This window comes from Acinetobacter lwoffii (genome assembly GCF_024129735.1).
In the GTDB taxonomy this organism is placed as follows: domain Bacteria; phylum Pseudomonadota; class Gammaproteobacteria; order Pseudomonadales; family Moraxellaceae; genus Acinetobacter; species Acinetobacter lwoffii_H.
On record NZ_JAMXXK010000013.1, the window covers coordinates 1 to 57,671 of the forward strand.

54 protein-coding genes, 1 other RNA gene and 1 pseudogene (1 of these 56 running past the window's edge) are annotated in these 57,671 nt (G+C 44.0%); 35 read left to right on the plus strand and 21 right to left on the minus strand.

Going from position 1 to position 57,671, the window contains the following annotated elements; translation table 11 throughout:
- Positions 1 to 192 precede the first annotated feature (192 nt).
- The 4 genes from NI469_RS05430 to groL all read left to right on the plus strand — a co-directional run bounded on the left by NI469_RS05430 (position 193) and on the right by groL (position 4,052).
- Positions 193 to 1,131: a diacylglycerol/lipid kinase family protein gene (locus NI469_RS05430; RefSeq protein WP_253174571.1), complete on the plus strand. Its 939-nt coding sequence runs from the start codon at positions 193 to 195 to the stop codon at positions 1,129 to 1,131.
- Positions 1,112 to 1,888 (plus strand): metallophosphoesterase family protein, encoded by a 777-nt coding sequence (locus NI469_RS05435; RefSeq protein WP_253174572.1) that lies wholly within the window; start codon positions 1,112 to 1,114, stop codon positions 1,886 to 1,888. Before NI469_RS05430 ends, NI469_RS05435 begins: the two co-directional genes overlap by 20 nt.
- A 168-nt stretch (positions 1,889 to 2,056) precedes the next feature.
- A complete protein-coding gene (locus tag NI469_RS05440) occupies positions 2,057 to 2,347 on the plus strand; it encodes a co-chaperone GroES (protein ID WP_004646315.1) in 291 nt (96 codons plus the stop codon).
- A gap of 70 nt (positions 2,348 to 2,417) precedes the next feature.
- Entirely contained in the window at positions 2,418 to 4,052 is a 1,635-nt protein-coding gene (gene groL / locus NI469_RS05445) for a chaperonin GroEL (RefSeq protein WP_004279474.1), read from the plus strand.
- A 67-nt stretch (positions 4,053 to 4,119) separates the two neighbouring features.
- On the opposite strand, the gene NI469_RS05450 is transcribed toward groL, so the two are convergent.
- Positions 4,120 to 4,614 carry a copper resistance protein NlpE gene (locus NI469_RS05450; protein WP_005262338.1) on the minus strand — a complete coding sequence of 165 codons (495 nt, stop codon included), beginning with the start codon at positions 4,612 to 4,614 and terminating at the stop codon, positions 4,120 to 4,122.
- A 227-nt stretch (positions 4,615 to 4,841) separates the two neighbouring features.
- Here NI469_RS05450 and NI469_RS05455 point away from each other — a divergent pair, with 227 nt between their 5' ends.
- Positions 4,842 to 5,996 (plus strand): LuxR C-terminal-related transcriptional regulator, encoded by a 1,155-nt coding sequence (locus tag NI469_RS05455; protein WP_253174573.1) that lies wholly within the window; start codon positions 4,842 to 4,844, stop codon positions 5,994 to 5,996.
- Positions 5,997 to 6,034: 38 nt separating this feature from the next.
- On the opposite strand, the gene NI469_RS05460 is transcribed toward NI469_RS05455, so the two are convergent.
- Positions 6,035 to 7,201: a hypothetical protein gene (locus NI469_RS05460; protein WP_005262329.1), complete on the minus strand. Its 1,167-nt coding sequence runs from the start codon at positions 7,199 to 7,201 to the stop codon at positions 6,035 to 6,037.
- A 362-nt stretch (positions 7,202 to 7,563) separates the two neighbouring features.
- Here NI469_RS05460 and NI469_RS05465 point away from each other — a divergent pair, with 362 nt between their 5' ends.
- Positions 7,564 to 8,112 carry a 1-acyl-sn-glycerol-3-phosphate acyltransferase gene (locus NI469_RS05465; RefSeq protein WP_171066337.1) on the plus strand — a complete coding sequence of 183 codons (549 nt, stop codon included), beginning with the start codon at positions 7,564 to 7,566 and terminating at the stop codon, positions 8,110 to 8,112.
- A 71-nt stretch (positions 8,113 to 8,183) separates the two neighbouring features.
- Here NI469_RS05465 and NI469_RS05470 read toward each other — a convergent pair whose 3' ends face one another.
- The 3 genes from NI469_RS05470 to NI469_RS05480 all read right to left on the minus strand — a co-directional run bounded on the left by NI469_RS05470 (position 8,184) and on the right by NI469_RS05480 (position 10,239).
- Positions 8,184 to 8,510, minus strand: a complete 327-nt coding sequence (locus tag NI469_RS05470; protein ID WP_005262326.1) for a hypothetical protein — start codon at positions 8,508 to 8,510, stop codon at positions 8,184 to 8,186.
- Positions 8,511 to 8,644: 134 nt separating this feature from the next.
- Entirely contained in the window at positions 8,645 to 9,406 is a 762-nt protein-coding gene (locus NI469_RS05475; RefSeq protein WP_005107495.1) for a 3-oxoacyl-ACP reductase, read from the minus strand.
- A gap of 98 nt (positions 9,407 to 9,504) precedes the next feature.
- On the minus strand, positions 9,505 to 10,239 hold the full coding sequence (locus NI469_RS05480; protein WP_005262324.1) for a sulfite exporter TauE/SafE family protein: 735 nt from the start codon (positions 10,237 to 10,239) through the stop codon (positions 9,505 to 9,507).
- 246 nt (positions 10,240 to 10,485) lie between these two features.
- Between NI469_RS05480 and NI469_RS05485 the strand changes: the two genes are divergently transcribed.
- Positions 10,486 to 10,698, plus strand: coding sequence for a hypothetical protein (locus NI469_RS05485; protein WP_005104632.1), 213 nt, complete (start codon positions 10,486 to 10,488; stop codon positions 10,696 to 10,698).
- A gap of 87 nt (positions 10,699 to 10,785) precedes the next feature.
- Here the strand turns inward: NI469_RS05485 and rsmD are convergent, their stop codons facing one another.
- On the minus strand, positions 10,786 to 11,343 hold the full coding sequence (rsmD, locus tag NI469_RS05490) for a 16S rRNA (guanine(966)-N(2))-methyltransferase RsmD (RefSeq protein ID WP_005104630.1): 558 nt from the start codon (positions 11,341 to 11,343) through the stop codon (positions 10,786 to 10,788).
- 2 nt (positions 11,344 to 11,345) lie between these two features.
- Positions 11,346 to 13,397, minus strand: coding sequence for a penicillin-binding protein 2 (mrdA, locus tag NI469_RS05495; RefSeq protein ID WP_253174574.1), 2,052 nt, complete (start codon positions 13,395 to 13,397; stop codon positions 11,346 to 11,348).
- Between the two features lie 238 nt (positions 13,398 to 13,635).
- Between mrdA and NI469_RS05500 the strand changes: the two genes are divergently transcribed.
- From NI469_RS05500 to NI469_RS05515, 4 genes are all read left to right on the plus strand, one after another.
- Positions 13,636 to 14,154, plus strand: coding sequence for a hypothetical protein (locus NI469_RS05500; protein ID WP_253174575.1), 519 nt, complete (start codon positions 13,636 to 13,638; stop codon positions 14,152 to 14,154).
- Positions 14,155 to 14,219: 65 nt separating this feature from the next.
- Entirely contained in the window at positions 14,220 to 15,536 is a 1,317-nt protein-coding gene (locus NI469_RS05505; protein ID WP_004279487.1) for a DUF445 domain-containing protein, read from the plus strand.
- 75 nt (positions 15,537 to 15,611) lie between these two features.
- Complete coding sequence (gene adk / locus NI469_RS05510) at positions 15,612 to 16,271, plus strand: adenylate kinase (protein WP_086044003.1); 660 nt, start codon at positions 15,612 to 15,614, stop codon at positions 16,269 to 16,271.
- A gap of 88 nt (positions 16,272 to 16,359) precedes the next feature.
- Entirely contained in the window at positions 16,360 to 16,572 is a 213-nt protein-coding gene (locus NI469_RS05515; protein WP_086044002.1) for a hypothetical protein, read from the plus strand.
- A gap of 116 nt (positions 16,573 to 16,688) precedes the next feature.
- Here NI469_RS05515 and nth read toward each other — a convergent pair whose 3' ends face one another.
- Positions 16,689 to 17,402, minus strand: a complete 714-nt coding sequence (nth, locus tag NI469_RS05520; RefSeq protein ID WP_005246932.1) for an endonuclease III — start codon at positions 17,400 to 17,402, stop codon at positions 16,689 to 16,691.
- A 3-nt stretch (positions 17,403 to 17,405) separates the two neighbouring features.
- Positions 17,406 to 18,197, minus strand: a complete 792-nt coding sequence (locus NI469_RS05525; RefSeq protein WP_086044001.1) for an RnfABCDGE type electron transport complex subunit B — start codon at positions 18,195 to 18,197, stop codon at positions 17,406 to 17,408.
- A 349-nt stretch (positions 18,198 to 18,546) separates the two neighbouring features.
- On the opposite strand from NI469_RS05525, the gene gdhA reads away from it, so the two are divergent.
- On the plus strand, positions 18,547 to 19,890 hold the full coding sequence (gene gdhA, locus NI469_RS05530; RefSeq protein ID WP_005246929.1) for an NADP-specific glutamate dehydrogenase: 1,344 nt from the start codon (positions 18,547 to 18,549) through the stop codon (positions 19,888 to 19,890).
- 70 nt (positions 19,891 to 19,960) lie between these two features.
- Here the strand turns inward: gdhA and NI469_RS05535 are convergent, their stop codons facing one another.
- From NI469_RS05535 to rlmH, 3 genes are all read right to left on the minus strand, one after another.
- Entirely contained in the window at positions 19,961 to 20,734 is a 774-nt protein-coding gene (locus NI469_RS05535; protein WP_034439259.1) for an META and DUF4377 domain-containing protein, read from the minus strand.
- A 127-nt stretch (positions 20,735 to 20,861) separates the two neighbouring features.
- A complete protein-coding gene (locus tag NI469_RS05540; RefSeq protein WP_005262303.1) occupies positions 20,862 to 21,638 on the minus strand; it encodes a DODA-type extradiol aromatic ring-opening family dioxygenase in 777 nt (258 codons plus the stop codon).
- A gap of 110 nt (positions 21,639 to 21,748) precedes the next feature.
- Positions 21,749 to 22,231, minus strand: a complete 483-nt coding sequence (gene rlmH, locus NI469_RS05545; RefSeq protein WP_004646335.1) for a 23S rRNA (pseudouridine(1915)-N(3))-methyltransferase RlmH — start codon at positions 22,229 to 22,231, stop codon at positions 21,749 to 21,751.
- A 167-nt stretch (positions 22,232 to 22,398) separates the two neighbouring features.
- On the opposite strand from rlmH, the gene NI469_RS05550 reads away from it, so the two are divergent.
- Positions 22,399 to 23,331 carry a M28 family peptidase gene (locus NI469_RS05550; RefSeq protein WP_253174576.1) on the plus strand — a complete coding sequence of 311 codons (933 nt, stop codon included), beginning with the start codon at positions 22,399 to 22,401 and terminating at the stop codon, positions 23,329 to 23,331.
- Positions 23,332 to 23,403: 72 nt separating this feature from the next.
- Here the strand turns inward: NI469_RS05550 and lon are convergent, their stop codons facing one another.
- Both lon and NI469_RS05560 read right to left on the minus strand, forming a co-directional pair.
- Positions 23,404 to 25,830, minus strand: a complete 2,427-nt coding sequence (lon, locus tag NI469_RS05555; RefSeq protein WP_005246925.1) for an endopeptidase La — start codon at positions 25,828 to 25,830, stop codon at positions 23,404 to 23,406.
- 147 nt (positions 25,831 to 25,977) lie between these two features.
- On the minus strand, positions 25,978 to 26,559 hold the full coding sequence (locus NI469_RS05560) for a 5-formyltetrahydrofolate cyclo-ligase (protein ID WP_253174577.1): 582 nt from the start codon (positions 26,557 to 26,559) through the stop codon (positions 25,978 to 25,980).
- A gap of 443 nt (positions 26,560 to 27,002) precedes the next feature.
- Here NI469_RS05560 and NI469_RS05565 point away from each other — a divergent pair.
- The 8 genes and pseudogenes from NI469_RS05565 (at position 27,003) to NI469_RS15915 (ending at position 35,276) form a co-directional block, all read left to right on the plus strand.
- Positions 27,003 to 27,485, plus strand: a pseudogene (locus tag NI469_RS05565) (VOC family protein).
- A 201-nt stretch (positions 27,486 to 27,686) separates the two neighbouring features.
- Positions 27,687 to 28,034, plus strand: a complete 348-nt coding sequence (locus NI469_RS05570) for a hypothetical protein (protein ID WP_228284840.1) — start codon at positions 27,687 to 27,689, stop codon at positions 28,032 to 28,034.
- Between the two features lie 17 nt (positions 28,035 to 28,051).
- Positions 28,052 to 28,276, plus strand: coding sequence for a hypothetical protein (locus NI469_RS05575; protein WP_253174578.1), 225 nt, complete (start codon positions 28,052 to 28,054; stop codon positions 28,274 to 28,276).
- Between the two features lie 380 nt (positions 28,277 to 28,656).
- Positions 28,657 to 28,920 carry a hypothetical protein gene (locus tag NI469_RS05580; RefSeq protein ID WP_253174579.1) on the plus strand — a complete coding sequence of 88 codons (264 nt, stop codon included), beginning with the start codon at positions 28,657 to 28,659 and terminating at the stop codon, positions 28,918 to 28,920.
- A gap of 67 nt (positions 28,921 to 28,987) precedes the next feature.
- The gene (uca, locus tag NI469_RS05585) at positions 28,988 to 32,587 is read left to right on the plus strand and encodes an urea carboxylase (RefSeq protein ID WP_253174580.1); all 3,600 of its coding nucleotides are present in this window, start codon (positions 28,988 to 28,990) and stop codon (positions 32,585 to 32,587) included.
- A gap of 11 nt (positions 32,588 to 32,598) precedes the next feature.
- A complete protein-coding gene (locus NI469_RS05590; protein WP_253174581.1) occupies positions 32,599 to 33,306 on the plus strand; it encodes a GntR family transcriptional regulator in 708 nt (235 codons plus the stop codon).
- Between the two features lie 215 nt (positions 33,307 to 33,521).
- Positions 33,522 to 34,808, plus strand: coding sequence for a PQQ-dependent sugar dehydrogenase (locus NI469_RS05595; RefSeq protein ID WP_253174596.1), 1,287 nt, complete (start codon positions 33,522 to 33,524; stop codon positions 34,806 to 34,808).
- Between the two features lie 306 nt (positions 34,809 to 35,114).
- Complete coding sequence (locus NI469_RS15915) at positions 35,115 to 35,276, plus strand: YqaE/Pmp3 family membrane protein (RefSeq protein ID WP_005267030.1); 162 nt, start codon at positions 35,115 to 35,117, stop codon at positions 35,274 to 35,276.
- A 205-nt stretch (positions 35,277 to 35,481) separates the two neighbouring features.
- Here NI469_RS15915 and ssrS read toward each other — a convergent pair.
- The 3 genes from ssrS to NI469_RS05610 all read right to left on the minus strand — a co-directional run bounded on the left by ssrS (position 35,482) and on the right by NI469_RS05610 (position 36,604).
- Positions 35,482 to 35,665, minus strand: a non-coding RNA gene (gene ssrS, locus NI469_RS05600) — 6S RNA.
- Positions 35,666 to 35,762: 97 nt separating this feature from the next.
- Positions 35,763 to 36,050 carry a cell division protein ZapA gene (locus NI469_RS05605; RefSeq protein ID WP_004279505.1) on the minus strand — a complete coding sequence of 96 codons (288 nt, stop codon included), beginning with the start codon at positions 36,048 to 36,050 and terminating at the stop codon, positions 35,763 to 35,765.
- On the minus strand, positions 36,047 to 36,604 hold the full coding sequence (locus NI469_RS05610) for a hypothetical protein (protein WP_153567187.1): 558 nt from the start codon (positions 36,602 to 36,604) through the stop codon (positions 36,047 to 36,049). The genes NI469_RS05605 and NI469_RS05610 overlap by 4 nt, the downstream gene beginning before the upstream one ends.
- A gap of 64 nt (positions 36,605 to 36,668) precedes the next feature.
- Between NI469_RS05610 and NI469_RS05615 the strand changes: the two genes are divergently transcribed.
- The 7 genes from NI469_RS05615 to NI469_RS05645 all read left to right on the plus strand — a co-directional run bounded on the left by NI469_RS05615 (position 36,669) and on the right by NI469_RS05645 (position 43,385).
- Entirely contained in the window at positions 36,669 to 37,301 is a 633-nt protein-coding gene (locus tag NI469_RS05615) for a UPF0149 family protein (RefSeq protein ID WP_253174582.1), read from the plus strand.
- A 129-nt stretch (positions 37,302 to 37,430) separates the two neighbouring features.
- The gene (gene pepP / locus NI469_RS05620) at positions 37,431 to 38,765 is read left to right on the plus strand and encodes a Xaa-Pro aminopeptidase (RefSeq protein WP_005246895.1); all 1,335 of its coding nucleotides are present in this window, start codon (positions 37,431 to 37,433) and stop codon (positions 38,763 to 38,765) included.
- Between the two features lie 292 nt (positions 38,766 to 39,057).
- A complete protein-coding gene (locus NI469_RS05625; RefSeq protein ID WP_247143342.1) occupies positions 39,058 to 39,297 on the plus strand; it encodes a DUF378 domain-containing protein in 240 nt (79 codons plus the stop codon).
- 531 nt (positions 39,298 to 39,828) lie between these two features.
- Positions 39,829 to 40,398 carry a GNAT family N-acetyltransferase gene (locus NI469_RS05630; protein ID WP_253174583.1) on the plus strand — a complete coding sequence of 190 codons (570 nt, stop codon included), beginning with the start codon at positions 39,829 to 39,831 and terminating at the stop codon, positions 40,396 to 40,398.
- A 105-nt stretch (positions 40,399 to 40,503) separates the two neighbouring features.
- The gene (gene ubiH, locus NI469_RS05635; protein WP_253174584.1) at positions 40,504 to 41,712 is read left to right on the plus strand and encodes a 2-octaprenyl-6-methoxyphenyl hydroxylase; all 1,209 of its coding nucleotides are present in this window, start codon (positions 40,504 to 40,506) and stop codon (positions 41,710 to 41,712) included.
- Complete coding sequence (locus tag NI469_RS05640; RefSeq protein WP_253174585.1) at positions 41,709 to 42,956, plus strand: FAD-dependent monooxygenase; 1,248 nt, start codon at positions 41,709 to 41,711, stop codon at positions 42,954 to 42,956. Before ubiH ends, NI469_RS05640 begins: the two co-directional genes overlap by 4 nt.
- Positions 42,957 to 43,130: 174 nt before the next feature.
- A complete protein-coding gene (locus NI469_RS05645; protein ID WP_004646359.1) occupies positions 43,131 to 43,385 on the plus strand; it encodes a hypothetical protein in 255 nt (84 codons plus the stop codon).
- A gap of 90 nt (positions 43,386 to 43,475) precedes the next feature.
- On the opposite strand, the gene rsmI is transcribed toward NI469_RS05645, so the two are convergent.
- Positions 43,476 to 44,318, minus strand: coding sequence for a 16S rRNA (cytidine(1402)-2'-O)-methyltransferase (rsmI, locus tag NI469_RS05650; RefSeq protein ID WP_253099003.1), 843 nt, complete (start codon positions 44,316 to 44,318; stop codon positions 43,476 to 43,478).
- Positions 44,319 to 44,328: 10 nt separating this feature from the next.
- Here rsmI and NI469_RS05655 point away from each other — a divergent pair, with 10 nt between their 5' ends.
- From NI469_RS05655 to NI469_RS05670, 4 genes are all read left to right on the plus strand, one after another.
- Complete coding sequence (locus NI469_RS05655) at positions 44,329 to 45,288, plus strand: penicillin-binding protein activator (RefSeq protein WP_253174586.1); 960 nt, start codon at positions 44,329 to 44,331, stop codon at positions 45,286 to 45,288.
- A gap of 11 nt (positions 45,289 to 45,299) precedes the next feature.
- The gene (locus NI469_RS05660) at positions 45,300 to 45,716 is read left to right on the plus strand and encodes a YraN family protein (RefSeq protein WP_005107460.1); all 417 of its coding nucleotides are present in this window, start codon (positions 45,300 to 45,302) and stop codon (positions 45,714 to 45,716) included.
- A gap of 133 nt (positions 45,717 to 45,849) precedes the next feature.
- Positions 45,850 to 46,536, plus strand: coding sequence for a BON domain-containing protein (locus tag NI469_RS05665; protein WP_004279522.1), 687 nt, complete (start codon positions 45,850 to 45,852; stop codon positions 46,534 to 46,536).
- On the plus strand, positions 46,526 to 47,407 hold the full coding sequence (locus NI469_RS05670; protein ID WP_243475345.1) for an alpha/beta hydrolase: 882 nt from the start codon (positions 46,526 to 46,528) through the stop codon (positions 47,405 to 47,407). Before NI469_RS05665 ends, NI469_RS05670 begins: the two co-directional genes overlap by 11 nt.
- Before the next feature lie 106 nt (positions 47,408 to 47,513).
- Here NI469_RS05670 and nudC read toward each other — a convergent pair whose 3' ends face one another.
- The 3 genes from nudC to dnaQ form a co-directional block, all read right to left on the minus strand.
- Positions 47,514 to 48,290, minus strand: coding sequence for an NAD(+) diphosphatase (nudC, locus tag NI469_RS05675; protein ID WP_253174587.1), 777 nt, complete (start codon positions 48,288 to 48,290; stop codon positions 47,514 to 47,516).
- Positions 48,290 to 49,933, minus strand: coding sequence for a chemotaxis protein (locus tag NI469_RS05680; RefSeq protein ID WP_253174588.1), 1,644 nt, complete (start codon positions 49,931 to 49,933; stop codon positions 48,290 to 48,292). The genes nudC and NI469_RS05680 overlap by 1 nt, the downstream gene beginning before the upstream one ends.
- Before the next feature lie 125 nt (positions 49,934 to 50,058).
- Positions 50,059 to 51,444 carry a DNA polymerase III subunit epsilon gene (gene dnaQ, locus NI469_RS05685; protein ID WP_253174589.1) on the minus strand — a complete coding sequence of 462 codons (1,386 nt, stop codon included), beginning with the start codon at positions 51,442 to 51,444 and terminating at the stop codon, positions 50,059 to 50,061.
- Between the two features lie 207 nt (positions 51,445 to 51,651).
- Between dnaQ and NI469_RS05690 the strand changes: the two genes are divergently transcribed.
- The 3 genes in view from NI469_RS05690 to yejB are tightly spaced (at most 24 nt apart) and all read left to right on the plus strand, a layout consistent with a single transcriptional unit that may run on beyond the window.
- Positions 51,652 to 54,945 carry a LysM peptidoglycan-binding domain-containing protein gene (locus tag NI469_RS05690; protein ID WP_253174590.1) on the plus strand — a complete coding sequence of 1,098 codons (3,294 nt, stop codon included), beginning with the start codon at positions 51,652 to 51,654 and terminating at the stop codon, positions 54,943 to 54,945.
- A gap of 10 nt (positions 54,946 to 54,955) precedes the next feature.
- Entirely contained in the window at positions 54,956 to 56,797 is a 1,842-nt protein-coding gene (locus NI469_RS05695) for an extracellular solute-binding protein (protein ID WP_253174591.1), read from the plus strand.
- Positions 56,798 to 56,821: 24 nt separating this feature from the next.
- Positions 56,822 to 57,671: the 5' portion of a microcin C ABC transporter permease YejB gene (gene yejB / locus NI469_RS05700; protein ID WP_253174592.1), read on the plus strand. It continues 197 nt past the right edge of the window; 850 of the gene's 1,047 nt are visible here — the first part of the coding sequence; its start codon is at positions 56,822 to 56,824; its stop codon lies beyond the right edge, outside the window.

The window sequence follows — 57,671 nt, forward strand, 5'->3', positions numbered from 1 at the left end:
TCCAAGGATTATCTCTTGAATTAAATAATTTTGCTGATTAATTTAAGATCAAATAAATTGTACGTTTTTTGATTTATGACGGAAGTCTATTGATTAAATAAATGGTTGCCATTTGAATTTTACATAAAGCCACTGTTAATTGTCTATGAATTGGACAAAATGCCAATAGGCTTCAATGAAATTGCGCGAAAAATGTCTAATCAATCTAAACCCTTATCGCTAATTTTTAATCATAAAGCTGGTTTTCGCATACAGGGGCCAGAAGGCATTTATGAGCAGCTGATCGATATATTTTCAGCCCAGGGTTATCAAACTAAAGCTTATGAAATCAATGATTCACAGCAATTTGATAAAATTATGGCTGAGGTGCTTGAACAGCATTTGGCATCTAGCGAGTCAGGAATTATCGTTGCGGCAGGCGGAGATGGAACTTTAAATACAGTCGCCAAACATGTGTTGAATACGCAAATTCCTGTCGGTATTTTGCCTTTAGGGACTTTTAACTATGTAGCCAGATTATTGGGGATTCCGCTAGATTTACTTGAAGCGGCAAAAGTGATTGCGACAGGACAGCCACAACGTATGAATGTTGCTCGGATCAATCAGGAAATTTATCTGAATAATGCCAGTTTGGGTCTATATCCTTTATTTATTAAAAAACGTGAAGACTATAATCGTATTTTTGGTCGCTTACCGCTACATGCCTATACTTCTGCACTGGATGTTTTAATTCGCGACCGTAAAGAATTAAAACTAAAAATCTGGGTGGATCAAAAGAAATATCCGGTAAAAACACCACTGATCTTTTTTGGCAATAATCCCTTGCAACTGGCGGATATGAAAATGCGCATTGCAGAAGCGGCTGAAAAAGGCAAAGTGGCGGGAGTGATGGTTTCTAAAAGTGATAAGCTTACTTTATTTAAGCTAGTGTATCAGCTGATTCGAGGCAAGATTGACCAAGCATCAGATGTCTATAGTTTTGCAGCCGATCAAGTCAGAATCGAATCCAGAGCCAAGAAATTGATGGTGGCGATTGACGGGGAAATTGTGGAAATGGCCCCGCCACTCAATATTTCTGTATTAAAAGATAGCCTAAGCGTAATGGTGCCACATGATCCTGCATCTGTCTGATCTGCATTTTGGAACAGAGAAGCCGGAGTGTTTAGACGCGATTCGACATTTCTGTCAGACCCATCCACTTGAAGCTGTCGTCATCAGTGGTGATCTGACTCAGCGCGCACGATTGGGCCAGTTTTTTGCCTGTAAAAAATTTTTAGATCAGCTCAATACGCCTTATATGGTGATCCCGGGGAATCATGATATTCCGCTCTATCATTTGTGGAATCGGCTTTTCAATCCATTTACCCGTTACCAGATTTTTTATGGTGAATTGGAGCCAATATTTGAAACTGAAAATTTTTATCTGATTGGGGTGAATTCGATCCGACGTCGATATCATACCAAAGGGCATTTATCCCTTGAGCAGATTCAGCGTATTGACCTGACGCTGGCGCAGGCGCCTGCGTCCAAATTAAAAATCATTGTCAGCCATCAGCCTTTTTATGTACCCTTTCAAAATAAGCGCGGTTTCAAGGACAGTCCACTGATGGCCAAAATTGCTTTAGAGGCCTGGGCAGAGCATGGTCTGTTTGCGCTGTTACATGGGCATCTGCATCAACCCGCGATTTATGATTTGAATCAGATGTTCGGACTAGGGGTGGATCATCCTGTATATGATGTGCATGCGGGGACTTCTGCGTCAAATCGTCTACATAAAGATGAACCTAACAGTTTTAATCTGATTGATGCCACAGGAAAAATTTCTCAATATTTGTTCGACGAAGCGGCGCAAGCCTTTTTGTTGAAAGCCGATCTGCTGAATAAATAGACGAAAACCTATGATTCGTTAAAAAAAACCAATTTTTTTTCATTTTTGCCCTTGAAGCGTTTTATTCCATCTCCATAAAAGTGACATCAAAAATTTTTGATGATGACCCATGGAATAATTAAGTCGTCATCAGTGACCTAAAAAAGACTTAGTCTGATGGAGTTATTTATGAGCAACATTCGTCCATTACATGACCGCGTTGTTATTCGTCGTGTTGAAGAAGAAACTAAAACAGCTGGAGGCATTTTACTTCCAGGTTCGGCTGCTGAGAAACCTGCTCAAGGTGAAATCATTGCAGTTGGTAATGGTCAAATCACTGATAATGGCGTACGCGCGTTAGACGTAAAAGTTGGCGACAAAGTATTGTTCGGTACTTATGCAGGCACTACTGTAAAAGTAAACGGCGAAGAGCTTTTAATCATGAAAGAATCTGACATTTTAGCGGTATTAGAAGCTTAATCTGCGCTAAAAAAGTTTTATTCATTCCAAATCAGATTTTGTAAAGATACAACAATATTCGGAGTCAAATATGTCAGCTAAAGACGTAAAATTTGGTGATTCAGCTCGTTCAAAAATGATTGCTGGTGTAAACACCCTTGCAGATGCAGTAAAGGTTACTTTGGGTCCTAAGGGCCGTAACGTTGTTATCGACCGTTCTTTTGGTGCACCGCACATCACTAAAGATGGTGTCACTGTTGCCAAAGAAATTACGCTGAAAGACAAGTTCGAGAACATGGGTGCTCAACTGGTTCGTGAAGTTTCTTCAAAAACCAATGACATCGCAGGTGATGGTACAACGACTGCAACTGTATTGGCACAAGCAATTTTGAATGAAGGCATCAAGTCAGTAACAGCGGGTATGAACCCAATGGACTTGAAACGCGGTATCGATATTGCGGTACGTTCTGTAGTTGAAAACATCAAGGCCACTGCAAAACCAGCATCAGACTCTAAAGCGATTGAACAAGTAGGTTCGATCTCTGCTAACTCTGATACGACTGTAGGTCAGCTGATTGCGCAAGCAATGGAAAAAGTGGGCAAAGAAGGTGTGATCACGGTTGAAGAAGGTTCAGGCTTCGAAGATTCGCTTGACGTAGTTGAAGGCATGCAGTTCGACCGCGGTTATATTTCTCCGTACTTCGCGAACAAGCAAGATACTTTAACAGCTGAACTTGAAAATCCATTCATTCTTCTTGTTGATAAGAAAATCAGCAATATTCGTGAATTGATTACAGTACTTGAAGCTGTTGCTAAAACTGGCAAACCGCTTTTAATCATTTCTGAAGATGTTGAAGGCGAAGCGCTTGCGACGCTTGTTGTCAACAACATGCGCGGTATTATCAAAGTATGTGCGGTGAAAGCACCTGGTTTTGGTGATCGTCGTAAAGCTATGCTTCAAGACATCGCGATCTTGACTGGCGGTACTGTGATTTCTGAAGAAATCGGCATGCAGCTGGATCAAACGACGCTTGATCACTTGGGTACAGCACATAAAGTAACTGTATCTAAAGAAAATACTGTAATTGTAGATGGTGCTGGTAATGCTGGCCAAATCGCTGACCGTGTACAGCAAATCCGTGCACAGATCGAAGAATCTACTTCAGAATATGACAAAGAAAAACTTCAAGAGCGTGTAGCGAAACTTGCTGGCGGTGTTGCCGTCATCAAAATCGGTGCTGCAACTGAAGTTGCAATGAAAGAGAAAAAAGACCGTGTAGATGACGCGCTTCATGCGACTCGCGCTGCAGTTGAAGAAGGTGTCGTTGCGGGTGGTGGTGTTGCACTAGTACGTGCTGCATCTGCACTTGAAGGCGTAACAGGCGCGAATGATGACCAAAACGTAGGTATCAACATTCTTCGTCGTGCGATTGAAGCACCGCTTCGTCAAATCGTATCTAACGCAGGTGATGAGCCTTCTGTAGTGATCAACGCTGTGAAGAATGGCGAAGGTAACTTCGGTTATAACGCTGCAACTGGCGAATATGGCGATATGCTGGAAATGGGTATTCTTGACCCTGCTAAAGTAACGCGTTCTGCACTTGAGCACGCCGCTTCTGTTGCTGGCTTGATGCTGACCACTGAATGCATGATCACTGAAATCCCAGAAGACAAACCTGCAATGCCTGATATGGGTGGCATGGGTGGTATGGGCGGCATGATGTAATTCATCATCCGAGCATTTCATAAAAAAATCCCCGCCATAGCGGGGATTTTTTTATGCGTTTACAGAATTATGATGCGGACTTTTTAACTAATTTATAATTTAAATTACTGTCAATTTTTTTACCTGATTTCATCTCGCGTGCTTCAATAAAATTTTCACCGACAAAGAATTTACGGTTTTCAGCTTTGTTATCTAATGTGATGATTGAAGGATCTTGAGGGTCAAAACTGAAACTGCCTTTAGTTTCGGTCTCATTATTTCCAGCTTTACCTAAATATTCCTCATTTAGCTCATAGGTTTTATCCGGATTGAGATCTAGCTCGACCTTAATCCCTTCACAGTCAGCACAAGGAAAAACACCTTCATATTCACCTGCCCAATCTAGTGAGGTTTCTGCGCTATCAGCACGGTTCATACTGGTATCCGCGTTATTTTGCTCCATCATGGCTGGGCTGGATTGAGCATTATTATTCATCGGCTCATTATCATTGGGCTTTGAACAGGCGGTTAAGGCTCCTGCAATAACGACTGCTAGCGCAGCAGTAAGCGTTAATTTTTTCATTGTTTTGACCCTATTAAATTATTTGTTATGAATTACATTAAAAGTAGTCAGTACAGATAAATAGGGCAATCTTGTTAAAGTTTGATTCATTAGGTGAATCAGACCGGAGTTATTGATAAGTGAGCAGGATTTAAGAATTTTTAGTCAAGTTTAAAGTCACTTTATGCTGTTTCGTTAACTAATTCTGAACGCTATGATTAGAAAATAATGATAATGCGGAGGGGATAATGAAATTAGAACAAGAAAATAATCTGATTGCAAAAATTTATGATGCTGCTGTATTGCCATCTTTGTGGCTGGACGTGATCAAAGATATCGTGAGCTATACTAAAAGTAAGAGTGCAATTTTTACCGGTCTGGATCAGCTTAATCCAGGCTATGATTTTGTCTATACGCACAATATCCCGAATGAAAGTCTGGCTGCTTATCAGGACGAACGTATCAGAGTGATTGATATGAAACTGCATATGCCCTTATGGAATGCGATCGAGATGGGCGATGCTTTAAGTCATAACTGTCAGCACTATGCAGAACAGCCGGGTACGGATCACTATGTGTTCTATGAGAAGTGTTTAAAGCCTGGCGGTGTATCTTATCTGGCGGGAGTATTGCTGGATCGGGGGAATTATCGTTGGGCGGTACTGGGTATTCATCGTGCACCTGAAGTACAGCCTTTTGAACAGCCTGAGCTGGATTTTCTAAGACGTATCAGTATTCATTTACGCCGGGCTTTGCAAATTCACCGGCAAATCAACTTGATTCAGCAAGATAATTTAAGCCTGTATACCGTATTGGATAGTTTAAAAACGGGGATTGTACTGCTCGATCAAAACCTGTGTTTAAGTTATTCCAATCCTGTTGCGCAAAAGATGCTTGATCAAAGTTCATGTCTGGATCTGGATATACATAACCGTCTAAAAACCAATTATGCTCAGCAGATACGTTTTGATCAGCTATTAGAAAGTGCTTTGCTGGAAGATACGACCATTCAGACTGAAGTGGGTGGAGTCCTGGCGTTGAGTGATGGGGCAGGCTCACAATTCATGCTGACGGTGGTGCCATTTAAAAAATTAAGAAATATGCAACATTTACAGTCTGCTCAGCATCAGATTGCCTTATTTATGACAGATAAAAACCAGCATTATTCCCTGTCAAGAGCTTACCTACAACAGTGTTACCAGCTTTCCAAACGAGAGTTTGATTTATGCGAGTTGTTAATTAATGGTTATAAAATAGAAGATATTGCAGAACAGTGTGGCATTACGTTGAGTTCGGTACGGACGTATTTTAAAAATATTTATGAAAAAACCCAATGTTGTTCGCAAATCGAACTGATGCATTTATTGATGGGCTGTACCATTCAATTTGAACATATTGATTAAACCGGCCTGAATTTCATATTCAAGCCGGTTTATATGGGTTATTTAACACGTTGTAAAGTTACAGGATCTTCACCTTGCGGATGTAAGATAAGATTGTTGTTAGATATATTGATGCTTGCAATTGTCTTGCTGCCATTTGAACTATCTTGTAATCCACCACACTCGTTGGTATCGAATAATACCTCGGTTGTGGTGAGAGTATTTGCTGACAATGTATATTTGCCATATTCAATCCCTGGCCAACCACAATCATCTCCGCCTTCAGTGTCTAGGAAGAAATAATAGTTATTATCAAAGAAAGCAAATAGGTGCGTTTCATTGAGTCGCCACGTGCCGACGAGACTATTAGACTGCTTAACCCGATTTAAACGGTATTCAGTACTAACGCCTGGTTCAGTAAGAATTAATTGAGTTCCAGTATAGTTTAAAGAATAAGGTTTATTCTCGGCAGGATGTGAAAGTCCCCATTCACCATTGGTGTCATGCAGGATTTCCGGTTCAATCACGGTTGTTGTTGCATTCCATTTTAAGCGGCCCATTTCAATGCCTGCTTGACCACTCTCATCTTTAGCTTCTGCTTCACCTAATGCATAGCGTCCATCTTCCAGAATGTGAATCAACACAGCAGTGTTATCGGTACGGTTAATCTCCCAAGTACCGGCAATATCTTTATAGAAGGTCGCTTGGAAGTTTTCTGAAGCTTTTTCTGGTGTTATCAACTGATCTGGTGTGATGGCTGTTTTGGTGACAACTTCATTTACGAAGTCGGTGGTACTTTGGTTAAAATTAAGCTTTACAGCAGTGAAGGCTGTTTTAGTGTCATCACTAATCTGAATGCCATCGCTATGATCACCTTTTCCATCTAAGGATTGTAAAAAAACCATAAGGTTGATACGCGCATTTTCAGTCTCAGCTAAATCCAAAGGGGTAACACGTTCTTTGGCTTCAATTTCATCACCGAGTTGAACATCACCAATATAAAATTTAACCGTTTCTCCTTCATTGAAGTTGAATTCACCATTGTCATTGGTAACTCCTGTTGCACCACTACTGGTGATATAGGTCACCCCTGAAATGATTCCGTCCGTCAGTACGCCGGTTTGAGTGCCAACATTGTTTGCTGGAGGTGTACTTGAGTTATCATCCGAACCGCCGCAGGCACTAAGTAACCCCGCTAAAGCAATACAAAGTAAAGTTTTTTTCATTAGAATCTTCCTGAAATTTATAATGTGGATTCAGTATAAAAAGACCCTCATATTTGCCATATCCCAAAATTAGGAGGTTAAGAGCTTTTTAATGTATGAATCCTTTAAATTGGAAAAAAATTCCTATTTATATGGGGAAGCAATCTGAACTATCCGTAAATTGATGTATGAGATAAGTTCAAGGTGGCAAAAATAATCAACTATTCATTTAAAAATTCTAATTATACAAATATAGATTAATTGTTTATTTTTTGCTCATAGAGCACTATCTATATTTGCCTAGGTTGCTAAAATTCGCGCAATTTTGAATAGAATTGGTGCGTGACGTGTTTGAGAAGTTAGCAGAACAAAGCCTGAACCTGATGGGTTGGGAAATTGATAACCATTGGCCCCTAGATTTAGACCAATGTGTCATGATTGCTGCTCCTCATACCAGTAATTGGGATGCACTGTATGCACGTCTGGCCTTAAAAGCATTAGGCGTGAATGTTCGCTTAACCATTAAAGACAGTTACATGAAATTGCCATTTGGACCTTTTGTGCGTGCTATGGGCGGTATCGGGATTGATCGCCGTCCTAAACAGCCGGGGGAGCCTCGTCCGAGTATGGTTCAGGTGATGACGGAATTATTCAAGACCCATCCTAAACTGGTGATGCTGGTCACGCCAGAAGCGACTCGTGCTAAACAGGAACAGTGGAAGACAGGTTTTTATCATGTCGCGATTAATGCAGGTGTGCCGATTGCATTGGCCTATATGGATTATGAGAAGAAGAAAACTGGTGTAGGTAAAATTGTTTATCCGACAGGGGATTATGAAAAAGACATGGCAGAAATCATGGCATTTTATGCAGAGATTCAGCCAAAATTCCCTGAATGCTTCAGCGTAGATCAGCGTTATTATCAGAGTTAAAATTGAATTGAAAAAAAGCAGGAAAATTCTCCTGCTTTTTTATTGCCTAATCATCATGAAGATTGACAGACTTAAGATGCATTTTCAGAAGCGGGTAAAATTCCACCCAGATTTTGGCAGGCATCTTTATAAAGATCATATTGTTGCTCCACCACTTCATGCAGTGGCAGGTCAAACAGCTCTTCACCCTGACGATATTGCTTAATATAAGACTCGACTTTGGATTTGCTGCTATACAACATCTGCTGATAGTAGTCAGTCATACTGCTATGTGGCATTTGTGCGGTATCTACCTTGGCACAATGGAAATTTTGCAGTAATTGTTCTGATTTTTTCAAATCGCTGGACATACAACCTGCCAGCAGCAAGGTACTGAGCAATGTCGTGATAAATTTCATGGAAAGTAGACTAAAGGCTTTATGGGAGCGCACTATTGTAGAAGTAAAACCCGGTCACAAAACCTTTTTAATCTACCAAATGGTTAAAAAATAGAACAACAGAGTTTGAAAATCTAGGTCCATTCTCTAAACAACTAACCTTTGACCAAGCCGCCATCTACAATCAGGTTTTGTCCTGTGACAGCACGTGAATAAGGTGACAAAAACATCAGGATTGCAGCAGCAAATTCTTCTGGTGTAATTACGCGGCGTAAAGGCGTCGATTGAGCAATCAGGTCAAAGACAATGTCAGGTGTGGCCTTACTGGCATCCGTAGTTTGTAACAGGCCACCAGAGAGCATATTTACATTAATGCCATATTGTCCCAAGTCTTGCGCCGTGGTGCGGGTAAAGGCCAATAATGCTGCTTTGGCGGCGGTATAGTCATGATAAGGAACTACCGGATTTTGCACGAGGTTTGTACCAATATTCACGATCCGGCCGAACCCTGCCTGTTTCATGTCATCCAGTGCGGCTTGGGTGGTATTTAAAGCTGCCTGTACTGCACCGCTGAATTGCCGTTGCAACATGTCCCAAGTCAGCGTTTCTACTTTAGGGCGTGCATCGCCATTAAATTCAAATTCAATCAGTGCATTATTGACTACAGCATGAATTGCTTCGCCGAAATGATTTTTTGCCGCGGCAAATAAAGCGCGTACCTGATCAGCTTGAGTGACATCTGCCTGATAAATAAATACCTGCGCAGGATATTGCTGGGCAAGCTGTTCGGCTTGCTGCTGACTGCTATGATAGTTCACGACCACGCGCGCACCCTCAGCCAGTAAAGCCTGAGTAATGGCTAAACCCAGGCCACGCGCACCGCCAGTAACAAGAACGATCTGATCACGAATCTGCATAATGATGATCTATATTGCGAAAGATTGGCCTTAACATAGCAGTTATTTCACCGGATTCAAGCTTTAGCAGGGAAGACAGACTCGGCTTGATCTTGTGTTTAAATGAATTGGGATGCTAATAGAAAACAGCCTGCGCTAAAGAGTAAACTTAAGATCACACGTTTAAACAGTAATTCTGAAATTTTATAAAATAGCTTTGCACCTAAAATAGCCGGAATACTCACAAAAACAATCAGCAAGGCCAGATAGGGTAAATGACTTTGATTGATCAGACCTTGCCATAGATACGTACCCATCGTGAAAAGCTGAATTGCAAAATTAAAGTGCCGCAAAATATAGCGCTGCTGGGCTTTGGATAATTGTTTTAACATCACCCAGGCTGAAGGAATGGCACCGCAAAAACCGCCCAGTCCTCCTAATATCCCACCAATAAAACCGATGCAGCTATCAATCAATTTTCCTGAATGCTGGATCGTTTTGAATTGCGGATTGAATAGCATCACCGGACACCACAGGACCAGAAAAAATCCCAAGATTATCTTAAAGGTATCTGCTTGAATGACCTGCAACAGATAAGTACCAAGAGGCACGCCAATTAGACCAGCAACCAGATAAGGCAGCACCAACTGTCTGGATAAAACCGGCTGCTTTTGTTCCTGACTGAGTGAAATCACATGACTCCAGATCGAGGCAAATACCAGCAAAGGCGCGGCCAGTTGCGGAGGTAGTACCCAAACCCAGAAAGACATGGCGATTAGGGCAAAGGCAAAACCGGTTAGTCCCTGGACGAAACCTGCGACCATTGCACCAAGAATAAATAACAGCCAAGTCATAGAGATCAGGTCATAAGCAAAGGCAGCAGTATTCTCAAGATTTAAACAAAAGCCAAGCTTCTATTTAGCTGTATTTATGCAAATGAAAGTTAGAATTTTTATAAAAGCATGAAAGCTAAATAGGAAAAAAGACGTTTATGGTCATGTATAAAACATGCATAAATCTCTACAAGAGTGCAACAATGGCTCCGTTCACTCTCCACGAACTCGCCTGATACTGACAGAGTGCAGTAAGAGGTGATGGACATGATGAAAAAAGTGATATTACTTTCTGTATTGGCCGTGTCATTAACCGGTTGTGTGGTTGATCCTTGGGATGATGATTATCGTGGCAACAGAGATCGTAATGGACATTATGATCGAGACCACAGAGATCATGACTGGAAAAATAAGGACCATAAAGATCATCGGGATTGGAAACGTGACCGAGATAACCGCGACTGGCGCCGTGATCGTTAATCACAGTCTTTAAATTTGACTGACTACAATGACAAAAAGGATTCCACTGAGGAATCCTTTTTTAATGTCTCTTCAAAACAATTTAAATCAAGAAATACTTTTTTGATAAAGCCCAGCACGAACTGTACCGGCTTTGGTATTTTTAATTAAACGCCATGAGGATGGCAATTTAAGCAATTGTAAATCACGATCTGCTTCTACATAAATATAGGCATTGTCCTTGATCAGAGGATCTGCCTTGAGCGCTAGTTCTTCCCATAAATCTAAGCTATATGGCGGATCTAGAAAAACCAGATCAAACTGTGTCTGAAGAGCGGGCAAGGCTTGCTGCGCCGTAGCCACTTTTAATTGTGCACGTGCTTTGGTGACTTTTAACAGTTCAAGATTTTGGGTCAGAAATTGTGCCTGAGTACGATCCGGCTCAATCATCACCACTGATGCAGCACCACGCGATAATGCCTCAAACGCTAATGCCCCAGAACCGGCACAAATATCCAACACCTGTGCATTTTGTACATCCCACATCAGCCAGTTAAACAGTGTTTCCCGAACACGGTCAGGCGTCGGGCGCAAACCCTCAATGCTGGCAAAAGGCAGTTGGCGGCGTTTCCAGTCACCACCAATAATTCGAAGCTGGTTTTTCATCTTTAATCTCGCTCTACCGGTGTCGGAGCAGGTGTTGCTGCGGGAGATGCAGCCGTATTTGCAGAAGTCGGAGCAGCATTGTCGGGCTGGTCACTGGCTGGAACGGCACTAGATGCTGCATCCTGACTCAACATGCCTGCACCACTTGGCAATTCAGCTGGCTTGATTCCGGCCGTCATCAGACCACCACTTAATTGGTGGCCTTGTGGGCGTACCGGATTTTTATCTTTATGCAGTAACCAGTAATCAAAAATTGGACGGGCCAGAGCCGTTGCGGCACTACCACCGCGACCATTTTCCAGAATAACTGCAATCGCGATTTCAGGATTTTCAGCAGGTACAAAACCGACAAACAGGCCATGATCCAGCTGACGGTCAGTCAATAAGGATTCATTATAGCGCTTGCCCTGAGCAATACTTTTTACCTGTGCCGTACCGGTTTTTCCGGCAATAGAATATTGTAAGCCGCTTTTAATGCCTCGGCCTGTACCGGATTGAATTACGTCCACCATTGCATCACGCATCTTGATCCAGTCTTCTTCCTGACCATTAAAATCGATCTTGCCATGGGTGCCATTATGCATCTTGAACGGTTTGGCACCGCGACTTTCACGCAAAACATGGGGAATGACTTTATTGCCATGATTGGCAGTAATGGCTGTGGCCATAGCCAGCTGTAATGGCGTTGAAGTAAAAGCACCCTGACCAATACTGACAGAAATGGTTTCACCACGTGACCATTTGGCCTTGCGGGTACGCATTTTCCATTCCGGGTTTGGATACAGTCCTGAGCTTTCACTTGGTAAATCCACCCCGGTTTTTTCGCCAAAGCCAAACTGACGCATCCAGGTATTCATTTTTTCAATGCCCATCCGGTAGGACATGACATAGAAATAGGTATCACAGGAGACGACCTGCGCCTTATGCATATTCACTGCACCATGCCCGGATTTTTTATGGTCACGGAAACGGTGACTGTCTCCCGGCAGACTGAAATAGCCTGGATCAGAAATAGTGGTATCCCAGTCTACCAGCCCATGATGCAGACCACCGAGCGCAAACATTGGTTTGATAGTAGAGCCAGGTGGATAAACTCCTTGTACCGCACGGTTATATAAAGGTTGATCAAGGTTATCACGCAGGAATGAATAATCTTTGGTGCTGATCCCGGTCACAAACAGGTTCGGGTTAAAACTTGGACTAGATACCAGCGCCAGAATTTCCCCGGTTTTGGGATTCATCGCCACAATCGCGCCACGACGCCCGGCCAGTTGCTCCGAAGCGACTACCTGCAAGCCGTAATCCAGTGACAGGAACAGATCATTACCACGTACCGGATCTTTACGGCCCAAATGACGCAGCACATTACCAAAGGCATCTGCTTCTACCGATTCATTTCCCGGCACACCATGTAAAAGTTCTTCATAGGATTTTTCCACACCGATTTTTCCGATCAGGTTGGTTCCAGCATAGAGATCCTTATCAATTGATTTCAGTTCTTTGTCATTAATCCGACCGACATAACCAATCACATGTGCGAACAGGTCACCATGCGGATAGTAGCGGGTCATCTGGGTTTCAATATTCACGCCCGGAAATTGATATTTCACTTCACTGAAACGGGCAATATCATTTTCATTCAGGTTGAGCTTGATTGAAACCCGTTCGGTTTTACGTGCTGTTTTAATCCGGGTTTGAAAGCGTTCAAGATCTTCTTCGGTCAATTCCAGAATCGGTTTCAGGCGTTCGAGCGTTTGATCGATATCCTGTACGTCAGCACGACTTAAAGTGGCAGTAAATACTGGGTAATTGTCGGCCAGCAGAACGCCGTTACGGTCATAAATATAACCGCGCGCTGGAGGCAAGGGCTGTAGACGAATCCGGTTCTCATCAGAAGCTGTAGTAAAGCTTTCAAAGTTGAACAGTTGCAAATAGGCATAGCGGCTGACCAGCAGCAGCATAAAGAAAATGACAATCCCCATGGAAATCAAGGCTCGACTGCGATAGATGCGCTTTTCTTGTTGTGCATTTTTTAAAGGAAAGTGCTGCTTCATACGCGATCGACTTAAGACCTGAGAGTGGTAGAAAAGAATCAAAGTGGAGTATTCTAACGCAACTGCACTTGATTTGATAATGAAAAACTGTCCTTGCAATCAGTTCCTTTAAGCTTTGACTTTGCAGACATTAAAATTGTAAAGTGCTGTATATAAGAGTTGTGATAATTCTGCTAGAGTAAAATCTAATAAAAATAGGACTATACCAAAAACTATAATTAAGGAAGATGGTGAAGGAATGAACAAGGTTTACCCTTTGTTAGCGTTTGCATTGTGGGCGAACGGGGCTTATGCACATGATCAGATTAATAATACTGCAACCAAAATAGAGCCTACTCAGGCAAAAGCCTTTAATGTGGGTGTTGGTTTTACCCAGAAATTACTGCATTTAAATACCGAATGGGTGAACCCTTATGGGATTGCTTATGTGAAAGGTGGTGTTTTTCTGGATGATGATCGTACGATTGGCGGCCAGGCAGGCTTTCGTTATCCTGCACATCTCACCGGCAAAGATAAAAATGGTTATTATGTCGGGGTTTATGCCGGGCATATCGACAGCAAACAGGTTGATGGCGAATATGAAGGCCGTTTAGGTGCTGGCGTTGATTTGGCCTATGTTTTGCTTAGTTCAGAACGGATCAGCAGTTTTAGTATCGGGATCGGTGCCGGAGAGAAACTCGAAGACCGAAATGGTCGTGCTGTGGCTGAAACAGAACCCCGGCTACAATTTTCCTATACTTTAAGTATCGGTTTATAGACAAAATATTCGACCTTATTAATATGTGTATTCTGTGAACAAAAAATTAAATATGGAAGTTATGCATGCTTGAGTACGTCAACGAGTTGTGGCAAACCTTTGTAAACCGCCCGGATTTTTGGGCCGTGCTCAGCATTATTCCAGTGACTGCATTTGTAACCTGGGCTCACGTCTGGATGGCGCTGAAAATGGTCTTTTATCCGATCAATTTTTGGGGTTTCCATCTCGGGCCATTACCTGTGGGCTGGCAAGGGATTGTGCCACGCAAAGCTGGACGTATTTCAGGCATTATTACCGATAACACACTGTCAAAATTAGGCTCTATCCGCGAATTTTTACAGGCGATGGATCCGGATGATATGGCACGCATCATTGGCGAGCAGGTCGGTTTCGAACTGGAACATCTGATTGATGAAGTCATGATGGATCGCAATGCGGTGCTCTGGGAAAACCTGCCTTTTGCCATCAAACGCAGAATTTATGCACAAGCACAAAAACAAATGCCGGCAATTTTGCGTGAATTAGTGACTGAGCTGACCATGAACGTCGAGTCACTTGTAGATATGCGTGAAATGGTAGTGAGCCAGATGGAAGGCGACCGTCGCTTGATGGTGCGTATGTTCCTGAAGGTGGGTCAAAAAGAGATCAATTTTATCTGGCATATCAGTGCCCTCATCGGGATGTTCTTTGGGATTTTCCAGATGATTGTCTGGTTTGTAGTGCCGTGGCACTGGACTGTACCGTTCTGGGCTGCGATCTGGGGCTTTTTGACCAACTGGATCGCGATCTGGATGGTATTCAACCCACTCTATCCACACCCAGTAAAGTACCCGCAATTCTTTGCCCGTACCACAAATCGCAAGTTTCCGTGGATTAAGCCGGTGATTCCTCGTATCGGCACCTATAACATACAAGGCGCATTTATGAAACGTCAGGATGAAGTCTCTGACGTCTTCGCAAGTGTAGTCACAGAAGACCTGATTACGTTAAAATCGATCATGACCGAGATGATGTATGGCGGCAGAAAAGATAAAACCCGCCGCATTATCAAACGTCATATTAATGAAATTATGGAAACACCCCTGGTTCGGACCTCTTTACAGCTGTCTTTAGGACCAAAAGAGTATGCAAAACTCAAGACGGACTTGATCGATCGCTCGATTGAAATTACGATGGTGCCTGTATGCGACCCAGCATTTAATGCGAGCCGTGCACAGAAAATCTATCAAATGTTTAGAGACCGCATACGCGAGTTGACTCCGAAGGAGTTTCAGAATCTTTTACGTCCTGCATTTCAGGAAGATGAATGGATTCTGATTTTATTGGGTGGGGTAACCGGTTTTGTCGCGGGTTTAATCCATTTGTTTGTGGCTTTCTTATAATGAGATGCCGGGGGACACAATCGGGTGATTGTGGTCGTGGCGTCATACATATTGTTTAAATGAGGATGTTTATATATGCGCATTATCTTACTCGGACCACCTGGAGCAGGTAAAGGTACACAAGCTCAGTTGATCTGTAAGCGCTACAATATCCCACAAATTTCAACCGGTGATATGCTCCGTGCTGCAATTCGTGAAGGAACTGAATTAGGTCTACAAGCTAAAAGTGTCATGGACAATGGCGGTTTGGTTTCTGATGACTTGATCATTGGTCTGGTGAAAGAGCGCATTGCGCAACCTGACTGTGTAAACGGCTGCATTTTTGATGGTTTCCCGCGTACCATTCCTCAAGCAGAAGCCTTGGAAAAAGAAGGCATTGCAATTGATCACGTGATTGAAATTGATGTACCAGATGAAGAAATCGTACAACGTCTTTCTGGCCGTCGTCAGCATCCTGCATCTGGCCGTGTCTATCACATCGTTTACAACCCGCCAAAAGTGGAAGGTAAAGATGACGAAACGGGTGAAGATCTGGTTCAACGTCCTGATGACCAGGAAGCAACCATTCGTAAGCGTCTAGGTTCTTACCATACTGAAACCGAGCAACTGGTTGGTTTCTACCAAGGCCGTGCAGCGTCTGGTGAAAATGCACCAACTTATGACAAGCTAAATGGTTTACGTCCAATCGATGAAGTTCAAACTGATCTTTTCGCGATTCTGGATCAGGCAAAATAATCGGCTGACGATGATTTTGACAATCGGAGAGCCCTAAGTCATATTAGGGCTCTTTTTTATTGCGTATTTGAACAGGGTACTTGTTGCTATGAAATTTGGCGTATTGGTGTTGATGGTAGTCTTTCTGACAGTATTGGTAGGTCTGTTCTATTTCAGTTTTAAAATGCTCAACAAAGTACGTCAGGAAGAACGTGCTGAAAATGCAGCAAAGCGACCTGAGCGCCAGCTCCATCCAAAATTACAAGCCGAACTTGAACAGCGCAAGCAGCAGGAAAAGGCTGAACAAGATCAGGATAAATAATCCATAATAGTTCAGCTCAGCTAAGAATTTGGTTTGAACGAAAAGCACTCTTCTCATAGTCGATAAAAAGGTGACACATTGGTCACCTATTTTTATCCCAGCTTGATCACGCCGTTCTATTCAGCAAGCTCAATATTTTTCACTGCAATTTGGCGGGCTGCACCAAATTCAAACCGATCCGGCCAGTTACACACATCGGATACTACACATTCATGACATTTCGGTTTGCGCGCAATACACGTATAACGACCGTGTAAAATCAGCCAGTGATGTGAATCAATGATAAATTCCTTGGGAATGACTTTGACCAGACGGTGTTCAACTTCCAGCACATTTTTGCCAACCGCTAGTCCGGTACGGTTACCTACCCGGAAAATATGGGTATCAACCGCCATGGTCGGCTGACCAAAGGCCGTATTCAGTACCACATTCGCCGTTTTACGACCTACACCCGGCAGGGCTTCTAAGTCTGCACGATTGTCCGGTACGATGCTGTTGTGCTTCTGAATCAGCATCTCGCAGGCTTTAATCACGTTGACCGCTTTCGAGTTATATAAACCAATGGTCTTGATATATTCCTTCAAGCCGTCCACACCTAGCGCATAAATGGCTTCCGGTGTATTGGCGACTGGAAAGAGTTTGTCTGTGGCTTTGTTGACGCTGACATCGGTAGCTTGAGCAGAGAGCGTGACCGCGACCAGTAATTCAAAGGGATTGGAATAATTCAGCTCAGTTTTTGGGTTAGGCCGCTGTTCACGCAGGCGTTCAAAAAAGGTCTGAATCTGCTTTTTGGTCATGTTTTTAACGGGCTTGGCCTTTGCTGTGGTCATGTTCTATCCCTGTAAAGCCTGTAATTGCTGTGTCAGTTCTTCCAGTTGGGTGCGTTTTCGGGCATCTTCACGAACCGAAAGCTGTGTTTCCAGTTTTTTAATTTGGGTACGTAGTTTTGCCAGTTCAATCGTGGTCTTGGAATCGAAAGCTACAGGTGCATTCTCTGGCTTGCTCGCGACTTCAATCACAGGAAGTTGCTCATTTAAAGCAGAGAAACGGGCAAACAGGGCAGTATCAATTTCTGCACGGACCACAGGTCCCTTACGATCGGTACGCCGTTTTTCTTCACGCTGGATGTGCGCATAGTAACGCTGACGCAGATCATCCTGTTCCGCAAGACGCTGTGCTTCAGTCGGCAAGGGTTGTTGATCTTCAACCAGATCGATGCAGTCTACCGGACAGGGGGGAATACATAACTCACAGCCCGTACATAGATCGGTCAGAATGGTGTGCATCAGTTTACCGGAACCAATAATTGCATCGACCGGGCAGGCGCTAATGCATTTGGTACAGCCAATACATTCATCTTCACGAATTACGGCTTTGATGCGCTGAGGACGACCATCGGCTTGAACTGGCCAGACACTTTCTTCAGCTTGAAGTTCAGGACGATTTAATAATGCAGCCAAAGCATCGGCAACAGGCTGTCCGCCCGGCACACATTTATTGGCATTTTCCCCCTCAGTAATCGACTGGGCATAAGGTAAACATCCGTCACGGTGACCGCAGAGTCCACATTGGGTTTGAGGGAGTAAAGCGTCAATCGATTGGACCAGAGAAATGGGCGAATTCATGTATAACCAGCGTTACTCATGGCAAGCATGAGAGAGTAAGTGAAACAAAATATGTCGATTCATCAATTTTAACATATTTTTAAACTCCTAAGTCGTGCGCAATTAAGGGTCAACTTGTGCCTTATTATTAGGCATAAATCTGAATCTAAGCCTTGATTCGATTGGCATTTCCTGACATAGAAAAAATTTTCATAATCAATATAAATATTTGTTATCAAATTAATTTTAAAGTATTTTCAAAAAAAGTATTGTAGATTAGTTACAAAAGATATTTAATATTTTGCGCCAAAATTTAACATTGATTGTAAATTTGACCAATTTTGATCCATTTTCTGCTGAGGATTAAGCGTTGAAATACAACACACTTAATGAGTTCCTAGATTACGTAAAATCACGTGATGCACATCAACCAGAATTTCTTCAAGCTGTAGAAGAAGTGATGACCAGTTTGTGGCCGTTCATTGAAAAGAACCCACAATACGCAGCACATGGTTTACTAGAACGTCTAGTTGAGCCAGAACGTGCGATCCAGTTCCGAGTTTCTTGGGTAGATGACCAAGGTCAGACTCAAGTAAACCGTGCGTTCCGCGTACAGTACAACTCAGCGATCGGTCCATTTAAAGGTGGTATGCGTTTCCACCCTTCAGTGAATCTTTCAATCCTAAAATTCTTAGGCTTTGAGCAAACATTTAAAAATGCTTTAACCACACTTCCTATGGGTGGCGGTAAAGGCGGTTCTGATTTTGACCCTAAAGGCAAATCAGAAGGCGAAATCATGCGTTTCTGCCAGGCTTTAATGATCGAGCTGTATCGTCACCTTGGTGCGAACACAGATATCCCTGCAGGTGATATTGGTGTAGGCGGTCGTGAAGTGGGCTACATGGCCGGCATGATGAAAAAATTAAGTAACGATACGGCATGTGTATTCACTGGTAAAGGTTTAACTTTCGGTGGTTCATTGGCACGTCCGGAAGCAACGGGTTACGGTACTGTGTATTTCGCTGAGGAAATGCTTAAGTCTCGTGGCGAAAGCTTCAAAGATAAAGTCGTTGCGATTTCAGGTTCTGGTAACGTTGCGCAATATGCTGCTGAAAAAGCAATGTACCTCGGTGCGAAAGTGGTTTCACTTTCTGACTCTGCGGGTACAGTTCACGTTAAAGACGGTTTCACTGATGCACTTCTTGCTGAAGTCATGGAACTTAAAAATGTAAAACGTGGCCGTATCTCAGAATTCGCATCTAAACACGGTTTCGAATATCTTGAAGGACAACGTCCTTGGGGTATCAAGTGTGATATCGCATTGCCATGTGCGACTCAAAACGAACTGGATGCAGACGACGCTGCTCAGCTTCTTGCAAACGGTGTAATCTGTGTGGCTGAAGGCGCGAACATGCCTTCTACACTTGAAGCGGTTGAGAAGTTCGTTGAAGCGAAAATTCTTTATGCGCCAGGTAAAGCATCAAATGCAGGTGGTGTGGCAACTTCTGGTCTTGAAATGTCTCAAAACGCATTGCGTTTAGGCTGGACTTTCGAAGAAGTTGACGAGCGCTTACACGCAATCATGAAAGAAATTCACCGCAACTGCGTAAAATTCGGTACTAAGGAAGACGGTACTGTGAACTATGTTGACGGTGCGAACATTGCTGGCTTCGTAAAAGTTGCTGATGCAATGCTTGCTCAAGGCGTATTCTAAGTCTGACTTAGTCTAAGCTGAAAAAACCGGGGCTGTTGCCCCGGTTTTTTTATATCTGGTATTTTTAGTTTTAGAGAGCACCCTTAACTATTTTACGCTCAACCGCCATATCAAAAATATAGGCATATTTCGATTGATCGGCTGCCGGATGCTTAATTTCAAAACGTTTGACCCGAATAATCTGCCGTTCATTTGGTGAATGCTGAAAACCTTCGATCTGGTCATAGAATAAAGTCCAGTCTTTATCCACCTGAGTTTTCAGGCCATTCTGATCATATTTCACTTCTTTGACTTGCAAGCAGCTTTGTTGGGTTACGCCGGTACATTGTTTGGTATCGGGGGAAATTTCCAGAAAAATTGTTTCAGCCTGACCTTGGTATTTGGTTTCCGGAGTCATTTTCCCGATAAATTCATACGCTTGACCATTTGCGGCCATCAACGTCAAAGTCGGCTTGTTAGGATCTGTGGCATTGAGCGTAAAAGGAATGTCACGCTTCTGTAAAAGCTGGCTGACAAAACGTTCCTGCTCCATCAATGCTGCATCGCAGGCCATTTCAGTGCCTACAACTTCGCTGGTGGTGATGATACTGTTTTTTACTGACCAGGTCGTCCCAAGTCCATTACAGCCCGTCACCGCGCTCAGACGGCCTTGAGCATCAAAACTGAGTACGATTGGTCGTTCTAGTCCACGATTCAGTTCCCAGTAATAGGCTGGAAGAATCTGATCTGCATTTTTTTGTTGTATGGTGGCCATTGCAAGATCTCCAGCTCGTTGAATATCACTGGACTGACAGGCTGCAAAAGTTAAAGGCAATAATGCCAGCACAATAAATTTTAATTTCATGGACTTATAATGAAGTATATAAAGTTCAAACAATAATAATGGATAGATTGCAAAAAAATATGGATACATTTCGCAGCTTTGAGTTGCAAAATGTATCCATGATTAAGATTTTAGCGCTGAAGCAAGATTAATCGAAGCGATAAATATCCATGCCGAGTGAACCCATGCTGAAACTGCTATGTACCAGACTAAAGCGCTGACCTGTGCCCATCGCAAAGAAAATCGGAGCAAAATGTTCCAGCGTTGGATGATTGCGCGCCATATGCGGAATATTGGACCAGTCCAGTACCGCGTCATAATCGCTGTGTGTCAGTTTATGCACCACAAAATTACGGAAACCTGAAGCCCATTCGGGTACATCAGCAGCCGTTCCATCCCAAGACAGTTCACGTAAATTATGGGTAATGCTGCCCGAACCAATCAGCAGGATTTGCTGTTCACGTAAAGGTGCCAGGCTTTGACCAATCTGATAAATCTCATCCGCGCTCATCGACATGGGTAAGGAAATTTCTACCACGGGAATGCTGGCATCTGGATACATATGTAGCAGCGGCATCCATACACCATGATCACGCGGACGGGTACTGTTGGCATGTGCAGAAAAACCGGCATTGGCCAGCAAGCCTAAGACTTTTTCGGCCAGTTCAGGATTTCCCGGCGCAGGATAGCGCAATTGATAAAGTTCAGGCGGGAAACCACGAAAATCATGCCAAGTTTCTGGGCGAATTGCGCTACTGACTTCCAACGCATCACTTTCCCAATGCGCAGACATCACAATAATCGCTTCCGGGCGTGGCAGATTTTCGCTCAAACGATGCAAGGCAGGACCCACTTGCTCAGGATTTAGCGCCAGCATAGGAGAGCCATGAGAAATAAATAAGCCGGGCAACGTTTGTAAGTTCATAAGTCAAACCACATCTGGAAGATGCCTCAATAATGCATGAAAAATAGAAATAAGAGCAGAAGAGATTATTCAACAAAACGTTGCATATAAAGAACGCTTCAGCAAAATCATTAGCCTGCTCGGTGATAAGGATGGTTGTTATTGATGCTCATGGCACGATAAAGCTGCTCGATCAGCATGACACGTACCAGTGGATGCGGCAGAGTTAACTTGGAAAGTGACCAGTGCCATGCCGCAGCTTTACGTACGGCTTCCGAGTGACCATCCGGTCCGCCAATTGCAAGTGCTACATCATTGCCTTCCAGCATCCAGCCTTTCATGGTTTCAGCCAGTTTTTCGGTACTGAATTCACGTCCGCCCACTTCAAGCGCAATCAGGGTTTCATTCTGCTTGAGCGCATTTAAAATACTGTCGCCCTCAATATTACGGTATTTCAGAATATCCGCTTCAGAATCATTTTTCCCGCGCTTGGCCATCGGCAGTTCAATAATCTGGGTCTGTACAAAAGGTTGAATACGCTTGAAATAATCTTCAAAACCAGTCAGCACCCACGCTGGCATTTTTTGACCAATGGTCAGGATACGGATTTTCATACAGACAGATCAATAATTGGATACCTCATTATAACGATCAAACAACATGAAGTTGAGCAGGGAAACAAATTGAAATTGAAATGAGAGATTTAGTGTTGCTTTAATGTCCTTAGTTCAAGTATCCGCTTGATAAAGGAATGGAATAATAATAAATGCGGAACAGTGTCATGATAAAAGGATGTTGTACTGTGCTGCTGTTACTGATAGGCCTCATGGGGCCTAGTCTCTGTGCAGCCAATTCGAGCAAAAATGCTCAGGTCTCTCATCTGGAATTATTTTTTAGCCAGATCATGAGTGTCGATGAATACCGAAATTATAAAAATCTAAAAGAGCTGAATCGGGTATCTGCCTGGATCAAAGGGCAGATGCAGCGCTTTGGTATTCCATGCCAGTTTCAGGTTTATGTGGTCAATAACCTGAGTTACCGAAATGTCATCTGTAGCTTGGATACTCAAGCCAAAACCAAGATGGTGATGGGGGCACATTATGATGTCTTTAGTGCCCGAAACGGTGCTGATAATAATGCCTCAGGGGTAGCGGGTTTACTGGAAACTGCAAGATTACTGGCCCTGCAAAAATCCAAGCTCAAACATGATGTCGAATTTGCTTTCTATACGCTTGAAGAGCCGCCTTTTTTCAAGACAGAACATATGGGCAGTTATATGCATGCCAAGTCTTTAAAAAAGCAGAAGCAGAAAATTGAGGGCGTGGTGATTCTGGATTCGATTGGTTATTTTGATGAATATCAGGTGCAGAGCTATCCGGTGGGATTAAAATGGATTTATCCACGACATGGCAATTTCATTGCAGCCATTGGGCATTTAGCCTCAACTGGCCTGACTGGAGATTATTGTGATGCCATGCAGCGTTTTAACCGTCTGGAATGTCAACGCTTTGTCAGCCCAAGTTTTGCTCAGGATATGAATTTCTCGGGCTATCTGAATTATGCCAAATTCAACTATTCGACCATGCTGATTACCGATACTGCGAGTTATCGTAATCCTTATTACAATACCGAATTGGATACCCTCGACAAGCTTGATCTGAACAAGATGACTCATGTGATTGATGGATTGGTTACGATGGCACTACAGCCATAATTCAGTTGTTTTATTCAATAACTCAATAAAAAACCCTGCCGAAGCAGGGTTTTTTATACGAAACATCAAGTCTTAATGACGCGCTGCTTTCGCTTCTTCTTTGGTTTTCACAATTGGTGCTTTAACCAAGGCTTTTGGCAAAGAGGTCAGTGCCAGCGGTAAAATCTCATCAATCGATTTTACGGCTTTAATTTCTAGACCTTCTTTGACATTTTCTGGAATTTCCGCCAGGTCACGTACGTTTTCCTGTGGAATGAATACCAGCTTGATGCCACCACGATGGGCTGCCAAAAGTTTCTCTTTCAAGCCACCGATACGCAGCGCACGACCGCCCAGACTGGTTTCACCTGTCATCGCGATATCCGGACGAATCGGGATACCCGTGAAAGCAGATACCAATGCTGTAGTCAAAGCCAAACCTGCCGATGGACCATCTTTCGGTGTTGCGCCTTCAGGTAAATGCACATGCACGTCGGTTTCTTCAAAGCGCGAGGCTTCGATGCCGAGTTCATCCGCACGGGTACGCACTACAGTCATCGCAGCGGTAATCGATTCTTTCATGACATCGCCAAGAGAACCGGTGGTAATGAACTTGCCTTTACCTGGTACTGCTGCAACTTCAATGGTCAGTAATTCACCGCCAACAGAAGTCCAAGCCAGACCATTTACACGGCCGATTTGCGCTTCTTCTTCTGCCATACCATAGTCAAATTTATGTGGACCCAAGTAATCTGGAAGATTTCCTGCGGTCACTTCAACCTGAAGATTTTTGGCTTTCTTGCTAACCGCTTCTTTCACCACTTTACGTGCAATTTTTGACACTTCACGTTCAAGGTTACGAACACCGGCTTCACGGGTATAACGGCGCACGATGTCACGAATCGCTTCTTCATGCACGGTCAATTCTTTGGCACGTAGACCATTGTTCTTGATGGCTTTAGGAACAAGATAGCGGTCCGCAATATTGACTTTCTCTTCTTCGGTATAACCCGGAAGACGAATCACTTCCATACGATCCAGCAGCGCCTCAGGAATATTCATGCTGTTCGCGGTACAGATAAACATCACTTCAGACAGGTCCAGATCTAGATCCAGATAGTGATCGCTGAACTTGTTGTTCTGTGATGGATCAAGCACTTCAAGCATTGCAGAAGCCGGATCGCCACGGTAGTCTTGCGCCATCTTGTCGATTTCATCGAGCAGGAACAACGGGTTTTTTACACCCACTTTAGTCAATGACTGCACAATTTTACCTGGCATCGCACCGATATAGGTACGACGGTGACCGCGAATTTCAGCTTCGTCACGTACGCCGCCCAGCGCCATACGCACGAACTCACGACCAGTTGCCTTGGCAATCGATTCACCCAGTGAAGTTTTACCAACACCTGGAGGACCAACCAAGCATAGAATCGGGCCACGCAATTTTTTCACACGTGACTGAACTGCGAGATATTCCACAATACGATCTTTGACATCGTCCAGACCATAGTGGTCTGCATCCAGAATTTCCTGTGCTTTGTTCAGGTTAATGCTGACTTTGCTGGCTTTATTCCACGGTGTATCTAGAATCACTTCTAGATAGTTGCGTACCACAGCAGCTTCACTTGAAGCAGGCTGCATCGCTTTTAATTTACGGAATTCAGCTTCTGCTTTTTTACGTACATGCTCAGGCAAATCGGCTTCAGCAAGACGTTTTTCAATTTCAGCAACATCATCTTCCGCGCCGCCGTTCATATCAGAAAGCTCGCGCTGAATGACTTTCATTTTTTCATTCAGGAAGTATTCGCGCTGGTTCTTTTCCATCTGACGTTTAACAGAGTCATGCAGGGTTTGCTCAATCTGCTGTTCTTCAGACTGTTGCAATAGATAAGTCATCAGCTCAGTCAAATGCGCTTCGAATTCGTCATGTTCCAGAAATTTCTGTTTGACATCAATATTCAATGGAACACGGGTTGCGACGAAGAACAATAACTGTAATAGATCTTCAATTTTGTTAGCTGCGGTGATCAGTTCACGCGCATTACGTAGCTTCGCTTCTGCATATTGAGCGAAGAGCGCACGTAATTCCTGCAGGCGCACAGCTTGGGTGTCTGCATCGACGCTCACCGTCATTGGGCTGAGTTCATGCTCTGCTGTCAGATACTCAGTTTCGTCAATGATGGTTTTTAGCTTGGCACGGTGTAGGCCTTCGATCAGGACTTTAATACAGTTTTCATCATTTTCGTGATTCACAACTTGCACAATCTTCGCGACAGTACCGTATTGATATAAATTGTCGTGATCAATTTCTTCTGTAAGCGAATCTTTTTGCGCAACTACAAATACTAGATTGTCACTGTTACGAGCCACATCAACTGCATTGATCGATTTTTCACGACCGACAAACAGCGCAATTTGCATATGCGGATAAACCACCACATCACGCAACGCCAAAAGGGGTAGTACACTTGGAACCTGAGGCTCTAAGGTTTCTTGATTCATAATAATTTCAGACATGAGCACTCCTAATGAGTGACAACGGTGTTGCCATGCTTTTAATAGTGATGGGTAATTTTAAAAATACAAGGGCAGTTAAGATTAAATTGTATGAAAAATGACTAATTATGTGATTTTAAAGTAGTTAGCAAGGGTAAAATTGCAAAATTAACGTTTGAACTTTATAAAAACTGTCGGGGTGATTAAAGCATCAAGGGGCTGATCCCATGTTTCACGTTTTAACGGCTGTGCCAGCAGTTGAAAGTCATGCGCCAGCCCCAGACGGAATGGACGCCCAGGTGCAGAAGCCAAGGTACGATCATAAAAACCGCCGCCCATACCAATCCGTGTGCCCGAAGTATCACAGGCCAATAGTGGCATGAGCAATAAATCCAGTTTGGAAACATGTACACCACGGGTGCTCATGGGCTCTCGCATACCCAGCCGATGATGGGCAAAGCGCTTGTTATGGTATTGGTGCTGGCTGATCCGGATCCAGACCAGCTGCTGATTCATGTCGCAAATCGCTGGTAGATACACCTGTTTGCCCAGTTTAAAGCAGCGTTCAATAATCGCCTGGGTCTGAATCTCCCCAAAAGCATGCAAATACAGGCCAATACGTTGGGCATGAATAAATTCTGGACTGCGGATCAGACGGTTTAGAACTTTTTGTGCGGATTGCCTTTGCTCAAATTTAGAGAGATGACGACGCGTTTTACGAAGGTATCTTCTTAATTCCTGAATGGTCATAGGGCAAAAAGCATATGCAACAAATTTGTGCTCTAGTCTAAGTGGGAATTCTGGAAAAGTAAAAAATAATTATGAGCTTCAATTTTATATTATTCCATATCTGCTTATTTAAATTTCGGCTAATTTTGCCAGCAGTCTCAAAGTTAAAAAACTAAAAAAGTATTTATATCACTAATTTTTTTAATATCTCGAAACGGTCAATTCATTTTCTTTGATTCACGATTTTCCAAGCAATCCATCGTTCAGTGACAAACTCTGGAAACGCATCAATTTAAGCACTTTGAAACAGCTTTCGATCAATAAAAATACAATTCTAAAGTAGGTTTATTCTGTTTTTTGGTGAAAGATAGACAAGGGATCATATGACTATTCTCGACTGATATATGAAACACATTGTGCTTAGGCAGAGCGTGTAAGACCTAAATCAATGGAGATTGAACATGATGAATATTGCGAAGAACACCATCTGCCTTTGGTACGATGACGATGCCGAAGGTGCAGCACGATTTTATGCAGAAACCTTTCCAGACTCCTCAGTTGGCGCGATCAATCTTGCACCCGGAGATTATCCCTCCGGAAAAGAAGGCGATGTTATCACCGTTGAATTTACGGTGATGGGCGTTGCCTGCATTGGACTGAATGGTGGCCCTGACTTTCAACACAATGAAGCATTTTCATTTCAGGTGGCGACTGAAGACCAAGAAGAAACAGACCGTTAATGGAATGCCATTATTGGCAATGGTGGTCAGGAAAGTGAGTGTGGATGGTGTAAAGACAAGTGGGGCATTTCCTGGCAGATTACGCCAGTGGTCCTCATCAACGCCTGTAACAGTCTTGACCGCGCTGCGGCCAAGCGCGCATTTAATGCGATGATGACCATGAAAAAAATTGACATCTCCGTGATCGAAGCGGCATTTCATGGTTAAGCGCCAAAGATATTGTCTTTCATTCGAGTTGATATTGCTGTGTAGCGCAATTTCACTGCAATAGTTAAATCTTCTCCTTTCTTTTTATCAACTCAAATTATCCCTCAACTCTATAAGGATCCGTTACAAAAATTTCAGATCAATCCAACTTGATTTGAACCTAAATCCAATTTCTTCATGATGATTCAAGGAGAATGTGCCATGAATTTTCCTCAATTACTGTTTATGGCGGGATGGGTCGCCCTGTCTGCACCTGCCGCTTTAGCCGTTGAACCGCCCATGTCGGGCAAAGCTAGCTCAGGTGCAGCTTCCTCTGCCGCCGATAAGAAAGCCATCGCGAGTGCCATGACTGCTGCACCTAAGAAAGTAGCCGCTGCGGCCAAGATTGTCGCTGTCGGGACAGATGGCAAAATGCGTACCTTGCGCAAGGGCAATAATGGTTTTACCTGTATGCCGGATAATCCGACCACGCCAGGTCCAGATCCGATGTGCATGGATCAGGCCGCTCTAGAATGGGCAGAGGCCTGGATGGGACATAACCCCCCATAGTCGGGAAAGTAGGCTTTATGTATATGCTAGCAGGCGGTACGGATGCCAGTAATGTCGATCCCTATGCCAAGAAGCCTAGTGCGGGCAATCATTGGGTTAAAACGCGTCCCCATGTCATGATCGTCGGTGCTGAAGCTCGTTTCTATGATATGTATCCTAAGCATACGCAACCCGATACCGCTGTGCCCTATGTCATGTGGTCTGGGACGCCTTATCAGCACTTAATGATTCCTGTGAAGTAATGAATTACCGCAACGACGAATACACGCTGACTCAAATCCTTCAATTCGGGTATTTAATACACTCAATTTTTATTGCTGTCCTAAGCTTTCAAATAGAATAGTTCACTTAAAAGCTCATCAACAGATGGGCTTTTATATCAGCATTGTGAAAGTTGAATGGGGTAATTAACGAAATATAAGCCTTAGTCTAAAGCCAAATTCTTGGTACATGGTTTTTGCACTGAATTGAAAACAGGCTGAACCAAAAACAACCATTCAATGAAATTCTTCCCAATTTATACATCTTAAATTTTATTAAAATATTGAAAATAAAATAAAAATTAAACTGGCATAAGTTCTGCATAACTGTATTTAAACTTGGATACAAGATTGGATACAGAATGCTTCATCAGAAAATGATCGGCTGGACAGTCCGAAAATGGCGCGATGCCCATCAGGAAAAACAGCTTGCACTGAATCATCTTGCTCAACGCATTACCCATGTTGAGGTGGGTGAACTTGTCTGGATTTCGGTTGCGACTGCTGCACCTCTTCAAGCAAAAATCGATGCATTTAAAAAAGCTGTATTTGCGGACGGTATGTATCAAAGGCTACCACACAGAGCAGCGAACATAGTCGATAGCGGTTTTATATACAGCAGCTGAATCAGAAAAAAACGAAATAGATTCATTCAGCAGATTCAAAAAATAGATAAAATAACAGGGGATTCATATGTTTAAGACTGTACTGATTGCAAACCGCGGCGAAATTGCTGTTCGCGCCATTCGCACATTAAAAAAAATGGGTGTAACCAGTGTCGCCGTTTATTCAGAAACAGATCGTTATGCGCAGCATGTACTTGATGCAAATGTTGCCGTATCTCTGCAAGGGACTAAACCTGGCGATACCTATTTGAGTATCGAAAAACTGATTGCTGCAGCCAAGAATACCGGGGCTGAAGCAATTTTCCCAGGTTATGGTTTTCTGTCAGAAAGTGCTGACTTTGCCCGTGCCTGCGAAGCAAATAATATTGTTTTCATGGGGCCAACACCGGAGCAGATTCTGGAATTCGGCTTAAAACACAGGGCGCGTGAACTTGCCGCAGCTGTCAATGTACCCATGACTCCCGGTACAGGTCTGCTAAATAGTCTGGATGAAGCCTTAACTGAAGCTGAAAAAATTGGCTATCCGGTTATGCTTAAAAGCACAGCAGGCGGTGGCGGAATTGGCTTGACCCGTTGTGATAATGCAGAAGCACTTCAGGAGGCCTATGAAAGTGTAAAACGTCTGGGCGAACAGTTCTTTAAAGATGCCGGAGTATTTCTGGAATGCTTTATCGATAAAGCCCGTCATGTCGAAGTTCAGATTTTTGGAGATGGACAGGGACAGGTGGTGGCTTTGGGCGAACGCGACTGCTCATTGCAGCGCCGTAATCAGAAAGTCGTGGAAGAAACCCCAGCGGCTCATTTACCTGAAGCAACCCGTCAAAAACTGCATCAGGCGGCAGTTGAACTGGGCAAATCGGTGAAATATCGCAGTGCCGGTACGGTTGAGTTTATTTATGATGCAGTGCATGACGAGTTTTATTTCCTTGAAGTGAATACCCGTTTGCAGGTGGAGCATCCGGTGACTGAAATGGTGACCGGTTTAGACCTGATTGAATGCATGTTGAAAGTTGCAGCAGGTGATACTCTGGATTGGAAGCATCTAAGCAGTATTCAGCCTCAAGGTGCAGCGATTGAAGTACGCATCTATGCCGAAGATCCAGTTAAGAATTTCCAGCCGAGTCCAGGGATTTTGACCGATGTCTTTTTTCCGGAAAATGTCCGGGTTGATACCTGGGTGAGTACCGGAACTGAAATTTCCCAATACTTTGACCCGATGATTGCCAAGATTATTGTGCATGCTGAAGATCGTGATACTGCCATTCATACGCTTAAATCAGCTTTAGCTGAAACTCGCCTGAATGGTATTAGTACCAATCTGGATTATGTGCATACTGTTATTTCAGATCCACGTTTTGAACAGATGCAGATCTGGACACGCATGCTGGATGATTTCAAATATGTGCCGAATGTGATTGAGGTGATTCAGCCGGGTACACAAAGTTCGATTCAGGATTATCCGGGTCGTGTCGGGTATTGGGATATTGGTGTACCGCCTTCAGGCCCAATGGATGATTATGCCTTCCGGCTGGCCAATAAAATTGTTGGGAATGTCGAGGCCGCCGCCGGGTTTGAATTTACCCTGCAAGGTCCAATCCTCAAATTTCATGCAGAAAATATCATTGCTTTAACTGGCGCACCTTGTCCGGTAAGTCTGGATGATGAAGCAGTAAATTTCTGGCAGCCTATTCAGGTAAAAGCAGGCCAAACCCTAAAAATTGGACAGGTTGAATCTGGATGCCGGACCTACCTGGCTGTACGAAATGGTCTGAATGTGCCGGAATATCTGGGTAGCCGTTCTACCTTTGCTTTAGGTAATTTTGGTGGACATGCAGGCCGAGTGTTACGGGCTGGTGACATGATTAAGATGGTGAATCCTGAGCTGCCTGCCGATGATCTACCTTTAGCGATTGCAGAACCTGAAGCTTTGGCAACAGCTCTGATTCCAAGTTATGGCAAGGAATGGGAAATTGGTGTGCTCTATGGCCCGCATGGCGCTCCTGACTTCTTTAAAGCTGAATATATTGAGGAGTTTTTTGCATCAAGCTGGAAAGTGCATTTTAACTCGAACCGATTGGGTATCCGTTTAACCGGACCGACGCCAAGCTGGGCGCGTGAAAATGGCGGTGAAGCGGGTCTGCATCCATCCAATGTACATGACTGTGAATATGCCATTGGTGCGATTAACTTTACCGGTGATTTCCCCGTAATTCTTGCCAAAGATGGTCCGAGCCTGGGCGGTTTCGTTTGTCCGGTGACCATTGCCAAAGCTGAACTCTGGAAAATTGGTCAACTAAAAGCCGATGACACGATTAGCTTCTATCCAATCTCGGTAGAACAGGCCAATGCGCTGGAGCGGCAGCAAATTCAAACCCTCCAAAACTTTGCCAAGGCAGAGATGACCCATGAGGCTGAAATCGTGGCAGTTCAAGCAGAAAGTATTCTGGCATTGCGTGAAGCTACGCCAGATGCACCAAAAGCTGTATATCGTCAGGCAGGTGACAGTTATATCTTGCTGGAATATGGTGACAACGTACTGGATTTGGCCCTACGCCTGCGCGTACACCGCTTGATGCAACTGATCCGTGAGGCTGATCTTGACGGTATCCTGGAATTGTCACCTGGTGTGCGGTCCTTGCAGATTAAATATGATGGTCTGCGGTGTAGACAGCAGCAACTAATTCACTTCCTACTTGGTCTTGAAGAACAGATGGGCGATTTACGTGACATTAAAATCCCTTCAAGAATTATCCATTTACCCATGGCCTTTGAGGACTCAGCGACTCTGGGTGCTGTTGAGCGTTATCAGGAAAGTGTCTGTGCCAAAGCGCCATGGCTTCCGAATAATGTCGATTTTATTCAGCGGATTAATGGTTTAAGTCACCGCCAACAGGTCAAGGACATCATTTTTGATGCCAATTATCTGATTTTAGGGCTAGGTGATGTATATCTGACTGCACCTTGTGCAGTGCCCATTGATCCGCGCCACCGTTTACTGAGTTCCAAATATAATCCGGCCCGTACTTTTACCGCTGAAGGTACAGTCGGGATTGGTGGCATGTATATGTGTATTTATGGCATGGACTCACCGGGTGGCTATCAGTTGATTGGCCGTACCGTACCGATCTGGAATAAGTTTAAAAAGAACAAGCAGTTTGGCGATCAGCAATGGTTCTTACGCTTTTTTGACCAGATTAAATATTATGAGGTCACTGAGGCCGAACTGGATCAGTTCCGTGCTGATTTCGCCCATGGTCTGGCAGAAATCAAAATTGAGGAATGCGAGTTTGACTTTGCAGCATATCAGGATTTCCTTGCTGCAGAACAGGACAGCATTGCCACCTTTAAAGCGCAGCAGCAGGCTGCTTTTAGTGCCGAGGTAGAACGCTGGAAAGACGAGTTTGATGCACCTGTAGAAATAGAAGTGCTGCAGGATGACACCGATTACAGCCAGTATGTCCCTCTCAACGCCTCTATGACCGGCAATATCTGGAAGATTTTTGTAGAAGCGGGGCAGATTGTGAAAAAAGGTGACACGGTGGCCATCATTGAAGCCATGAAAATGGAACTGCCAGTCTATGCTGACGATGATGGCATCGTTAAGGCGATTATCTGCCGTTCTGGTCAGACCGTGCATAGCGGTGAGACACTGGTCTATATGGAGTAATGGATTGAGCCATGACTATTGTTCGCAATCCAAGTACTAAAGCGACAGGAAAAAGCTCAGACAATCTGTCTGAGCTGGTTTTCCAGAAAATTAAAAATGACATTTTTGACTTTAAGTTGATGCCGGGAGAACGATTTACCGAATCAGAGATTGCTGAAAGCTATGCCGTAAGCCGTACACCCATTCGGCAAGCCTTATATCGTCTGCAGCAGGAAGGCTATGTCGAGGTGCAGTTTAGAAGTGGCTGGCAGGTCCGGCCACTAAACTTTAAAGCTTATGAAGAACTGTATGATCTGCGGATTTTGCTTGAGTGTTATGTAGTTGAACAACTGTGTCTGATGCCCAAAGACCAGTTGAAAGCTGCTCTAGAAATTTTGATTCAAACCTGGTGTATCAAACCAGAACAGTATGTCTATGACCTCAGGCAGTTATCTGTAAAAGATGAAGCATTTCATTGTCATTTGGTATTTGCAGCCGGCAATGCAGAAATGACAAAAATTCACAGTGAGATCAGCGAGAAAATTCGCATCATACGCCGTCTAGATTTTTCCAAAGATTATCGGATTGAGGCCACCTATGCCGAACATCAACAGATTTTAAAGGCGCTGCTTGCCCAAGATGCAGCGTTCTGTCTCTCTATATTAGATGCTCATATCCGGCACAGCCGTAATGAGGTAAAAAAAATTACACTGGAAATGTTGTCCTCTAGTCCTGCGTAAGTGAGTCAGGATAAATTTATTTTTATAGCAAGATAAATATCAGACTTAACTCAAAATTGATAACCAATTCATAACCAGAAAAAACAAGAACCCGCTAGTGGCATCTCAAATTGTTTTTTAAAGTAAGTTGAGGATGATAATAACAAGAGATAAAAATGCTTCATCAGCCTATTCAACTTTTACTTACAGGTGCCAGCTGTGCACTTCTCCTAACCATGACTGGATGTACCATGCCTTCCAAGTCGCCTATCAATGACAGTTATGGTTCCCAGCCACATTTGCCCAAACCAAAATCAAGCTTGCTGCCTACAGTCAATATGGCGCCCGCCAAAGGTTGGCCTGAAGGTAAAATGCCGACACCCGCGACAGGTTTAAAAGTTCAGGCATTTGCCAAAGGGTTGCAGCATCCGCGCTGGCTATATGTATTGCCGAATGGTGATGTGCTGGTGGCCGAAACCGATGCACCACCTAAGCCCGATGACAGCAAAGGGATCAAAGGCAAAATCATGAAATGGGTAATGCAGCGTGCTGGCTCATCGCATCCCAGTGCCAACCGTATCAGTCTGCTTCGCGATAGCAATGGAGATGGGATGGCTGAACAAAAAACCGTATTTTTACAGAATCTCAATTCTCCATTTGGCATGGCGCTAGTCGGCAATATGTTGTATGTGGCGAATACTGATGTCCTGATGCGTTTTCCTTATCAGAACGGCGCGACTCAAATTACAGCAACTGGTACCAAGATACTGGATTTACCGGCAGGTCGTTTAAACCATCACTGGACTAAAAACGCCATTGCTAATCCTGCCGGCAACAAACTCTATATCACGGTGGGTTCCAACAGCAATGTCGCTGAAAATGGCCTGGATCAAGAACAAGGCCGGGCACTGATCATGGAATTTGACATAGCTAGTGCTCAAGCACGACCTTTTGCTACCGGACTGCGTAATCCGAATGGGATGGATTGGCAACCCCAGAGTGGCGCACTCTGGACGGTGGTAAATGAACGTGATGAACTCGGTAATGATTTGGTTCCTGATTATCTGACCTCTGTCAAAGAGGGCGCTTTTTATGGCTGGCCCTATAGTTATTATGGCCAACATGTAGATACACGGGTCAAACCGCAAAATCCTGCCCAGGTTGTGCGGGCAATTTCACCGGATTATGCATTGGGCAATCATACTGCATCATTGGGCTTGGCTTTCTATAGGGCAGATCTGATGCCTCAATATCGAAATGGGGCGCTGATTGGCCAGCATGGTTCATGGAACCGCAAACCGCATAGTGGCTATAAAGTGATTTTTGTTCCCTTTCAGAATGGGCAACCGATGGGCCCACCTCAAGATGTCTTGACTGGATTTTTAAGTGATCAGGGCGATGCATATGGGCGACCGGTCGGTGTGGCGGTAGATTCTTCAGGTGCCATTTTGGTTGCTGATGATGTCGGTGATGTGATTTGGCGAGTATCACCCTTGTGTACACCAGCTGCAGTAAGTAAATAAAGGTTTAGGGATTCAGGATTTTATTCGGATCTGAATCTGTGGAAATTAAAAGTTAAAGCAAAGACTGTTTCATTCAAACGTCAATATTTTGATTGAAAATATGCAAAGGCTAGCGGATTTAAAATAATTTTTAAGCTTCATTTAAGCTGGCTGAATTAGGCTTTCAGGATATTTTTACGCGTGATTACAGCATGTACTGAGATTCTGCTGATCCTATTAAAAATATCTAAATCTAAGTGCCAGTTTTAAGTGCCCATAAAAACTGGATATAAAAGTTAGAACGTTGCAAAAAAGAGGGTTTTAAGAATGAAATCAATTGTTGCATTTATATTCCCTTGGTCATTATTTATGACCCTTCATCGACCAGCCGAAGCGACAGTGTGCTTAATGCTTCAAATTTCGATTTTAGGATGGATTCCTGCTGCAATCTGGGCGATGCATACTTTATATCGGGACAAAATAGCCTAAAAATAGGAAAATAAGTTACTGAAAGAGTTTTTGATTTTGACGGAAGTAAAAGCCCTATCTTTTTTATAGCTAAAGATTTTTTTTCATTCCAGATGATGAATACATCAATAAAATGAATCTAGAGGAATGTTCGAGAGAAATACTACAAAATTAAAATAAGAGGAAATTCAGGAAAAATTATAATTATATTTTGAAAACGAAATTGAAGTACTCCGAAGATGCCGCTGCATGTGTCGTTACCCTGAACCCGATGAGTTCAAGGAGGATGCGACGTATACTTGCTGGGTTTCCCATACGGAGATGGGCATACACTCTAAATATACAGAACACACCCATAAGTGTTAGTATCGGCAGGGGAATAGACCCGCTGGCGAACACCTCAGAGTTAAGTTAATTATAAACAATAATCCCGGTGTAGCAACTCTAAGCTGTTCATGAACTGTAAACAGTTCGGTCGAATGTCCGAAGTTTAAACAGAATTCGAGATTATTCAGTCAGTTCTTCAACTTCTTCTAAAATAGTTTGTAACAAACGCTCGCAATGCGCATATTGTTGCAGTGATCTGTTCATATTCAAGACCTCCTGCATCAGCTCAAGTGCTACCATAATAATCAGCTTGCTAGGTTCCATACGTGGTGCTTTACGACGAAATTCATCGTATTTGTCATTCAATAACTGTGCCGCGCGCTCTAATTCTTCCTGCTTGTCAGGAGTAGAGGCCAAACGAAAACTATGCCCCAATACTCTGAGATCGATTGCAATTTGTTCACTCATGATGAGGCTTCCTCAGTCGCTTCAGTCGGATGGGCCAGTTGTTGAATTTCCTGTGCGTGATGATCCTGCGCAGTACCGAGAATCGCCAGACGTTGAATAATCGCTTCAACCTTGGCTTTGGCATTTTCATTTTTCTGGGTTAAACGTTCAGATTCCTGAGTCAGACGCTGAATTTCCTGCTGGGCATGACGCTGTTCAATGATCATCTTTTCCTTAACCACGCGCAGTTCATTTCGTTCAGCCAGAATTTCCTGAAAACGGTTTTTCAGATCGGTACAGCTTTTTTCCAGACGGCCATAACGGTCTGCCAGTGCAGTTGCATCATTATTGAGCAGTTGAAATTGGGCACGAGAATCCATCAATTGTTCTGTCAGATTTTCATTTTCTTGTTGTTTTTGCGCAATCGCGCTGTTTTTTTGTTCAATTTGCTGTTGATGTTGCATCATTGAAGAGTCTTGCTCTTCGCGCAAACTGGAATTTTCACTTTCAAGCCGTGCAAGTCGCGTTTTTAACACGCCGATCTGCACTTGTAGACGCTGTAATTCTTCTAACATATCGAGGTCGCACAGTGTTGCAAACAAAGGTAATATATAAGCAGTATAAAGATTGGATAAACGAATGCAAGACGATATTTCAGGTTGGACCGAATGGCACCGCAATTTTTCTTCAATTGAGGAAATTTCTAGCCCTAGCGAACTACATGGTTTGCTGACTGGCATTGTTTGTGTCACCCAGGCGCCAAGCAGTGAAGAGTGGTTACAGATTTTAGAAACACTGGATGTACCTGAACTGGATGCCGAAGCATTAGAGTTGTTGGCGGGCGAAGCTGAAGATGTGTTCCATGCATTGTCTGAAGATGAGCTGGATTATTTACCTTTGCTGCCTGATGATGAGCATGTGCTTTCAGAACGCGTACAGGCTCTGGCGGACTGGTGTGCAGGCGTGGTCTTAGGTTTCGGACTGGCTTCAGGACATATCCGTCAGGATGAAGTTGAGCTGATTGAACATTTACAAGATGTAGCCGCAGTTGAATTTGAAGACTCAGACGATGATGCTGAAGGTGAAGAAAGCTATCAGGAATTGTACGAATTTGTGCGTCTGATTCCTGTCAGTCTGTCTTTAGGGCGTAAAAAGGTCGAAGTTGAAGAAACGCCACTCTTACAGCAATTTAGTCAAAAAAATCAGCCTAAAGTCGCTACTACAGAAGCGCAAAGTGTAGGCGAGATTTTCTCGCCTAAACGTCTAAGCTGATGAAATGCTGAGGTGAGTCATCACCTGCTTGAAATCAGGCATATATTTTGCTGTTTACAGTGAAATCTATAGTCTGATTTCAAGACTATATTCTAAATACAAGTATTGATCGATAAGAAGTAAGGTGTAATGAAGAAATTGACACAGGCAGTTTTTGAGGAGCGTCGCGCAATCCTCGCAGGGGAAATCGGTTTACGCAGTATCGCTATTATCGCGACCAGTCCGGTAGCTATGCGTAACCGTGATGCAGATTATAAATACCGTGCAGACAGTAGTTTCTTCTATTTAACCGGATTCGCGGAACCTGAAGCTGTGGCTGTGATTGAAACCTTTGACACTGAAGAAGAAGGCTATAGCTACAGTTTGTTCTGTCGTGAACGCAACCGTGAAATGGAAATCTGGAATGGCTACCGCGCGGGTATTGATGGGGCTATTCAGGATTATGATGCAGATGAAGCCTATGCGATTGATTTGCTGGATGAAGAAATCTTAGAAAAGTTACAAAATAAAGATCAGTTGTTTTATCGCATTGGACAGCATGCAGAGTTTGATGCGCGTGTCGCCAAATGGATTGCAACTGCAAGTGGTGAAAGCCGTCGTGGTACTTCTGTGCCAGCGCAAGTAATTCAGCTGGATCGTATTGTTGATGAAATGCGTCTGCATAAAGATGCAAATGAAATCGAACTGATGCAGATTGCTTCCGATATTTCTGCTGATGCACATACGCAAGCGATGCTAGCAGTACGTCCGGGTATGATGGAATATGCGCTGGAAGCCGAGCTGAATTATGTCTTTGGCAAAAATGGCGGTGTTCCGGCTTATAACAGTATTGTCGGTGGTGGTGAAAATGCCTGCATCCTGCATTATGTAGAAAATGACAAAGAACTGAAAGATGGCGATTTAGTCCTGATTGATGCTGCAGCTGAATATCAGTTCTATGCTTCAGACATTACCCGTACCTTTCCGGTAAATGGTAAATTCAGTCCGGAACAGAAAGCCTTATATAACGTAGTACTGGATGCTCAAATCGCTGCGATCAATGCCGTGCAAATTGGTAACTCGTATAAAGAACCTCACAATGTTGCAGTGCTTATTTTGGTGCAGGGTTTGCTCGATCTTGGCTTGATGCAGGGTAATATCGACGAGATTATAGAAAAAGAAGCTTTTCGTCAGTTCTACATGCACGGTACGGGGCATTGGCTCGGTATGGATGTGCATGATGTCGGTGCTTATAAGGTTGATGGTGAATGGCGCTCGTATGAAGAGGGCATGGTCGTGACCGTTGAGCCGGGTCTTTATATCGCGCCTGATGATGAAACAGTGGATGCCAAATGGCGTGGAATTGGCATCCGAATTGAAGATGATGTGGTAGCCACTGCAAATGGCCCGCTGGTTTTAACTGCGAAAGTTGTCAAAACGGTAGAAGAGATTGAAGCATTGATGGCGAAAGCGCGCGCTGCCTAATCCAAGAAAAATACAGAAAGCCGGTCGCGAGATCGGCTTTTTTTATGACATTTCTATGCCGTTTTAAACAAGAATTCCTAGCTATATCGAATCGATCAAAAAGTGACTTAGCTTACGTTTATCTCGAACAAGTCAAATAAAACTCACCTAAGTAAAATTTACAGCTTAAAAAGTGACAGGAAGTCAACACAGAAAATCTGTTTTTAGCATCAAAGCTACATATTAAATGCGCTGAGATTCTCATACTTTCTCTGATCCTTAAATAAACTTAAATAACAGCAGGAGAACACTTATGAGATTAAATACGATTGACTGGATTGCTTATGCTTTAACAATCATTGGTGGCATTAATTGGGGTTTAATTGGTGCATTCGATTTTAATTTGGTCGCTGCAATCTTTGGTGATATGAGCGCCTTATCTCGAATTGTTTATGTATTGGTTGGTTTGTCGGCATTGTACCTGATTTATACAGGAACGAAGTTGAGTAAAACAGTACACCACACAGATCATCATACCAATATTGTGCGTTAAGCTAATCTTCTTGGGCGAGTTTCTTGCAAGATAGGATTCATGTCTTCGAGTAACTTGCCGAGAGGATAGAAATAGTGTGGAAGATGAAGAAACCTCGGTAGATTTCCGGGGTTTTTTATATAGGTGTTTATAGGTTATTAATAGAACCATCCTCAGATATACAACAATGCCTAGCTAAAGATTAATGATCACTATCATACAAATAAGATTAGGTTGTACATGGTTGGATAAATTTTTTCTAAAAAATATCTGTGAGCTCAAAGATCGAGTTATATTTATACAATTATCTTAAAATAAGAAAAATAATAGTGATTGTAAATGAGCCTCCTGCTACTGAAAGTGAATATTATCTCATTTATAAATAGCTTGATTCACAATTTTATCATTCAGGATTTACCAGCATCAGTATGTATTCAAAATTGTGCGAAGCGAGTAGATTAAGTTATACCAATTTGACTAAGTTTGCGATCGAATCGTATAAGTGCTAAATGAAATAATAACATTCCGTTTTTTAATGCCGAGCTGAAAAAAGTGAGTATAAATATTTTAGTTGCTGAATTAAAGACAACTTGGTTGGAGTTAAGAGCATATAAAGTCGGAGATGAAATCTCATTATTCCAAGAATATTGTGGCAACGTTGAAGCATCAAAATATTTACAACGGCAGGTGCATACAATAGTCAGTCAGACTCAAAAAATGTTGCAGAAATGGGCGTTAAGTTATTGGCAGCAACCGAGTGAAGGATTTTCGTGGGTGATTGCTGAGCGAAAAAGTCATCTGGCAATCGGGTTACTAACGATCATTCAACAGCAAAATAACAGCCTTGAAATTCATTTCGGACTTGGTCCTCGATTTCAGGGGCAGGGCTATATGCTTGAGGCGATGAAAGCGGTGATTCAGTATTTTAGACAATATCTTACATTTAAATCACTAGATACTTTCTGTGATGCAGAACATATACAGGCACACCAAGTGCTTTTAAAGACAGGGTTTGAAATCGTTGAACGGATCAATGCCTATACTGTATTGCCGAAGTTGGGGACTGAAAAGCGCGATGTCTTGGTTTTTCAATATAGGCTGGATCATCATGGAGAAAACTAAATAAAACGAATCATTATAAAAATTTAAAGCCTTGAGGTAAGATAAAATCAGTATACGTTTTATGTAATTCGCCATAGATGCGAATAAACAGATAAGGAAGTAAGCATGCAACAAGAAGTCATCATTGTCGGTGGTGGTATGGTCGGCTTAAGCCTCGCATTGATGTTGGCGAAAATCAATATTGCAGTCAAACTGTTGGAAGCCATTAAATACCCAAATTATGATGATGAAAATCTTGCGCCATATCATTCCAGTTTTGATGCACGTAACAGTGCCTTGTCACGCCGTAGCGTGCAGATCTATCAGGAGCTTGGACTTTGGAATGCCTTGCAAGAACATGCTACCCCAATTCTGGAAGTGAATATTACCGAACAGGGCAGTTTTGGTAAGGCTCGACTGAAAGCCGAACAGGAAAAAGTCGAAAGCTTTGGTCAGGTCATTGAAAATGCCTGGCTCGGTCGTGTACTGCTGACCCAAGTCAAAAAAGAGCCATTGATTGAACTGATTGATGGTGTTCAAGTGACATCCCTTATCCAAGATACAGACTTTGCTTATATCGAAGCTCAGCGTGGTGAATCGTCACTAAAATTACAGTCCAAACTGGTTATTGCCGCCGATGGGCGGGATTCTTTCTGCCGTAAAGCCTTGGGTATTGGTGCGTCAGAACATGATTATGATCAGGTTGCGATTGTGACCACAGTACAAACTTCAAAGCCACATGCTCATGTGGGCTTTGAGCGTTTCAGCCATTTAGGGCCTTTGGCACTTTTACCACTACCGGGTGAGTATCGTCGTTCAGTGGTCTGGCCAGTGAAAAAAGGTACTGAAGGAGAATGGTTGGGGGATGAAAATGACCAGCATTTTCTGGATGCCTTACAGGAAACGTATGGTGATCGTGCCGGAAAATTCCAGAAAACCGGAAAACGGTTCAGTTTTCCATTGTCTCAAGTGTTAGCCGAAAAACAGGCTGTTGGCCGTGTCGTATTGATGGGCAATGCTGCCCATACGATTCATCCGGTGGCTGGTCAGGGTTTTAACCTGTGTATGCGTGATGCGCATGTATTGGTGCGTTACCTCAAGGAACAGCAAGCACAAGGCGCAGACTTGGGCGATGCTGCAATATTACAAGACTATGAAAAATCTCGTCTCAGTGACCAGCAACGTGTGATCAAGTTCTGTGATTCAGTGGTGCGCGGCTTTAGTAACCAGAATCCATTTTTAAAGCTGATTCGTAATACTGGTTTAATCGCTTTTGACACGATTCCAGGCATCAAGCCACTCGTTGCAAATTATGCCATGGGGTTAAAAGCATGAGCTTAAATCAAACTAACGAAATATTAGACGTCGTCATTATTGGCGGTGGGCTGGTTGGTGGACTTACAGCGCTTCTGTTAGCCCAAGGTGGTGTGCAGCCTACAGTTCTGGATGCAGCGCCAATTCTGGATGCAGATAAAACTTTGCGTGTGGCCAATCCGCGTGTTTTGGCACTCAGTCAGGCAACCATTCACCTGTTAAAGACGGTGGGGGTCTGGGAAAATCTGGCACGTCAGCAGCCTTATACCGGCATGCAGGTCTGGAATAAAAATGGCTATGGCGAAATCAATTTTGGCCAGCCTTCTGCAAAAACACCTTCGGTAGAACAGGCTTTAGGCTCGATGGTGGAACCAAGCATTTTGAATCTAGCTATTCAGCAAAAGATGCTTGAAGATATTCAAGATTATAGAACACAGGTCAAAGTCAGCCGCATCGAACGTGGCGTCGGTGTGTGGGTCATTCATCTGGCTGATGGTACACAACTCCAAACTAAACTGGTGATTGGCGCAGATGGTGCAAACTCCTTTGTCCGTGAGCAAGCGTTTATCGATATTGATGTACTGGACTATAAACAGGCGGGCATCAGTTGTGCCATTAAAACTGCACAACCTCATCAGCATATGGCACGTCAGATTTTTCTCGAAACTGGCCCTCTGGCTTTTCTACCTATGGCCAGCCTTAATCCGGAAGAGCAGGGACACTGGCAATCGATTGTCTGGACTTTGCCAGAGGATTATGCCGAAGAATATGCAGCGTTGTCAGATGCTGAGTTTACCCAGCTATTAACCCGTGAAAGCCAGCATATGCTGGGTGAAGTATTGCAGGCGACACCACGTGCCACTTTCCCTTTAAAAGCCCGCGCCGCCCAGCAATACGTTCAAGATGGTTTAGCACTGATTGGAGATGCCGCACATGTCATTCATCCACTAGCAGGTCAAGGGGTGAATATTGGCTGTCTGGATGCTGCCGTGCTTTGTGATGTTTTGCTGCATGATCAGGCGCGTGGCGTATGGGCACATGAGCAGACCCTAAAACGCTATGAGCATCGCCGTAAAGGTCAGAACGATGCCATGATGCACAGCATGTCTGCGATTGGCTGGATGGAAACCACATTATTCTTCCCGATGGTTTGGGCACGCAATTTCGGCCTGAAACAGGTAGAAAATCAGCCCATGTTGAAAGATGCATTTATGGCGCAGGCCAACGGTCTGAGTTTACTTAAAGACACACGCTACGCAGCTTAAGACAGAAATGTAAATTTTTTAAACAAACACCAATAAAGAGTAACGATTTTGTTTAAAAAAGATACGATTTTTTGATGTTTGGTACTAGGCGAAGGTCGAAGAGATTGCTAAATTTCACTTAATTCGATACCTGACTTGGAATACCAAGCGAGGGCCATTTTTGGGGAGATGCAAATGACAGACATGAATGATTATGATGACGACGTTGAAGATTCAATCGTTGACGATGATGAAGCAAAAGCAGCTGAAAAAGGCGCGGTCGATAGCACAGAGGTCGTCAGTGATACCGATCTTGTAGAAGCTGAAACTTTGACCGTCACTGCAAAGCTGAAAAAGCGTCAAGCACTTGAAGACGAGATTGCGGCTTTCCTTGCCAGTGGTGGTCGTATTGTTGAAGTGCCGGCAGATGAATCAGTAGCCAAAGAATAAGTTATTGATTAACTTGTCTCTTATAAAAAACACCACATCAATTGTGGTGTTTTTTTACAAATCAAAACGAGATAGAAATATCTAGAGCAATTAATCGTTTGCCGAAGTCAGTTCTAAAGCACGTTGATAAGCGATTTTCTTTTTAATACCCGTTAAATCTGCTGCCAACTGTGATGCTGCTTTGACCGAAAGGTCCTGTAACAAACGGTTCAATAATTTATCCAGCTTTTCTTGATCCAGATCTTTTTCTTCGGTGGCACCGCCAATCACCAGAACAATTTCGCCTTTTTGCTGATTGTGATCATTGCTAATGAATTCCACCAATTCACCCAAGGTCATTTTCTTGATAGTTTCAAAAGTCTTGGTGATTTCTCGCGCAAAACCGACCGGGCGATCTGCTCCGAAAACGCTGGCCATATCCTTAACGGACTCCAGAATCCGGTGCGGTGCTTCATAGAAAATTAAAGTCTGGGTTTCATCTTTCAGTTTTTCCAGATTTAGCAGACGCTGACTTTGTCTGGATGGCAGAAAACCTTCAAAACTGAAACGGTCACTCGGCAAGCCGACTGCACTTAAAGCTGCAATCGCAGCACAAGCACCAGGAACGGGAATCACGCGGATATTATGCGCTTGAGCAGCCCGGACAAATTTAAAGCCAGGGTCGCTAATCAGGGGAGTGCCAGCATCACTGATCAGGGCCATATCTTCGCCATTGAGCAGGCGCTGGATCAGCTGATCAATCTTGTTGCTTTCATTATGCTCATGACAGGCAGTCAGAGGTGTTTGAATATTAAAGTGTTTAAGCAACTGTGCGGAAGTTCGTGTATCCTCAGCAGCAATAAGACTCACCGACTTCAACACCTGAATTGCACGATAACTAATATCATCTAAGTGCCCGATTGGAGTCGCAACAACAAATAACTGAGCACTCATAGGTTTCTCCATGTGGAATAAATTGAATAATAAAAAATGGAAGATTAAAAATAAAATATTGGGCTTGTGTTTAGTCAGCTACATCAGCTGCGTACAAGCAGAAGTGTTGATCATTCTACCCGAATCCGGGCCTTTGGCGCGAGCTGCATCGAGTATCAAACAGGGATTTCTCAGCGCCTATACTACTTCCGGGCAGAAAGTCCCATTGAAATGGGTCAACTCCAATCAGAAAAATATCTCTCAGCTACTAAAACAGCATGTCAATAAAAAGACCAAAATGGTGGTAGGACCATTGGCACGTAGCGATGTAGAGCAACTGCTCAAGAGCAAACCTAAAGTACGTACCCTCAGCCTGAATGATGTAGCAGGGTCATTACCCCAAGTCTGGCAATTCAGCCTGTCCAAAAAAGAAGATGCCGCTGCCTTAAAAACCTTATTGCACAAAGATGGAATTCAACAGCTGCTGATTTTACGCCAGCCGGGCAGTGAAGCCGAGTATGAGCTGTTGCTGATGTCATTGTTCAGTCAAAGTGATCAGAAATTCAAGATCGTGAACAAGACGCCCATTTTTTTAATGCCAAAACAAGGGCTGTTATACCTCGGCAATGCAGAAGGGCTGGCTGCCATACCTGAATTAAGCCATAAACGGATGTATACCGTGGCCAATGCGATTAGCGAACAGCATAAACCGCCACGAGGAATCAAGTTCTGTGATGTACCTGTGCTTTATCTGGCTGACTGGCCGGATGTTCTACAGGCCTATGCCAAAGAGCCGGTGGATATGTCCTATCAGCGCCTGATTGCCTTCGGTGGCGATGCCTGGCAGATTACCCAGCAGTACCTGTCACAACCGCATTTGCAGCATATTGAATTTCAGGGTAGAACTGGCCGGATTGAAATCACGGACCACAGTATTCAGCGTAGTCCAGAATGTTTTCAGTATAGTGGCACAGGCGTCAAGCTACTATGAGCGAAAGAGGAATGCTACGACAGCAATTAGGTGCATGGGCGGAGCAGCAAGCGGCCCAATTGATGCAAAACCATGGATTTCAGTTCCTGGCAGCCAATTATCACAGTCGCTATGGCGAGCTGGATCTGATTCTGGTGCGTGATCAGGAACTGGTCTTTGTGGAAGTCAAAGCACGTGCGCAAACCCGATATGCGCAAGCGATCGAGTCGATTTCCAGAGCAAAACAGGTAAAGATGCTCAAGACGGCAATGTGCTTTATTCAGAAAAATCCACAATTTGCACACTATTACTATCGTTTTGACGTGATTTGTTTTGATTTTAAACAGCAATTTGCAAAAACCATACAGCATGACTTTTCGCAATACCCTTATGATCTGGAATGGATTGAAAATGCTTTTACTTTTGATCAAGAGTTTATTAACCTTTGAACAAAATAAGGTCTAAAGATGCTTATATTTGCTTCAAGATCATTGTAAAGTTCAAGCAGAATTGACATGATCTGAGCTTGAAAACAGATTATTAGATTGAAAAAGACGTAATAAAATGAAGGAGTCTTGCTGAGTGGTTAAGCGTATTGCAATAACAATGCTGTGTGTCGCAAGTTTATCAGGTTGTGCAAGTTTTATTTCCAGCGGCACAGGTACGGCTCCTGTCGGAACTGAAAGTGGGGCGCGTACCTTGGGGCAGGTATTTATTGATTCCTCAATTGTCCGTACTGCAAAAATTAATCTTTATAAATTGGATTCGCGCTTTAAGCAGGCCCGGGTCAATATTGAAAGTTTCCATGGCAATGTCTTGTTGACCGGTCAGGTGCCGGATGCCCATTTAAAGCAACTGGCTGAAGATAATGTCAAATCCATGAGTGATGTCAAAGCGGTACATAATTTTATTACTGTCGGCAACCAGATCAGCTATAGCACCATCATGCAGGATACTGCGGTGACTGCAAATACCCGTGGCTTGATCATGAAAGCGACTGTGGTAGCGGATAGTAAAGTGCATGTGCATACTGAAGATGGCGTACTGTATGTGATGGGTCGTTTAAATGGTGCCGAGATTGCTGACCTGAATCAGGTGTTACAACAGGTGGGTAATGTCACTAAAATTGTGACCCTAATTGATAATGTGGAGCAATATTCAAGTCTGGCTAATCAAAACTTTGCCGCACCGGCATATGCGCAGCCGGGTATTGAACAGACGCCAGTGGCGATTGATCCTGATACGGTTGAACCGACCTATGAACCATAAGGTCGGCCAGTTTAAAACCCAACTCTCACAGCGTATTTTGCAGTTTCAACAGCACTATCAAGATTTCCGGTTATACGATTTTGGTAGTTATGCTTTAAATCGTTTAACTCCGAAACAAGGTTACACAGTCGAAACCCAATTGGCCTATGGCTTGAAATCCCGGCAACGCTTTGACCTGTTTCGGAGTCAGCAGCCTTTGCCACATCGTCCCCTGATTGTGTTTGTGCATGGCGGTGCTTGGTTGCATGGCGATAAAAAGGATTATCAGTTTATTGGCGAGTCCTTTGCTAAAGAAGGTTATGATGTGGTGGTGATGAATTATCATCTGGCGCCACAACATATTTTTCCGACCTATATTCATGATCTGCATTTATTGCTGAATCATTTGCAGCAGTCAGCTGGACAGTTGCAGATCTGTGCTGAAAATCTGGTCTTGATGGGACACTCTGCCGGGGCATTCAATGTGATGTCTGCCTTGTATCATCCGCAATCTGCCAGCATTGATCACAATCAAATCCGGGCGATTATTGGTCTGGCGGGGCCTTATCATTTTGATTACAAAAATGATCCCATCTGTGCCGATGCATTTGATCAGGCGGTGCCTTATCAGCAGGTCATGCCTTATTATTTTGTTAGAAATAGCTCAACCCGGCATTATCTGTTTATTGCCGAAAAAGACAAGATTGTTGGGCATTTCAATAGCCAGGATTTAGACCGCGTACTGAAAGAGAAGGGTAATCATAGCCATTTGATTCACATTCCGAAACTTGGCCATATTACGATCGTGGGTTCGCTCTCCAGTTTGTTTAGCCGCTTTTTCCAGACCAAGTCTCAGGTGCTCTGGGCGCTCGAGGATGCATTTAAATCCTGATACTGATATGTTAGTTTAACCAAGCACTAGATAAAAAAGAATCCAGTGGATGATCTCCCCTGGATTCTTTTTTTGAGCCGTTGGGCTAAATCTTTCAAATACAGATTTACAGCCAGGTCTTGGTGTCGTCTGCGACGGGCGTACCTTGAGTCACATGCATGATCATAGCATGGGCAATACTGCCTTTAAACGGAATTTCAGGCAGCTGATCGAATTTAAAGAATTGCGCATCGCTAATTTCTTCTTCCTGCAGCTGTAGCTCACCGCCAGCATATTCTGCCTTGAAGGCAATCATCAGATTGCTTGGGAAAGGCCAGGGCTGGCTGGCCAGATACTGAATATTCTTGAGTTGTAAGCCAACTTCTTCTAGCGTTTCACGACGTACTGCATCTTCCAGCGTTTCACCCACTTCAACGAAACCGGCAATCAGTCCATACATCTGGCTTTTAGTATTACGTGCATTTTTGGCCAGCAGAATCTCGTCTTCACCTTTGGTAATAACAGTAATAACGCAAGGCTGTACCCGTGGATACTGACGGTAGTTGCAGGATGGGCAGACCATGGCATATTCAACAGCATGCACTTCAGTCGCTGTGCCGCAATGACTGCAAAATTTATGGTTACGACGCCATTCTAAAAGCTGTACCGCACGACTGGCCTGTTCAAATTGCTGGGTATTCCAGAACTGTAACAGCTGACGGATGGGAACCAGTTGTAAGCCTGCAGGAATAGGCTCATCGGGAAGGAGATCACGGGCAATCACTTGATCACCCGTGTGGAGTAGCAAATCACTTGCTAAGGCTTCAACTCGTGGAAGTTGAAAGTGTTGATCGACCAGCAGTTGCTGTTGTTGAAAAATATAAGCAAGTGATAATTTGGACATTAGGCAACTATTTTGAGTTTCTCACTACTGTCCAATGCTACCTGAAACATCGCCTGTAATACAGGCTGTTTGTTCTTTAAGTTATCAATCATCATGTCGGCACTGGCCAGGGTGTCTAAAGCACGATGAATTTCTTCCGGACTTAATGCAATCGACAGATCAATACGGTTCTTGATGAATTCTGCAGTGGTGGTGAATGCAGTACGAACATGTTCTGCATTCAGGAACAGCATCGCGCCGCCAATCTCGCAAAACTGTACTGGAACAGGTTCGAGTGCAGTCAAGTCATGATCTTGCAGGTAATTGCTGAGAATCTGGCTAGAAAGCTCGATCAGGGCCTTGGTTTCTGTGAGTAAAGCAGCGTGTGCTTCATCCAGACGGTCCAGAGAAATATTCATGTTGTTGACGCGCAGCTGCAAGCGGCTCGAAGTGTGATGACGTTCCAGTACGCCAATCGAGTTCATGGCAGACAGAATGACATTCATCAACTGCTGGGCAAAGCTGGCATCCTGCATAATCTCGGGCTGGCTCAGTGAAGCAGCCTGACGGGTCAGGTCATGATAGGCTTCATTCAGGTTCAACACCTTGAAGATATTGGCCAAACTATTCAGTTGAGCCTGCAATTCCTGAGTCTTTTCAGGCGTCATATTCTGATAGTTGAACTCGATGTCATTACGAATTTGCGCCATTTCCGTGGTCACCAACTCGCTAATGGTATGCATGGTTTCAAAGTCAGGCCCATACAGATGGCGACTAAAGACCTGTAATTGCATATCGGTCAGCAGGTCATCGCCCACATTGAGCTGGCTACGGATAGATTGCGCGGTTTCATCTTCCTGACTGATACACAGGCTGAGCACATTAGCTAAATCTGACAACGAAGCCTTGAAGCTGTCAGCCGAGCTAAAATACTGTGCCATGTTACGCTCAATGCTCACCAGTGTGCGTAGACGTGGCTCATTAATCAGCAGGTGCTCAATATTGTTAAATGCCACATAGACCAGATTCCAGTACTGCTTGCTGTCATGTTGTTCTGCAAGTCCTGCCAGATAAGCACCTACCAGTTTGATGGCTTGCAAATCCAGTTCACTTTCTTCCTGATTGATCAGCTTGTTGAGTGACAGCTTATACAGGCGATGTACATATTGGGATTTTTCCAGACTTGGTGCCTGTGGCAACGAAAAATCAGGGGTGACGCAATCCAATAAACCTTCTACATGCTGGCCTTCAGTCGTCAGTGGCTTACCCAAAGCCAGTTCCAGACGGTTCAGGGTATCCAGCAAAAACTGTGGAATTTTCACTTCACGCAGACAGATAAATTCGATATAGCGTTTCAGCATAGTGGTGCCTTCACTCAAGGCGATCACTTCTTGAGTATTGACCTGCGCCGGATTCCCCATAATCTTGCGCATCAGTTCTGCTGAATATTGAGCGACTTTTGCTAGACTGGACATGTCGATGAGTGCCAGAACCTGGGCGCATTGTTCGAACTGATTTAATGCATCATCAATACCAAAAGGTAAAGTCTGGTCTTCTACCAAGGTGCTTACTGCTGATTCGACTAACTTGATCGAGTTATCAACCTCATTTTTTATTATCAGTAAAGCTGTTGGATCAAAATGTATAGAGGTTTGGTAAGACATGATCTGCACCTTTCCTGGAGTATTATCTATATATGAGCCCCGCTTTAAACTACGGGGCCTCTTTGTATTTACTATAACTGAAGAACGATAGTTTTAAACCTAAAGTATCCCCGGAAATGTAGATTTTATTTCGCGAAAAGGCAAGCAGTTCCATGTTTTTCTTCGAATTGTTTGACCCAATTCTCATGTTCTTGCAGTTCCTGTTCTGACGGAAGAATTACCGGTAATTCAATTTCAACTCTGGCCATCCCTGAGCGGCTGTTCTGGTCTTCAGACTGAGACAGGGCATCGATATCAAAAGACACCTGTCCACCGGTCATCGCCAGATAAACATCCGACAGGATTTCCGCATCAAGCAAGGCACCGTGGAAAGTACGGTCACGTTGTGGAATCTCGTAACGGCGCACTAAGGCATCTAGCGAGTTTTTCTGACCGGGATGCTTGGACTTGGCCAGTGCCAGGGTATCGGTGACGTCACAGACTTCGGAGAGCGTTTTAAAACCTGCGCGTTTGAATTCCATATCCAGAAAGTTCATATCGAAGGTCGCGTTATGCGCAATAATTTCCGCGCCGTGTAAATAGTCAAACAGCACTTGAGAAATTTCTTCAAACAGCGGTTTGTCTTGCAGGAATTCGTCGGTGATCCCGTGGACATTGACAGAATCACCGACCGGTGTTTTCGGATTGATATAAATATGAATCGAGCTGCCGGTCAGTTTGCGGTTAATCATTTCCAGCGCGCCGACTTCAATAATCCGGTCACCATCCTGATAATAAAAACCGGTGGTTTCAGTATCCAGAATCAGTTGTCGTGGGCCATGCAGCTGTAACTTGGCCGGTGTAATGACAATTTGCGGATGTATCTCAGTCGAGGCAGATGCGTCTGAAGATGAAGCATCTTCATTGCTGTCCGTTGCTAAAACTTCAGTCTGTACAATTTCTTCAACAGTCACTTCGATGATTTCTTCCGGCAGGTCTTCCAGCTCTTCTTCACTCTCAGCCAGATCCAGACCGAAAGGATCATCTAGCAACCAGTCGGGTTCAGATTTTTTTTTATCTTCAGACATTGAAGGGCTTTGCTTGGATTTTTTCAGGGTTTCATCAGCACCCAGATTGGCCAGCTGATCGGCCATTTCATTGCCCGGATGTCCAGCATGACCTTTGACCCAGTGCCATTCAATATCGCGTCCTTGACAGACTTCATCGAGTTTTTGCCACAGATCCGGATTTTTGACGTCTTTCCAGTTTTTCTTTTTCCAGCCGTGAATCCATTCGGTAATGCCTTGTTTGACGTACTTGGAATCGGTATAGATCACCAGTTTGTCTTGCTTGTCACAGAACAGAATCCCTTCAATCGCAGCCGTCAGTTCCATACGGTTATTGGTAGTATGGTCTTCACCGCCACAGATTTTGTGTTCTTGTTGGCCATTAACAATGTACGCACCCCAACCGCCTAAACCCGGGTTGCCGCGACAGGCGCCATCAACATAAAGTGTGATAGTTTGTGACATAGATTAAATCCGATCAAAATAGAACAAGCTGGAAGGCTTATTGTATAGCGCAAATGCAGTCGATCAATCTATATGTCCGGGATTTTTTAATTTCTTGTAACATTTAACGTGAAATCGCGGTAAATTATTGGCTTGAGTCTTCGACATGCTTCACTACAATGGCATATCTAAAAAATAAATTTATATACGAGTTGTTTGGATTTCTTTATGTATAAACCAACCGCAATTTTGTGGCAGCCGACATTACCTACATTTTTAAAATATTCTGTACTGGGAACTGCGCTTGCTTCTCTAGGACTGACGGGCTGTTCATCTACACAAAGTGCGACCCAAACAGCATCAAGCAAGCAGGTTGGATCACAATATTTGGATGCCAGCAGTCTGGATGGACTCGAAGATTTACTCTCTGCAACGGATATGCGTGCAGTCGAAGGTGACCGTTTACAGATTCTGAAACATGGTGATGTCTGGAAACGCATGACCGTGGGTTTCAAGATGGACTTAAGTGTCTGGAATCCGCGGATTGATGCGCAGCGTGGCTGGTTTATTTCACGTCAGCCTTATCTGGATCGCTTAAGTGCGCGTGCATCACGTTATTTATATTACACGGTAAAAGAAGCAGAACGCCGTGGTATGCCGACCGAGTTGGCGCTGTTACCGATTATCGAAAGTTCTTATGATCCGGCTGCGACCAGTAGTGCGGCGGCGGCAGGTTTATGGCAATTTATTCCAAGTACCGGCCGTATTTATGGTTTAAAGCAGACCTCATTATACGATGGTCGCCGTGATGTAGTGGAATCGACCCGTGCAGCCTATGAATTTTTAGGCAGTCTGTATAACCAGTTTGGTTCCTGGGAATTGGCGCTCGCTTCTTATAATGCCGGCCCAGGCCGTATCCAGCAGGCAATTAACCGTAACAAAGCCGCAGGTCTGCCCACCGATTATTGGTCATTGAAACTACCACAAGAAACCATGAGTTACGTGCCACGTTTCCTGGCGGTTGCACAAATTATTAAAAATCCGGGCAGTTATGGGGTGAGTTTGCCACCGATTGCCAACCGTCCGCATTTCCGTGAAGTACCGGTCGGTGTTGCCAGTTTAAATGAAATTGCAGCGATTACCGGTTTGAGCCGTGCAGAACTGTATCAATTAAACCCGGGTCATCGTGGTGATCATATTGATCCTGCAAGTCCGCGCCGTATTCTGATTCCAGCTGACCTAAGTCCTTCAGTCGATGAAAAGCTAAAAAAATTATCCGGTTCAGGTGGTTTATGGGCGAGTAACACGAGCAGCCTGCCGCGAAATACGACGACAGTGGTGCCCACCAGAGCTGCACCGCCAGAATTAAATACCAAAACGATTACACCTTCTAAACAGACTCCGCCAGCGGTTGTTAGTAATCAGCCTGCAACGACTGTTGCTAAAACAACGACTCCGGCTAAAGCTGCAAGTACGCCACCTGTCGTCACAGCAGCGGTAAGTACCGCGACAACGGCAAATACTGTAACGCAGACTACGAAAAAGATTTCGACGCCTAAAGGCTCATCTGCCTTGGCCAGTTTTGCGGCACAAAGTGATTTGCCGATTCCAAGTGCGCCGCGTATTCCGGTAGCTGTAACACCTGCAGCGCCAGCGAAACAGATTCAGGTCGAACCACCGATTTCGGCAGCTGAGCGTCAGCAAGTTGAGCAGGCGGTCATCGCACAGGATATTCAGAAAACTGTAGATGAAATTCTGCAGCCTGTCGCAACACCGGCAGAACAGGCCCAAGTGGTTGAAGAGCTGAAAGCATTGGCGCCGGCAGGTACAGAAATTGTTGATCCTTATGATGGCAAAATCAAGCTGACTGCCATTCAAACCAGCCTGTCTGTGGCTGAGCAGCAAGGTAAGGAGCTGACCAAAGGCTTCTCTTATCCAAAAGAAGTTGCTGACAATACCACTGCGAACTCGGTTGAAGCCAAGCTAAATCAGGGCAAAAATTACGTCAAGACGGATTCTGAAGTGGTGGTAGTGGCTCCAAAAGGCAAACGCAGTACCTATAAGGTATTACCAGGTGATAATCTGGCAATGATTGCGGCCAAAAATGGCGTGAACTGGCGTGATGTGGCGAAATGGAACCAGATTGATCCAAATTCTCCGCTGTATGTGGGTACCACCATTTATCTATATGATGCCAAACCTGTACAGGAAGCCAGCAAAGCCAAAGAAAAGCCGGAAACTTATGTCGTTCAGGCCAATGACTCTCTGACCAGTGTAGCGAATCAGTTTGGTTTTAGCGTGAAACAACTGGCTGATTTTAATGGACTGAGTACCAATAGCGGTCTGTTTGTTGGGCAAAAGCTGTCACTGAAAGAAACGGTTGCCTCTAAATCCAAAGCTGAAGAGATTAAAAAAGCTGAAACTGCCAAGGTTCAGACTAAATCCTATACAGTGAAACGCGGTGAGTATCTGAAACTGATTGCCGATCGTTACGGGCTTTCAAATACCGAACTGGCATCATTAACGTCGGGTCTGACTGCCAGTAGCAGTCTGATGGTGGGACAGAAAATCAATGTACCACTTCAGGAAGTTGAAGGGCTAACAACATCTAACCAGAAAACTGAACAGAAGTTTGAAAATGTTAAAGTCGATCAGACTGCAACTGAAAACTATCAGGTCAAACGCGGTGAAACACTGTATAGCATTGCCAGTCAAAGCAAGCTGAGTGTCTCTGAACTGGCTGCACTGAATGGGTTGTCTGCCAATAGTGGTTTACGTATAGGTCAGACCATCAAGATTCCAGCCGGCAGTCAAATCCCTGAAACCTATACGGTTCAATCGGGTGATACGCTGACCGGTATTGCCGCAAGATATAATTTGTCAATGGACCAGGTGGCGAGCCTGAATGGCATGTCACGTAATGCAGGTTTGCGAGTGGGGCAGCGTCTGAAACTGAGTGGTGACGTGACAGAACCGGTAAGTGAAGTGGTCGCGGAAACTGCGGTCAAGAATACAAAATCGGATTCGCATGTGGTGAAGTCAGGGGAAACCTTAAGCTCTATTGCACGTCAGTATCATTTACAACTGCAATATCTGGCAGATTTGAACGGCCTGAATACCAATAGCACAGTGCGTATTGGTCAGCGTTTAAAAATTGAGGGTGACTTTCCGGCAGATAAAAAAGTTGAAGGCGTGAAAGTGGCAGCTAAGCCTGTAGCTTCTAAGGCAACTGAATCCTATACGGTAAAATCCGGTGAATCCCTGAATGCAATTGCCAGCCGTTTAGGCATAAGCGTGACCGACCTGGCTCAGTTAAATAATCTGAGTCCACGCGCAGGATTGCGTGTCAGTCAAACGATCCAGATTCCAAAACTGGTGACGGATTATAAAGTCAAACGCGGTGATACCTTAATCGGTCTGGCTTCACGTTATGGTCTGAACAGCAATGAACTGGCGGAAATGAATGATCTCAAACCAAATACACAATTGCGTATTGGTGATGTGATTAAAGTGCCGAATTAATGAATGGATCATGAGATTCGCGCATTTATTTAAAACTTTCAGGTTGATCTGGCTAGCCCCGCTGCTCGTAAGTAGCAGTTGGGCAGCTCTGATCACCACCCCATATATTGCACTACATAGCCAGCCGAAATATGCCCAGGCCAAATCCCTGCCTTATGCCAATCCGCAAGCACCGAAAGGCGGTACGCTGATTCTGGCAGCTGATGGCAGTTTCGATAATTTGAACAGCATGAATGGCAAGGGCAATGTCACTGAGGGGGGCAACTATATTTTTGACAGTTTGCTGTCCAAGTCACTGGATGAGCCCGGTGTGTACTATCCTTTGCTGGCGGAAAAAGTCAGTTTTGACCCCAAGAAAACTGCCTTTATTATTTTTCATTTAAATCCCAAAGCACGGTTTAGCAATGGCCAGCCGGTGACTGCACAAGATGTCAAATACAGTTTTGAGTTGTTTCAGACCCAGTCCAATTTTGGCCTGCAAATGTATCTAGCTGATTTAAACCGGCTGGAAGTCCTGTCACCTTTACAGGTCAAAATGCATTTTAAATCCGGACATAATCCGGAAATGGCGATGATTGTCGCGCAGATGCCCATTTATTCTAAACAGGAATGGCAAAAACGTAATTTTAAAGAATTGACGCTGAAACCGATGCTGGGTTCAGGGCCTTATGTCATTGAACACATAGATGCTGGACGTAGTATTAGCTACAAACGCAATCCCCGATACTGGGGCAAAGACTTGATGGTCAATCGCGGGCGTTATAATTTTGACCGGATCAAGTATCGTTATTATCGTAGTCCTGAAATCAAGTTTGAAGCTTTCAAGTCAGGCCAATTTACCTTGCATGAGGAAAAACAGGTCAACCGCTGGGTGAAAGACTACCAGTTTCCCGCCGTTCGGCAAGGACAGGTGCAGCGTTACCGCTTTCAGCATCACAACCCGATTCCGACCCAGAGTCTGATATTCAATACCCGCCGTCAGCCTTTTGCCGATATCCGTTTCCGCCAAGCCTTGAGTTTTGCCTATGACTTTGAATGGCTGAATAAAGCCATGTTCTATGGTGAATATCAGCGCCTGAACAGCTTTTTTTCCAATAGCGAGCTTGCATCTCATGGACGGCCAGGCATTCAAGAACTGCACATTTTAAAACCCCATTTAAAGCAGCTTGATCCGGTTCAACGTCAGGCTGTACTGCAGGACTGGAAATATCCTCAGTCAGATGCCTCCGGTTTTAACCGGAACAATCTGTTAAAAGCCCGTCAATTGCTATTAAAGGCAGGCTATCGTTATCAACAGGGGAAGTTGGTCAATGCTGCGGGTCAACCGGTACAGATTGAGTTCCTGTTGCATCAGGCGGAACAGCAGCGTGATCTGATGCCATATCTACGTCATTTAAAACGCTTGGGCATTCAGGCCAGCATTCGTATGGTAGAAACCGCGCAATATTATGAACGGCTGCGGAATTATCAGTTTGATATGATTGTTGATACCATGCCGCAATCCCTGACACCGGGGCAGGAGCAGAAACAGTTCTGGGGCAGTCAGGCCGCCACGCAGCCAGGTAATTATAATTATGCCGGCATTCGAAATCCGGCCATTGATGCTGTCATTCAGCAGGTGACTCAGGCTCAAAACCGTGAACAGCTGGTGAATAGTACCCGAGCATTAGACCGTTTACTGCGTGCAGGCTATTATCATATTCTGACTTATGGTACGGGCGAATACTGGTATGCTTACTGGAATATGTATCAGCAGCCGCAACGAAAACCTAAACTCTCCGCCGGGATTGATTACTGGTGGGTCGATGCGGCAAAGGCCAGACATGTGGCTGATTATTTCAAACAGCATTAAGCTCCAAGCCTATCAGGGAGTGCCATGAGCACTTATATTCTCAAACGTCTGTTGCTGATGATTCCAACCTTGCTGATCATTTTGCTGATCAATTTCATGGTGATCCAGCTGGCACCCGGTGGTCCGGTGGAGCAGGCGATTTATCAGGCGCAACAGGTTAATAGTTTGGCGCATACCGGATTGCAGTATCAGGGAAAGCAAGGCCTCACACCGGAGATGCTTGAGCAGATCAATACCCAATACGGCTTTGACCAGCCGCTGCATATCCGCTTTTGGGAAATGGTAACGCGTTATGCGCAGTTTGATCTGGGGCAGAGTTTTTTCAAAGACAAGCCTGTGACTGAACTCATCTGGGAAAAATTGCCAGTATCGCTTTCTTTAGGCTTGTGGAGTACCTTGTTGATTTATCTGGTCTCTATTCCTTTAGGGATCAGGAAAGCCCGCAAACATGGCAGTCTGTTTGATCAGACCACCTCTCTAATGTTGGCCGTGGGCTATGCCATTCCAGCCTTTATTTTTGCCATTTTACTTATCGTTTTTTTTGCTGGCGGGTCTTATCTGCACTGGTTTCCCTTGCAGGGCATTCGCTCTGAAAATTTTGCTGAACTCTCATTCTTTGCGAAAATTCATGATTATTTCTGGCATATGGCCTTGCCGCTGTTGGCCATGGTGCTCGGCGGATTTGCCAGTTTGACCTATCTGGTCAAATTTTCTTTTGTGGAAGAGCTGAGCAAACAATATGTCCTGGCTGCGCGGGCCAAAGGTTTAACTGAACATGCAGTGCTGTATCGGCATGTATTCCGGAATGCCATTTTAGTGCTTATCGCAGGTTTGCCCGAAGTTCTGATCGGGGTGTTTTTCGTGGGCAACCTGT

Coding starts and splice junctions, on each gene's coding strand:
- NI469_RS05430 (WP_253174571.1), top strand. CDS start 193: ATGTCTAATCAATCTAAACCCTTATCGCTAATTTTTAATCATAAAGCT.
- NI469_RS05435 (WP_253174572.1), top strand. CDS start 1,112: ATGATCCTGCATCTGTCTGATCTGCATTTTGGAACAGAGAAGCCGGAG.
- NI469_RS05440 (WP_004646315.1), top strand. CDS start 2,057: ATGAGCAACATTCGTCCATTACATGACCGCGTTGTTATTCGTCGTGTT.
- groL (WP_004279474.1), top strand. CDS start 2,418: ATGTCAGCTAAAGACGTAAAATTTGGTGATTCAGCTCGTTCAAAAATG.
- NI469_RS05450 (WP_005262338.1), bottom strand. CDS start 4,614: ATGAAAAAATTAACGCTTACTGCTGCGCTAGCAGTCGTTATTGCAGGA.
- NI469_RS05455 (WP_253174573.1), top strand. CDS start 4,842: ATGAAATTAGAACAAGAAAATAATCTGATTGCAAAAATTTATGATGCT.
- NI469_RS05460 (WP_005262329.1), bottom strand. CDS start 7,201: ATGAAAAAAACTTTACTTTGTATTGCTTTAGCGGGGTTACTTAGTGCC.
- NI469_RS05465 (WP_171066337.1), top strand. CDS start 7,564: ATGGGTTGGGAAATTGATAACCATTGGCCCCTAGATTTAGACCAATGT.
- NI469_RS05470 (WP_005262326.1), bottom strand. CDS start 8,510: ATGAAATTTATCACGACATTGCTCAGTACCTTGCTGCTGGCAGGTTGT.
- NI469_RS05475 (WP_005107495.1), bottom strand. CDS start 9,406: ATGCAGATTCGTGATCAGATCGTTCTTGTTACTGGCGGTGCGCGTGGC.
- NI469_RS05480 (WP_005262324.1), bottom strand. CDS start 10,239: ATGACTTGGCTGTTATTTATTCTTGGTGCAATGGTCGCAGGTTTCGTC.
- NI469_RS05485 (WP_005104632.1), top strand. CDS start 10,486: ATGATGAAAAAAGTGATATTACTTTCTGTATTGGCCGTGTCATTAACC.
- rsmD (WP_005104630.1), bottom strand. CDS start 11,343: ATGAAAAACCAGCTTCGAATTATTGGTGGTGACTGGAAACGCCGCCAA.
- mrdA (WP_253174574.1), bottom strand. CDS start 13,397: ATGAAGCAGCACTTTCCTTTAAAAAATGCACAACAAGAAAAGCGCATC.
- NI469_RS05500 (WP_253174575.1), top strand. CDS start 13,636: ATGAACAAGGTTTACCCTTTGTTAGCGTTTGCATTGTGGGCGAACGGG.
- NI469_RS05505 (WP_004279487.1), top strand. CDS start 14,220: ATGCTTGAGTACGTCAACGAGTTGTGGCAAACCTTTGTAAACCGCCCG.
- adk (WP_086044003.1), top strand. CDS start 15,612: ATGCGCATTATCTTACTCGGACCACCTGGAGCAGGTAAAGGTACACAA.
- NI469_RS05515 (WP_086044002.1), top strand. CDS start 16,360: ATGAAATTTGGCGTATTGGTGTTGATGGTAGTCTTTCTGACAGTATTG.
- nth (WP_005246932.1), bottom strand. CDS start 17,402: ATGACCACAGCAAAGGCCAAGCCCGTTAAAAACATGACCAAAAAGCAG.
- NI469_RS05525 (WP_086044001.1), bottom strand. CDS start 18,197: ATGAATTCGCCCATTTCTCTGGTCCAATCGATTGACGCTTTACTCCCT.
- NI469_RS05535 (WP_034439259.1), bottom strand. CDS start 20,734: ATGAAATTAAAATTTATTGTGCTGGCATTATTGCCTTTAACTTTTGCA.
- NI469_RS05540 (WP_005262303.1), bottom strand. CDS start 21,638: ATGAACTTACAAACGTTGCCCGGCTTATTTATTTCTCATGGCTCTCCT.
- rlmH (WP_004646335.1), bottom strand. CDS start 22,231: ATGAAAATCCGTATCCTGACCATTGGTCAAAAAATGCCAGCGTGGGTG.
- NI469_RS05550 (WP_253174576.1), top strand. CDS start 22,399: ATGATAAAAGGATGTTGTACTGTGCTGCTGTTACTGATAGGCCTCATG.
- lon (WP_005246925.1), bottom strand. CDS start 25,830: ATGTCTGAAATTATTATGAATCAAGAAACCTTAGAGCCTCAGGTTCCA.
- NI469_RS05560 (WP_253174577.1), bottom strand. CDS start 26,559: ATGACCATTCAGGAATTAAGAAGATACCTTCGTAAAACGCGTCGTCAT.
- NI469_RS05570 (WP_228284840.1), top strand. CDS start 27,687: ATGAATTTTCCTCAATTACTGTTTATGGCGGGATGGGTCGCCCTGTCT.
- NI469_RS05575 (WP_253174578.1), top strand. CDS start 28,052: ATGTATATGCTAGCAGGCGGTACGGATGCCAGTAATGTCGATCCCTAT.
- NI469_RS05580 (WP_253174579.1), top strand. CDS start 28,657: ATGCTTCATCAGAAAATGATCGGCTGGACAGTCCGAAAATGGCGCGAT.
- uca (WP_253174580.1), top strand. CDS start 28,988: ATGTTTAAGACTGTACTGATTGCAAACCGCGGCGAAATTGCTGTTCGC.
- NI469_RS05590 (WP_253174581.1), top strand. CDS start 32,599: ATGACTATTGTTCGCAATCCAAGTACTAAAGCGACAGGAAAAAGCTCA.
- NI469_RS05595 (WP_253174596.1), top strand. CDS start 33,522: ATGACTGGATGTACCATGCCTTCCAAGTCGCCTATCAATGACAGTTAT.
- NI469_RS15915 (WP_005267030.1), top strand. CDS start 35,115: ATGAAATCAATTGTTGCATTTATATTCCCTTGGTCATTATTTATGACC.
- NI469_RS05605 (WP_004279505.1), bottom strand. CDS start 36,050: ATGAGTGAACAAATTGCAATCGATCTCAGAGTATTGGGGCATAGTTTT.
- NI469_RS05610 (WP_153567187.1), bottom strand. CDS start 36,604: ATGTTAGAAGAATTACAGCGTCTACAAGTGCAGATCGGCGTGTTAAAA.
- NI469_RS05615 (WP_253174582.1), top strand. CDS start 36,669: ATGCAAGACGATATTTCAGGTTGGACCGAATGGCACCGCAATTTTTCT.
- pepP (WP_005246895.1), top strand. CDS start 37,431: ATGAAGAAATTGACACAGGCAGTTTTTGAGGAGCGTCGCGCAATCCTC.
- NI469_RS05625 (WP_247143342.1), top strand. CDS start 39,058: ATGAGATTAAATACGATTGACTGGATTGCTTATGCTTTAACAATCATT.
- ubiH (WP_253174584.1), top strand. CDS start 40,504: ATGCAACAAGAAGTCATCATTGTCGGTGGTGGTATGGTCGGCTTAAGC.
- NI469_RS05640 (WP_253174585.1), top strand. CDS start 41,709: ATGAGCTTAAATCAAACTAACGAAATATTAGACGTCGTCATTATTGGC.
- NI469_RS05645 (WP_004646359.1), top strand. CDS start 43,131: ATGACAGACATGAATGATTATGATGACGACGTTGAAGATTCAATCGTT.
- rsmI (WP_253099003.1), bottom strand. CDS start 44,318: ATGAGTGCTCAGTTATTTGTTGTTGCGACTCCAATCGGGCACTTAGAT.
- NI469_RS05655 (WP_253174586.1), top strand. CDS start 44,329: ATGTGGAATAAATTGAATAATAAAAAATGGAAGATTAAAAATAAAATA.
- NI469_RS05660 (WP_005107460.1), top strand. CDS start 45,300: ATGCTACGACAGCAATTAGGTGCATGGGCGGAGCAGCAAGCGGCCCAA.
- NI469_RS05670 (WP_243475345.1), top strand. CDS start 46,526: ATGAACCATAAGGTCGGCCAGTTTAAAACCCAACTCTCACAGCGTATT.
- nudC (WP_253174587.1), bottom strand. CDS start 48,290: ATGTCCAAATTATCACTTGCTTATATTTTTCAACAACAGCAACTGCTG.
- NI469_RS05680 (WP_253174588.1), bottom strand. CDS start 49,933: ATGTCTTACCAAACCTCTATACATTTTGATCCAACAGCTTTACTGATA.
- dnaQ (WP_253174589.1), bottom strand. CDS start 51,444: ATGTCACAAACTATCACACTTTATGTTGATGGCGCCTGTCGCGGCAAC.
- NI469_RS05690 (WP_253174590.1), top strand. CDS start 51,652: ATGTATAAACCAACCGCAATTTTGTGGCAGCCGACATTACCTACATTT.
- NI469_RS05695 (WP_253174591.1), top strand. CDS start 54,956: ATGAGATTCGCGCATTTATTTAAAACTTTCAGGTTGATCTGGCTAGCC.